This is a genomic window from Bacteroidota bacterium, assembly GCA_013360915.1.
GTDB lineage: Bacteria > Bacteroidota > JABWAT01 > JABWAT01 > JABWAT01 > JABWAT01.
This window is the reverse complement of the sequence record JABWAT010000002.1, coordinates 1-57671: the sequence shown is the minus strand read 5'-3', so window position 1 is coordinate 57671 and position 57671 is coordinate 1. Positions and strand designations below refer to the sequence as shown.

Below are 57671 nucleotides of genomic sequence, written 5' to 3'. Positions count from 1 at the left end.
AACGGTAGGGGTATAATTCCACCGAATCGAGACGTTCCATGCTCTGATTCAGCACCGGGAGACTGATGTGCGAGTCGGTGTCGGTATCGCCATGACCGGGAAAGTGCTTGATGGTGGCAATCTGACCACCATCTTCCGTTCCCCGGACGTAGGCCAGACCGTGACGGGCAACCAGTTTCGGATCGGTACCGAAGGACCGGACGTTAATCACGGGGTTTTTCGGATTGTTGTTCACATCAATTACCGGTGCCAGAGCGTGATGAATGCCTACAGCCCGGTTTTCCAATGCAATGGTCCGGGCATACTGATAGGTCAGCACGGTGTCATCAATGGCGCCCAGACTCATAATATGCGGGAACAGGGTGGCATTCCGTATGCGCATGGCCAGTCCGTTTTCGGTATCCTGCATGACCCACAGGGGAAGTCGGCTCATGGCCTGAAACTCGTTCAGCAAGGTGGCCTCTGCCATCACATCACCCTGAAAAACCACCAATCCGCCGATTTCATCAGTCTGAATCAGTTTCTGTATGCGCAGGTAATGTTTGGAATCCACCGAGAAATAATGCGCAAGTACTTTGGGAAAAATCATCTGGGCCACTTTTTGCCGGAGGGTCAGTGAAGTCAGCACACTATCCACCCACTGATCATCGGTGGGTGTCTGGGTTACAGGAACCACCAGGGAGGTATCATAAGCAGACACCACACTATCGGGTCCCGTGACATCCACCTGAGCCTGCGGAACAGGAGCAGTTGAAGAACAGGCTGCCAGTGTCAGAATGGACCCTGTCAGAATCAGCAGACGGAACGATGTTGCCACAAAAACCAGGCTCCTTTTAAAAGATTGTCAATCCGGGTGGGTGCATGCTCCACACCAGACTGTAAAAAATGATCCAGAATAAGTTGATGAATGACCGGAATTCCAGTCAATCCGCCCTGAAAATACACATGCCGGTATTGGTTCCAGCGAATGCCGGTCATCAGCGATTGCCAACCGGAAGAAAAAGTGGATGAGATCCATGCAGGATCGGGGGATTCTGTTAAAAACTCACCGGCCATCTGCATGGCTTTTTCATCACTGGTCTGCAGGGCAACGGCCAGCAGTTCCCTTCCGCCCGAACCGATCTGTTTTTCCATCCAGACCGAAACGGCATCTGTCGGCTTCCGGCCTTCGGCAACCAGCATCACGTGGCGTACCAGTTGAATCCACCACCAGCCGGCCCCCAGTTCATCCCCAAACTTCGGACCCCATCCACCGGTGATCCGGGTACTTCCTTCGCGTCCCGATTGAATCAACACCGACCCGGAACCCAAACTCACCGCCAGGGACTCCGGCAGCAGGCAGGCAGAAATCAGGTCGGCATCGGTACACAACACCAGATGCCCTTCGGGTCGAATCCATGTTTTTAAGCAGGTTTCAAGGACTGTTTTTTCTGCAGAGGATAAAGCCGTCAGTCCGGCCAGACCGAGCACCATTCCGTCAAACGAAGCAGAACCAGTTTCCTTCAGCCACTTATAGGGCTCACTGAGAACCGCCTGACGTCCCTCCCACCGGGACGACCGGATCACCCGACCCTCCGTGTCATTCACGGACCAATGCGTTTTCGATCGTCCCACATCGGCAAGTAATATCATCGGGCCGGTACCAGCGACAGAACACGATCCTCGGTCGTCCAGTACCCAACGGGAATCAACCGGCGGTTCAGACTGTCCTCTCGGGAATAATACTGAGAAGCCGGATTCCCGCTGACCCCCGCCGACAGATACCACACAGGCATGAATGGCGGCTCGGTTGCGGTCAGATAGGTAATTCCCACAGGAGTGCCCGTTGTCAACCGTCTGAATTGGGGCCGGTCATAAACCGGATTCACTGGCCTGATTTCCTGGTCAGACTGGCTCACAAACTGAGGCAGGTGCCTGACCGAATGAAGGGGGTGGACCATGGAAGCCTGGTTCAGGTTTTCCCAATTCCAGACATAGCGGGTCACACCGAAATTTTGCTGCAGGTATTCCATGGCATCACGGAAGGCCAATTGGTAACGCAGCGAAGATGGAACAAGCGACCCCGGAAATACCGGCTGAACGATCAGCTGATCGGCGAGTCCGTTCAGACTGGCCCCATCCTGAAGGGCATACCACTCGTTAAAATTGGCCTCACCCACTGCAGGTTCGAGCCAATCACGGAAGAGCTGATAACGGGTCACTTCGAACAAGGATGCACCGATACTGCCCGGCGAATAATCACCGACCCACTCGGTCAGATAAACCAATGTTTCGCGAACCACCCTCGAAGTGTCTGAAGAAATGGCCCCGATTAACTGACGGCACAAGGCCAGATCGGACATCCCTTCTGAAAAGGACCACCAATCCCACAGATTATGACCAGTCAGATAACCCTGTTCGCGGAAACGGTAATAAAGATCGGATTGAACCGAATCGGCCATTGGAACCGGTCCTGAAAACGACCCCAATGACCGGAGTGAGACCAACTGATTGTCGATGAGCAGCGAGGTTGAATCAGAAACCAGAACGGGAACCATCCGGCTTTTTTCCACATGAACCTGATTCAGAATACTGGTCTGCGCCAGTGAAACCGATATGGCGAGATATAAACTCGTATCCCTGATTCCCAGCCAACCTGCCGGCAATACCACCTGAGACCCATTTCTTCCCAGAAAGGCGTAATGCGCTTCCTGATTTTTGACTTCAAGGGACACCGGAGTGAAATCGGATTGTTCGTACTGTTTTTTGGTGATCAGTGCCGGTGACAGGCCGAGTCCCACAGAAACCGAATGAAAAACCGAGTCGGTGGTGGTGACGGATTGCGGGAGCGGATTGCCGGGAAAATAACTTTTCAGCGCCTGGCTCTGTTCATGAATGCGGGTGACCACCGGAATCAGACCCGATGGCAGGGTCAGGGGACCATACCAGGCAATCGCCGTAACCGGAAGTCCGGTATTGGTCAGTGAGGCACCGAATCCCATCGGAACCCACTTTCCGGATACCCAGGACCGGACCGGTTCCGACCCATCGAAAACCGGTGTACTTGCACCGGCACCCGGCACCATGATTGAATCGGGAATCATTCCGGTCATCCATTCAGCCCAGGGAGACTGCAACCCAAAACGATTAATTACTTTATTGAACAGCTCGGACCTGAATGAAGAGGAACTGGCCAGGAATTCATCGAACAAAACCAGCAGCAACGAATGACGGGGTGTCCACTGCTCAACCGGAACGCCCATAATGGCATATTCGATACCAGTACCATGTTCCTGGCTTTTAACCCAGGCATTCACCCCGTCAGAAAAGGCAACAAACACATCGCGGGATGAAGGTGGCATCTTAAGCCAGAGAGAATCGGCAATCTGTTCCAGGTTAAGAGACCGGTACCACAAATCGGAGTGGATATAGTCCGGTCCCATCCAGGAGGCAAGGTGTCCCTGAGCTGTTTTCCGGCGGTGATCCATCTGGTAGAATCGCTCCTGAGCATGAAGAAATCCGAGAGAAAACCATGCATCGGGTGATGAACGGGCCGTCAGCAGAGGCAATCCATGCGGATCACGCCGCAGCTGCACTTCGTTTTCGAGCGGACTGACTGCCAATGTTCCGTCATAAGTTGGTTCAAACTGGTTGGTAAACTGCCAGAAGAACAGAATGGAACCGGCAATAATCAGGGCGCTGACGAGGAGGATGTGCGCCAGCGGACGGGGTTTGGGCATGGGAACGAATCAGAATCTGATAATAGTGCCGATGGAAAAAGTATGAATCACTTCGTTTTCGGTGTAAGATACGGCTGGTTTGGCAACCGGCTGATAGGCCAGATATTCCTGTTCAAAGGAATAAAGCTGATAACCGAGAACAAACCGGTAACCACCTTCGGTGACGTACTCATACCCAAGCGAATATTGATTTCGACGGTCCCCACCGGCCGGATTTCCGGCAGAATAGATACCCGCTCTGAGAAGCGACTGGAATTCGGGAACCGCATATTGGATTCCTGCCCGGTAATCGAGGGTCTGATCGAGAGAAAGTTTGATTTCCCGGTTCAGTTCATCAAAAAACTCATCATCACTGGTATTCGAATATCTCATGGCTGAATAGTCGGTCCATGTGAATCCAACTTCCGCAGAAAAGGGAAAAGATTGGAACCCCACACTGCCATCCAGAATGGAAGGTCCTGACAATTCGTAATCGGTTGGAATAGAAAGAATATCGTTCGCCCGTCTGGTAACTAACACGGATGGATTACCATTTTTTTCCCATTCAGCAAAAATATCCCATTCGAAGGAGGATTTAACCGACAGTTGTGTAGGCAAGGCATAAGAAAATCCCACCCGCCATTCATCGGTCAGTTTGGCGACCCCGCCAAACCGGAATGCCAGTCCACTGATATCATCATCCTGCTTTTCTGTTTGAGTGAGCGATTTGAAAATGTAAAGTGTACTGCTTTCTGTTCTTCCCGAATCGGGATATTGACGGTACCAGTCCAGGTCGGATTGTTCGCTATATTCATAATCCTTCAGATAAAATCCGCCCAGCACCTGAATACTGGCTCCTAAAAAGATACCCTGAGCCACCTCTGCAGAGGCACCGACCGTCCAGGCATACAAACTGCCATCGAAAAGTGCGGTGTAGGATTGAGTCACTCTGCCAATGGCAGCCGACCGGATACGGTATTGAGCAGGATCGGCCGGATCTGTCAGAATATAATACAATCCGGCAGCCTGAGCCCTGTAAAAATAGTCATCCTGATTAACAAGCCGCGTCAGTTCCGTGATTGCAGCCGTTCCTGTTGCAAACCGCGCCGATGGATTGTATCCGTAAAAACTTTCGGAATAGGAGGATGTTGGATTAAACCCTTCTCCTGACGCCGTCAGATCGAAAAGGGAATATTGCCCGTAACCGAAGCCGAGCACAAAACTTCCCTGCAGAACCGGGTAGGGATAAATGAAGAAAAAGTGGTCAATATCGGAAGAGGTATTGGGCTGATCGGTATCGGTTCCCAGAAAACTGGAGGAGACCGACCCGTTCCTGAACCTGAAACCCAGATCGACGATGGTGTTTTTATGAAGACCGAGGCTGGCTGGATTCAGAAACCAGGCCGAAGGATCCTGATCGGAGGTAATGGTTGCGAATCCCATGGACACTGCAACCGGACCCGCGCCACGAATGGGCGCCTGATACCGCAAGGCATCGAGCAACAACGGATCGGTAATGGACTGTGCGCCAAGAAAAGCGGGTATTCCCAGGACAATCGCTAAGAAAAAGCATTTCAACACCTGCCATCTGCTAACCATCAGCGACCCCGCCCCTGCCTGCGTGGAGGATTGGATCCGGAACCGGATGACCCGGATTGGGCGGGAGAATCCGGCTGATGAACACTCGGAGGTGGATCGGGTTGCCGTGTTGGCTGAGGGGCTGGCCTTTCCTGATCATTTTGTGGTTTATGCTTTGGTGCATCCGGCTTTTCGGGCATTGGTCGCGGCGGTGCAGGTTGCGGCAGTTCCATGGTTACTGGTCTGCGGCCACCACTGTCACTGCTCCCCGTTGGAGTCGAAACGGTTGGTAATGAAGGACTTGCCCCTCCCGACACACCCGGACCGGGTAATTCGATCTCTACCGGCCGTCTGCCAGACGATCCTGCAGGTTCCGGAATTCTGCTTACTGATCCTGAACCGATGGTTACCGGAACATAACCATTGGAAAGTCTGGGTAAATCGGAACCAGAGGAAACGGGAGTCCGGCTGCTGCGGCGGGGAGCAACCATGGGTCCGGGACCTTCATCTCCGCCATCCTGAACCCATCCGCCGCCATAATGGGGATAGTGGCCGAAGTAATAGCGGTCTCGTTCCCATCCCCAGCGTTCCCAGGCCCACCGGTCCATGCGGTAGTCTAGGTAATCATATCCGTAGTATGTGTTGTAGTACCAAGGGTAGTATCCATACCCGATGTCGATGTACGACCCCCATCCATGCGGGAAGAAAGTTTGATTGTACCAGTGATTGTTCCAGTAAAGTTCATCATACCGGTAACCGAATCCGTAGGAGAAATTCCGCAGGTACCAGGAATACATCCGGTTATCGTAATAGTCGGTGATCCGGGTACTGTCGTCGATTTGTTGTTCCACTTTCCGGAAATCAGGTTGACGTTTATACGTTCCTGACACCGTGCTTAATTGAGTGTAACAACCGCTGACTGTTACCATCAGCAAAAGGAATAATGTGGTTTTCATCGTGACCTCCACCCGTTACTCACTGGTCGTCAGAAGAAGTTGGTGTACTCCAACCGGACGGCCCGTCCACCGGGATCAATCGATTTCAGATTGTTATTGAGATTCTTTACCGACAACTCAAGAGTCAGTCCGGCACCCACCGACCACCGAAGGCCTGCATTCAGACTGCCGCGCCCTTTACCAACCGAGCGGCGGCTGTTATCATTAAATCCGGTGCTGTATTCGAGCAAAGCGGAGATTTCGGAATTCAGGGTTTTTTCCACCCCACCCCAGAAGTTAAGATCGGAATCTCCATCTTTCCGTTCAATGGAATAATTTATCCCTCCTGTAAGGATGATAAATCCGAGCAACTCATAATTTTTTGAAGCAACCGCAAACAAACCGGGAGATTTGGAGAGATATCTTGAAGTGGAATCGACCCATCCGCCATAGCCCTGCATGTCATAACCCACAACCACGGCCGGATACTGGTCGGTTTCTTCATAAAACCGGTAGCGGATGTTAATGGATGCCTGAGGATTCCAGCCGGGATTTCCGTTACCGATGACATTGGAGCCACCGTAAGAAACACCAAAACTGAACCGGTCGCTCATTCCCACATTCATTCCTGTCACCAATCCGCCGCCTGGTTCCAGGCGTGAATCTACCGTGTAGGTTCCTTTCCGGAGCGCACCTGCGCTGGGAAAATCGATGACAAACCGGGGTTCAATTTCAGCAGCACTACCGGCAGTTCCCTGCGCAGACAGCAAAAGAGGCGTGATCAAAGAAGCCACCAACAAAAGGGGGAACGCATGTCGGGGGTTTAGCATGGGTGTAATCCTTCACTTATGGGGTTAGATGAAGATACCGAACTCCGGGTTTAATTGCGAACCGGGCCGGCCGGACACCGGGTATACGGGACTCGGGAGATCAGAGTTTTGAAACGGCGATTTCCTTTCCCTGTTTGGCAGACTGGTAAAAGGCATCAATCAGGAGCATCCGTTCAACCGCATCGGCTGGTGTGCAGGTCGCGGGGTGAATGCCGCGAACGGCGCCGATGAAATGACGAAGTTCATTTTCGTAGGATTTTTTGTAATTGATCTTTTCGCTGTCAGAGGTATGCGGAGTGATATCCACCAGATTGTCGTGCATGTTCTTGTGGATTTTAAACGGAAACAGGCGGGCCGAGCCTTCTGTACCAACCAGCCTGAGCCACTGATCATCCGATTCGACCATGGGAGACCACGAACAATCGATGGAAATGATTCCGCCCTTAAACCGGGCCTGGAAAATGGCTGTGTCCTCAACCGTATCGACATTGTGATGGAATGTGATGGCAGAAACAGACTCAATTTTGGGGAAATTGGTCAGCCAAAGCGCCAGATCCACCATAATAATACCAAGATCCATGAGCACCCCACCACCGGATTGCGCTTTTTTCAGGCGCCAGGAGTGTGCATCCCGGATGGGCTTGTTCCAGCCGGCACGAATGTAATACACATCGCCCAGGTCGTGGTTATCGAGAAAACTTTTCAGGATCATGGCATCGGGACGGAACCGGTGATTCATTCCGACCATCACAACCCGGTCACTTTTCTTTGCAGCCTGATGAATGTCGAGGGTTTCCTGAAGGTTACGGGCAATGGGACGTTCGACCAGTGCATGTTTTCCTGCAGCAAGGGCCTCGAGGACGTACTGAGTGTGTGTATGAGTGGGTGTGCAGATATGAACAGCATCAATTTCGGGGTCATTGAACAGAGCATCTGTGGATCCGTACACCTTCGCACCCAATTTTTCGGCAATGCCTTTTGCGCGGGGTTTGTTGGTATCATAGACACCGATCACATCCACATTTGGCATTTTGACCCAGATGGGAATATGAACCAGCTGGGCAACCTGTCCCAACCCGATGACTGCAATGTTGACCTGCTTCTGTTCTTTCATGCCTTTACCACTGATCCGGTTAGCTGAAGGGTTCGTTTTACAATGGAATCGGTATCGATCCCTGCCATGGTAAAGCACTCGGCCGGGGTACCATGTTCAATAAACTGATCGATGATACCGATGACTTCAATTTCTCCTTTATACCGCTGCTGAGCTGCAAACTCCAGCACAGCCGATCCGAAACCACCCTGAGCCGCATGATCTTCCAGCGTCACAATTCTGGAATGGCGGCTGAAAATGTCTTTAAGCAACGCTTCATCGAGTGGTTTTACAAACCGCATGTTAACGATTTCGGCAGACACATTCAGTTCATCAAGCCGGGCCTGGGCTTCAAATGCAGACTGAACCATATTGCCGAGCGCAAGATAGGCGACATCGGTTCCCTTTTTAAGAATTTCACCCTTTCCGATTTCAATTTCATCGAAACCAGGTTTCATGGGAACACCCAGACCATTACCGCGGGGATACCGCATGGCGATCGGTCCTTTTTTGTAACGGGTGGCCGTGTACAGCATGTCGCGCAGTTCTGATTCATCCTTGGGCGCCATGATCACCATATTGGGTAAACAACGCAGATAGGCTATATCGAACACCCCGTGATGCGTCGGTCCGTCTGAACCAACCAGGCCACCCCGGTCCATGCAGAAGATCACCGGTAATTTCTGAATGCAGACATCGTGAACCACCTGATCGTAGCCACGTTGCAGGAAGGTGCTGTAAATGGCGGTGATGGGGACCATGCCTTCACAGGCAAGACCGGCCGCAAAGGTGACGGCATGCTGCTCGGCGATTCCCACATCGAAAAACCGGTCGGGTAGTTCAGAGGCCAGGTGTTTTAAACCGGTCCCACTCGGCATGGCAGCAGTGATTCCCACAATTTTCGGATTTTCCTTTGCCAGCTGAACGACTGCTTTCCCAAACGCATCGGTGAAAGAAATCGGAGCCGGTGCTTTTTTCGGAAACGTTCCGCTGGTTTTATCAAACGGAGTCGGTCCGTGGAATTTCAGCTGATCGTCTTCGGCTGGTGCATACCCTTTTCCCTTCACTGTGAGAATATGAAGGAATTTGGGGCCTTTGATATTCTTCATGTCCTCGAGGGTCTCGACCAGTTTGGGGAGGTCATGGCCATCGATGGGACCGTAATATTTGAATCCGAATGATTCGAAAAGCATTCCCGGAGTAAAAACAGCCTTAAAGCCATCTTCCAGTTTCGAAGCGATGGAACGCAGGTGTTCTCCCAGATGATTCAGTTTACCCAGTTTTTCCCAGACTTCATCACGCAGTTTATTGAAGGCCGAACTTGTGGTTACCTTGGTGAGGTAATCCTGCAGTGCACCGGTATTCGGATCAATTCCCATGCGGTTGTCATTCAGAACCACCAGCAGGTCACTTTGCAGAAAGCCCCCGTTGTTCAATCCTTCAAACGCCATTCCTCCGGTCAGAGCACCATCACCAATGATGGCAACAACCTTTTTCTGTCCGTTCTGCAACTGGTTGGCGGTTGACATACCTATACCGGCCGAAATACTGGTGCTGGAGTGTCCCACGCCAAACGTGTCATATTCTGATTCGGACCGTTTGGGGAAACCGGAAAGGCCGTTCAGCTTACGGTTGCTGGGAAAGCGGTCGCGGCGACCTGTCAGGATTTTATGCGGATAGGCCTGATGCCCCACGTCCCAGACGAGCAGGTCTTCGGGTGTGTTGTACACATAATGAAGGGCAATGGTCAGCTCAATCACGCCGAGACTGGCACCCAGGTGTCCGCCATTCTGGCTGACAACATCAAGAACGTAATCTCGCAGTTCGACTGCGAGCGTTTTCAGTTCGTCCTGTGACAGGGTTTTCAGATCGGCCGGGGTGTTGATCCGGGCGAGAAGCGGACCGGGTTCAATGCTCATGGTTCAAATGCCTTTTGATTTACTGATCAGGGGTCAGTTTTTTCTGAAGGTCGATGATTCTTGCTTCAGCCTGATTTAATGCCTTTAAACAATTTCCCGATAAAATAATTCCCTCTTCATACAATTTCAGCGACTCCTCGAGTCCGGTCTGACCGGTTTCGAGTGCCTGTACAATGGATTCAAGCCGCTGTAACTGTTGCTCAAATCCCGGGGTGTCTTCGGTTGTTTTCTTTGCCATAAGCCGTAAAGTTAACAAATTTTCGATTCAGACTCTCATGCCTTTTTATCTGCACCTGTGATCACAGCGGTTGCCTCGCTGTTGGCCCATCCGATGCTGATTTCCTGACCGGGTACCGTCTGTCCGGCATGGGTGACCAGATGACCGCCGGAGGAGATGATGGCATAGCCCCGATCGAGAACACCGCGCGGATTGTAGGCAGTCAATGTCTGACGTTTCAGTGTGATTTCCTGTTTTCTGGCGGCAATAAGTCCTTTGGCTGCCAGGTTCATCCGGCCCACCAGATCATCCACCCGCTGCAGTTTCTGCTGGATCACATCGGCAGGCCGGTTAAGGGCATGGCTTTTCCGAAGGGCATCCAGGCGGATTTTCCTGTTATTGACCAGAGACCGGATTTCATCATTCAGGTAAGACTGATAGCCCAGAATGATTTCGATCAGTTCCCGGCGTTCCTTCACCACCAGTTCACCCGCCATGCTGGGTGTGGCCGCCCGGACATCGGCCACAAAGTCGGCAATGGTGAAATCGATTTCATGACCCACTGCCGAAATGACCGGTACTTCCGATGCAAAAATGGTCCGGGCCACCGATTCCTCGTTAAAGGTCCATAAATCCTCGAGTGATCCGCCTCCCCTGCCTGTGATGATGACATCAACCGGACAGGTGGTATTGAAATACGTCAGGCCTGCGATGACATCGGCGGCGCTTCCCTCTCCCTGAACGCGGGCCGGATACACATAAATGGTCACCATCGGATTCCGGCGTGTGATGACGGAAATAAGATCTCGGACGGCTGCCCCGGTGGGTGAGGTGACAATTCCGATTTTCTCGGGGTATGGCGGAAGGTCTTTTTTATGAATCGGATCGAACAAACCCTCGGCGTACAATTTCTGCTTCAATTTTTCAAAGGCCTGCTGAAGGGCCCCGATTCCCAGCGGTTCCAACGAACGGATGACCATCTGGTACTTGCCGTGGGGTTCATACACCGACAAATCGCCGGTGGCCACCACCTTCATCCCATCCACCGGCCGGACACGGAGTGCAGGAACCGACCCTCGCCAGATAACCGCGGGCAATTGAGCACCTTCATCCTTCAGTGTCAGATAAATGTGGCCCGAGGATTGCGCCCGGCAATTGGAAATCTCGCCTTCGATGCGAAGACTGGTAAAGCCGGTTTCAAGGACGTTTTTGATCTGTCGGGTCAGACCGGAAACAGTCAGAATGGGGGAATCGAAAAGATCGGACATGATTAACAACAAATAACTGAATATATTAGCAGTATGTCAACACCCGTCATTCTGCGTTTTCTCGATTCGGTCCGGGCGGAGGAGCTGGATTATCTGGCTCAGTGGCTGACCGATCCGGTCCCGGTGGAGTGTCTCGATCACCTGAGATATCTGATGTGGGTCCGTTACCGGCAGGTGCTGCGGAACGAACCGGTTCTCTCCGATTTCCAGTTGCTTGCCGAGGTATACCGCCGGTTGCTGAAGCAATTCATCCGGTATCAGTATGACGAGTCGCTGCGGACCCCGGCTCAGGAGCTGAAATACCTTTCCATTCCTGAACTGGGATCTCCCATGCTGAACCGCCGGCACCCTTTACCAACGGGGAACCGCTGATCGACTATTTCAGGAGCAGCATCCGGCCGGTTTGAGTCTGATTTCCCGCCCGGAGAGTGTAAAAATAAACACCGCCGGACAGGCCAGTGGCCGGAAACACCGTTTGGTGGAAACCCGCTTCAAGGTTACCATCGACCACTGTGGCCACCAACCGGCCCATCACATCATACACCTGCAAAGTGACTTTACTGTTCTCTGATAGCTGATAGCTGATCACTGTGGTTGGGTTGAACGGATTCGGATAGTTACCAAGCAACTGAAAACCGCCGGGAACGTCGTTAACCGACAAAATCTGACTGTAGGAAACACTGCCATCGAGATCAAGTTGCTTCAGACGGAAGAGTGATTGGTGAGTGGCCCTTCGACTCCGCTCAGGGACCATGATTTGTGATTGGAAGGAATAGGACTTTGATACATTTGTGGTTCCATTCCCAGCCACAAATCCGATGGTTTTCCATTCTGTCTCCTGACTTCCGGTCTCTTCGGGACCCTCAGGGTCCGGATGAAACCTCTGCACTTCCCACCCATAATTGTTCGATTCAGATTTGGTGGTCCAGGAAAGGTAAACCTGATTGCCCGAGAGGTAACCGGTGAAGGAGGAAAGCTCAACGGGCAGCGGACCGGAACTGCCCATCATCCGCGCCACGGCCACATCCTGGGTTTCTGCATCTGACTGATATCCGGCCATGACAATATTGCCATCATCCTGAACTTCTACCGAGAATCCGATGGACTGCCCGGTTCCGATGGGAACGGACCGGTAGCCCGAGTCGTAGAAATCCAGATCAAGCGCACCGCCTTCTTTCAGCCGCATGATGCTGAAGGTCCAGGTCCCTTCCACACGTGAATGGCCGGCCCAAACAGTCTTTCCATCGGCCTGAAGCTCGAGATCGTAGCCATTTTCGTAATCGCCAAAGAGCGAATAACTGGCGATTCCTTTTATCCCGAATGTGTCATCTGCTTTCCCATCAGACAACAGACGAATGACTGCGGCTTTGTATTTACCATCTTCAAACAGGGTTCCCCCAAGGTAAATGTGGTTTTCGAAATCGAGGCGCACGGCCCGGCAGCGATCGGTTCCATCGTTACTTTCCAGTATTACCGACCCCAGATCACCAAATCCTTCATCGATCCGACCTTCGGAATTTCCTTTGATCAGGGCAAAATCATCCGTTCCTTTCAGGTTGGTGTAGCCGGCAGCCAGAAAGGATCCATCTGATAAAAGGGCGATGGACCATGCCACGTCATTTCCACCCAGATCGAAAGTGGCAATTCCATCCGAATCGAAATCGGGATCGGGTTCTCCCGAAGGCTTTAACCGGACAACCACCATATCGTTGCTTTCCAGCATAACGGCCTGGCCAGCGAGCCAGATGTAGTCATTCTCATCGGTTACCACCGACCAGGCAGCCGAACTGTTTCCCACCGGAACGATGACCACCCCATCGGTTCCGAAAGTGGAGTCAATGGTCCCGTCATCATGGTAGCGGGCCACGGCCATGTGGTAACTTTCACCCGTTTGGACCTCACCGGCCAGCAGAATCATTCCATCGGGAAGAAGCGCAACCGAGTATCCATAGTCGGCACCTCCAGCGATATCGGTTGTCGCAATACCAGATATTCCAAAGGAGTCATCCAGCGTTCCGTCTTCGAGGTAGCGGATCAGCAGAAAATCCTGGTTTTCTTCCACCATGGCATATCCACCGACCAGAATACGGCCATCAGGTTGAATTTTAACCGACCGGCCCCACTCTGAGGCACCTTTTAAATCGGTCACGACAATTCCACCGCTGCCGAATTTATCATCCAGATCACCATCCTGTGCCAGAACCGGCGATGCAATCCCCAGAAAGAGTGCCATTACCCACTTTTTCATCCGCTTATCCTTTTATTAACTTTACTTAAGATACTCAGGGGTCTTAAATCATTCCACCCGGTGGGATTTGAACGCCGGAAGAAGCCGCAAAACCTTATCGCAGATCACAAAAAAAAAGGCTGCCCTTCGGATGCAGCCTTTTTTTCATTTTCACCATCAAGTGCATTTCACTGTCGGAGATTTCCTGTGCCCACATTCATAATGCACCCCAGCAAATTCACTCAGGCAATTCTATTATGTATTTTCTTATCATTATTCCCTGATTCACTGACGGTTCAGTGACATTGCTAAACCTATCTTTAAAATAGGTCATCATTGCCTGGTCATCAAAGAAACCACTGTTTTTCATAATTGAAAAGGCCCGTCTTTCCAGATTTGAATCAACACGGTAGAGGCCGGTATTAACAACATAAAAAAGCAACCTTCTTGTTATTAACGAGTTTGGATTTGAATCACAATAACTTAACACCTGTGATAGTAATTCGATTTTTTCATCGTTCTCTCTTATTTCTTTTGCTTCACTATATTTTTCATCCCGCCAAGTTGATATCCTGTTAATATACTCATAAATACTCTGTATCTGGCTATCCCATTCCTGTTTGTTTTCAACCACTTCAAAATTTACAATTGCCTTTAACTTTCGTGTATACTTGTAAGGATTTATCCGTTCTTCAGATAGGAAATTTTTATATCTGAATACCCTTGCGCAATATTGGAGTGAATACTTACCGGGTTGGTTTGGAAGCATTGAACGAAACCGTCCCTGGTCAAATAACTGGCTTTTTTCTGTAAGATATTCCCTGATCCAGGTATCTAAATTAAGATAATACGATTCACTTTTTCCGGGTAGTATCAAAACAAAACCAACAGGAGTATCCTCTGACATGCTGCAGTCGGTCAGATTCTGAAATCCATAATCAATTTGTAATTGCTGCCCCACTGCCACTGTATCCTGACTGGTATTCGTTATCGTCACCTTAATCAATTTGCTTTCGGTCTGGTTGTACGTGGGTTTTGAGTCGATGGTGTAATACACATCGAGTTGAAAGAAAAAGGCCATAATTAGTGCTAGCATGTATTAGTCTCTCGCGTTGGTACCTAAAAATGCACAATTCACAACGGTAAAACTCCCTCTAAGCGCAAAAAAAAAGGCTGCCCTTCGGATGCAGCCTTTTTAAACCAATCGATAGGAAAAATCTTTATTTAATCAGCATCATCTTCCGGGTCTGGTTAAATCCGTTACCCGAAAGCTGGTAGAAATAGAGTCCGGAAGAAACGGGGCTCCACTGCGGTCACGGGCCGACCACACCACGGTATTGGTACCCGCCGGACGGTCACCATTGATCAGTTCGGCTACTCTGGGCATTTAGCTAAAGGTGTACACCTACCCTGGACCCGGTCGAATGAAGGTCCTTACTTTTGCATTCCTACCAATTTTTCAATGGTTTTCATCGGCAGGAAGAGTTTTTTCGAATCTGGCAGCGGAATAAAGCCTAGATGTTGATAAAAGGATCTGGCTATCTCATCAATCGGGTCCACAAAAACCGCCATTGATCCGATGGAAGAAACAGCCACCTGCCAGGATCTTACCAATGCATCAATCAGCAACTGGCTGCCAAGGCCCATTCCCTGTGCAGACTGATCAACAGCCAACCGTCCAAGTAAGGTAACCGGTAAGTCTGTGTAAGATCGGGGTGGTTCCGGTTTAAAATCCGGTGGCCATTGGTTGTGTGGGATGCTGAGAGAGGATAACGTATAATACCCGATGACTTTGTTGCCAACCGGCGCATAAACAAAGCAAACGGCCAGTTTCCGCCTCATATCCTGTCCAGCCTGCTTTTTCAAATACTCATCTAAGGCCGGATACCCACAGGAAAAATGATTTTTTTGATGGGAACCAGTCAGGATTTCAGTAATCAAGGTTGTTTGTTTTGAGTATGCTGGAAATACCGGATGGCCGCCTGTTTTAGTGCATCATTGGGTTCGGGGGGTAATAACAGCGCATTAAAAAAAGCATCTCTGTCGGCATCTGACTGTAAAATCTGCTGATTTTGCCGGATAACCTGAATGGCCCGTTCCCGTGCGGTCGTCAGAATAAAATCGGAAAGGGATTTAAATCCGGCCAAACTTGCCGCCTGTTCCAGCAGATTCTTTTCTTCCCGGCTGAGCCGGGCATCAAATCGGGTGTGTGATGAGGTACTCATGTTTCTAATGTACGGAATATTACCGTACATAACAAATGATAAGATGACTGGGCTACGCCCTTGAATAACATGCCGCATTATTCCCGATCTACTACTACAAAGATGCCACCACTACGTGGCTGAAATACCATCACCACCGCTTTGAGTGGTTTTGGAGGGGCGTAGCCCTGACATCTTTTAAAACACCCGCCAGGAATGAATTCCCAAAGGGCGTAGCCCTTACATCTGAATTTCAGCCGGGAAGAAACTCTACCTGTAACCAAAAGACAAATGCAATTTGGATTTTATGCAATTATCACCGCTACCAGCTCTTTCCAATTCTTCCCTTTCCCGTCTTTTAATAGCAGATCACAAAAAAAAAGGCTGCCCCTGGGAGGCAGCCTTTTGTGTATAATCGACCGGGAAAAATCCTTACTTAATCAGCATCATCTTCCGGGTCTGGTTAAATCCGTTACCCGAAAGCTGGTAGAAATAGAGTCCGGAAGAAACGGGGGCTCCACTGCGGTCACGGGCCGACCACACCACGGTATTGGTACCCGCAGGACGGTCGCCATTGATCAGTTCGGCTACTTCACGACCAGTGACATCGTAGACCGTTAACCGCACTTTACCGCTCACCGGCAGGTTGAACCGGATGGTGGTGGAAGGATTGAACGGATTCGGGTAATTTTGTTCGAGTTCGAAGGAACCGGCCACTCCGGGCTTGTCATCCACGCTGGTAAACGTTTTCGGAGTCCAGAGCCTTTTGGTGGTGTAAATACGGTACTCGCCTGCTGCAAGCGACAGGTTCCCGGTGGTGTTTGAAATCTCGACCGAATCGGCTGTAAAGAAACTGTACCACCAACCGGTTTTTGAGAAATTCGGATTGATGTCGGCAGTGGTAACCCCAAAATTACCCAGTACCACCACATCCATATCGGCATGATACAGATTGATGCGCTTCATAGCACCACCGACATTCAGACTGACGTTGTTTGTCTCAAATGCAGGTTCTTCAATCTTAAGGCGGATAAGTTCGCTGAAGGTATCATACAACTTCCGGCGGTTGGTATCGGTCAGATACTCCCATTTGATGGGTTTGTTGCCGACCCTTCCATTGAAATCAATGCTGATGTCATAACCCAACTCGCCAAATTGCCAGATCATTTTGGGACCGGGAATCGAGAACAGGAAGGTAGCAGCCAGTTTGATCCGATCAATAGACGTGGCAAGTGTTTTGATATTGTATCCGCCCGAAGAATTTCCGTATTGCAGATTCTTATACATCAGCCTTTCTTCATCATGGCTTTCCATGTAGGTAACCACATGAGGAACAGTCCAGGTACGTGTGCCATAGTAAGCCCAACTTAAATCTGATTTACTTTGATCGTGATACCCCATGGTGCCTTCGTTGAAGTTTTTATTCATATTTCCCCACAACATGAAGCCGTGGTTGGCCAGCACCTTTTCCTCGGAATTGTCACCCAGATGTTCAAGAATCAGATAAGCCTCTGAGTCATAATCCCGCACCCGATCATACATCCGTTTCAGGATATCCACACGGGATTGATCATAATTTCCCCATAGCCCTACGTTGTCTCCCGAGTTTACCTGAGTAAATCCTTTCGAGAGGTCATAACGGTATCCATCCACCTTGTATTCCTGTATCCAGTGTTTATTGGCACGATCGAGGAGGTATTTGGTATGAACCGATTCATGATTCATGTCATACCCCACGTTGTAAGGGTGTCTGGCCACGGTGTTGAACCAATAGTTATCGGCAGAGGGAGGACCGTAATCACCAGTGGCATACAGACGAACCATGGAAGACTGACCAAAGGAGTGGTTATACACCACATCGATGATCACAGCCAGACCGATTTTATGACATTCATCGATGAACCGTTTCAGGTCGTTTTTGGTGCCGTAATACTTATCGGGGGCGAAGTAAAAGGCCGGGTTATACCCCCAGCTCTCATTTCCTTCAAATTCCTGAATGGGCATTAGCTGAACGGCATTGATACCCAACCGTTTCAGGTAGGCAAGCGAATCGATCAGCGTATCGTAGTCGTGGCGGGCAATGAAGTCGCGCAGAAGCAATTCATAGATGACCAGGTCTTCCTTCTTCGGTTTCACAAAATCGGTAACCTGCCACTCGTATTCTTCTTCATTGGTCTGAAAGACCGAGACAGGGAAATTGGTCTTTCCGGTCGGGTACGGTTTCAGGTTGGGATAGGTGACCGAGGGAATCCAGGTATCATCGGGGCTGAGCACCTTCTCGGTGTAGGGATCGGCAATTCGGAGCGATCCGTTCACCAGATACTGGAATCCGTATTCCTTCCCTGCTTCCAGGCCAGTGATGGTCACCCACCACATGACACTATCGGCCGATACCGAATACCGGTTCATAAAATACGCCGGATCGGGTTCCCAGTTCGAAAAATCGCCTATGACAAAAACGTGATCCTTTTTCGGTGCAAACAGCGCGAGAGTGACCTTGGTCGGATCGTCGTTGTAATAATTAATTCCGGGTTTGATTCCGGCAGGAACGGGAGAATCGGCAACCGGCGGAACCACGATGAAGGAGGTGTAGGCCGTATCGGTTCCGGAACCGGCATGAGCCACGGCCATCAGGACGGTTTTACCATCGGCCGAGGCAGTCACCGAGGTTTTCAGAGTATCGTTCATCACTTCCGTATTCAGGGATCCGTTCACATACAGAACGATCTTATCGACCGATCCGCCTGCGATGGCGGCAATGGCTTCCACATCGACTGCAGAGTTTTTGGCTACGAAGGAGGCGTTGGCCGGTTTATTGAAAATGACATTGAGATCGCCTTCGAAAATCGTCTGAAGGATGTCTTTTCCACCGGTATCCTTCCCTTCTTTCCAGGGACTGGTTGCACTGCGGAACACAAAGGCCAGTTTTTTAATCTTATCGCCCGAAGCCACACCATAGTAAGTTCTCGGGTTGGATATCGTAAGCGTGTACTTGTCGGTGGCGGTCCGGGTCAGTTTGGTTTCGGGGGTATTGGTTCCCCAATTGGTTTTGACATATTTCCAATCGGTATCGCTGGTGCTTTTATCGGTAATAACCCCGGTATGGGCATAGACATCGCCGGTAAATCCCTTCAATCCGGCGGTACCGCGATCGGCATAAAAGGTAATGGTGACACTTCCCGTTTCGGTCGGAAAAGCCGGATTGGTGGTGATCACCTGCGAAAAGGCAGCCGGGGCAACCAGAAGCAGAATCACGGTGAGCAGATTTTTCATAAGAGCTCCTAATCTCACTTGTTTTGACAATTTTTTACATTTTAGCAAAATGACGACTCTTTTGCAAGCGCTTTCACCTAAAAGAAGGAGCGGAAAAGCGTCCCTGTTTCTTCGGGGCACTCCTGCATGACCAGACGCAAAGCAAAGGCCTCGAGTCCGGTGCGGTGGCAGTATTCGTTGAGCAACAGGCCAGCCACCTGAGTCTGCGCCGGTCCGGCCGGACAGTCGAACCAGACGATATCTCCCGGGTTGGCGGTTGCCGCGACCAGCAGGCCGAGAGGGTCTTCTTCATGAACAACCGCCAGTCCCTGAAAGTTGCCGGTAAAATACATGTCATAAAACCGATCGAGGGCGTTATAATCGGGATTGGAACCCGCCACCATCCAGTCCAGCCAGATTTCGTAGTCGACTTCGCGGAAGTCGATCACCCAGACTTTCAGTTCAGAATGACTCACCGGATTCAGATCCGGCCGGTTAACCGGCGGTTTTCGATGGAATGAATCAGATCGGGAACCTGATTCCAGTGGGTCGCCACCGCATCGGCGCTGTTGGATTTCAGATCGGCAAGGTTGGCACCTGCATACAGAATGGACCCGGCACCAATGGCTCGAGCCCCGGTGATATCGGTCCGTTCCATATCGCCGATGTGCAGAAGGTCAGTAACCGGAATTCGGGCCGAATCGGCAATTTTGTGGTACATGGCCGGGTGTGGTTTCGACACACCATTTTCATCGGAGAAGGAGAGAAACGAAATGTACTGTCTGATTTCATAGCGTTCGAGAAGTGATAAGACCACCCTTCCAGGGGAAAAATGGGTGTCCGATATGATTCCGATCCGGTAGTCCGAAGCCAGTACCGGCAACACATCGGCCAGGCCGGGAGTCAGGGCCGGAGGGGCCACCAGAATGCCTTCCTCGAACAGGTCGGTCACCGAGCGGCGCAGTTCCTGATTGCCTGTCAGCCCCACCCGATCGAGAATCCGGTCGGTCAGGTCGGCTGTAACCGGGGTTCTGTGTTCATTTTTCCAGATCAGATCGAACCAGTGAACCTGTTCTTTGATCAGTTGTTCAGATTTTTCTTTGGACATATCGGGTACATGCGGAGACAGCAGACGGGTAAGCCCCGAAATGCGATGTGCCCGGCGTGCCTCGGTGTTGGAGGAGTCGATGATGGTATTCCACAAATCGAGTGAGATGACCCTGAATTTCATCCGACCAATTGCTCCAGATAGGACCGGAGTAACACTTTTGTCAGTTTGATGGATTTAGCCACATCGGGCTCCAGATCGGTAAGTGCCAGAACCGTCCAGTTTGGAGGAAATTTCAATCCGCCATCGACCTGACCGGCCAGAACCACCACCTGTTTGCGGAAATCGAGGAAATTGGTCAGCCATTTTCCCTGAAAGGTCTGAAAATCGATTTTTCCCTCGCCCGTCAGGACCACGTCTGCATGTGCAATGGCTTCGGCAAACCGGGGGGTTTTCGAAAACCACACCGTTCCATGTTCAAATTTACACGGAAGAAAAACCGAGGGAAGCAGCATAAGTCCGCCACCGGCCCCGCTCAGTTCCCGGGGAATGTTCCACTGAGTCCGCCAGGTGGAGAAAACCGATTTCAGAGTGGCCACATCGGTTGCCTTCAGGCCTTTCTGGTCACCATACAGGTTAATAAAACTATCGGATCCTTCCTGGGGAATGACCGCATCATAGATAAAATGAATCAGGGGGAATTTCGCGGTGGGCTTTTCGATCCGGCGGATGTCGGGCCAATCGGATGGATTGGCCGTCAGCGGTGCACCCGTTGCAGAGAGAAACCGGAAACCCAGTCCTTCGAGAATCCCGATACCTCCATCGATGGTGGCGGTTCCTCCCACTCCCACGTAGATTTCCGTCAGGGCAGGATACAGTTTCATCAGCGCCTGAATGGCCACTCCCAACGGGCGGCTGTTATACATCATGGGATTCCGCTGCGCAGCCGGAATCTGTTCCAGCCCAATCAGAATGGCCGATTCCAGGGCGGCGGACTTTCCATCCTGACTGATCCAGACCTTTTCGGGATTGTAAAACCGGGTCCCTAACCGTGGAATCTGAACCGTGATAAAATGGCCGGGCTGGCAGAGAGACAATGTATCGAGAAATCCGTTGCCACCATCCGAAGCCGGAAACATGGTCAGATTGCGGAATCCGCGGTTGAACAGGTACGCCTGAATAAATTCGGCAGCACCGCGTGCAGTGAGGCTGTCTTTAAATGCGGTCGGAGCGACCAGAATGTGTTGTTCGGGACTCAGTTTCATCAGGTATGGTTCAATAGTTTGATCTGTGAAAGAATCATGTTCAGAGCAATTTCGTTTTCGCCTCCCCGGGGAACAATCACATCGGCCCAGCGTTTCGAAGGTTCCACAAATTCGAGGTGCATGGGTTTGACGAAGGTGATGTACTGATGAAAGACACTTTCAACTGACCGACCGCGGTCGGTGATATCACGTTTCAGACGGCGGAGCAGCCGTTCATCGTCATCGGTATCGACAAAGATGCGGATGTTAAACAGATCGCGCAGTTTCTTTTCACAAAAGATCAGAATGCCATCCACAATGATCACATCGGTCGGATTCACTTTTCTGACTTCCTTCAGCCGTCGATGCGTGGAAAAATCATACACCGGCATTTCGATGGACTGCATCTTTTTTAACTGTTTGATGTGGTCGATCATCATGGCCGTTTCGAGTGCATCGGGATGGTCGAAATTGATATCGGTGATGGGGCGGTCGCCGTAAAAGGACAGATCGCGGTAATAGGAGTCATGGTTGATCACCACCAGTTTTTCAGGTCCGATGTGATCGGCAATTTTTCTGGTAAACGTCGATTTTCCCGAGGCAGTGCCCCCGGCGATTCCGATAATAAGGGGTTTCATAGCTGAACAGACAATTGGTTAAACAAGGGGTTGAACGGGTAACAAGATGTTGAATGTGGTTCCCTGACCGGGCGATGAAGCGACATCGATGGATCCGTGATGCTGCATAATCACCGAATACACGCCAGGTAAACCAAGAGAGGTTCCTTCTCCCACCCGTGTGGCAGCAAAAAACGGTTCAAAGACAGCAGGTAACTGCTCTTCAGGAATTCCCTTCCCCGAATCGGTCCAGCGGATGTGCATCATGGATGACAACACCGATCCCTTTCTGACCTGAAGAGTCTGGGTATCTATCTGAATCAGGCCCTTGCCATTCATGGACTCCTTGGAGAACAGGGCCAGGTTCACCAGCATGTCATGCAGCAGGGTTTCATCATACCGGATCCCATCTTCCTTTGCATCGGTATGCACATCCAACTGAATGCCATCACCCAGAATATCTTTCAGGGAAGGTGTTTCCCGGCGGATAAATTCATGGAAATGACCTGTGATAAAATCGGTGGCCCGGCGGGAACTGAACCCGACCAGTTGCCTGATCACGGCAGCGGCGCGTTGTGAAGCGGTGAGAATCTGGTCGGTATGTTCAAGAATTTTCTGGTCGGTGGTTCTCAGACGGATCAGCTCGGTATTGGGGATAATCACGGCGAGCAGGTTATTAAAATCATGGGCCACACCACCAGCCAGCCGGCCGATGCTTTCCATGCGCCGGGACTGGGCCAGTAACTCCTGCAGGTGCCGCTGTTCGGTCACATCGCGGAGAAAAAGCTGAAACATCAGCAGGTTATCACGAACCATGGCATTGGCTGTCAGTTCGAGGATCAGCCGGCGGTCATCATGGGCAGTCAGGGTTATCAGACGGGCTTCTTCACCAGAAACCGTGCCTGAACCGACCTTTTCGAGCCAGGTTTTTAAACTGACCCGTTCCTCGGCGGTAACCAGGTTCCACCAGTTTTCTCCCGCTTCCCCCATTCCGGTCAGGGTTTTAAACCGGTGATTGGCAAACCGGATGGTTCCCTCGTGATCGATGTGTACAATGCCATCCTGAGCCGTTTCGAGGAATCCGCGGATGGTGGCTTCTTTTTCGGTGGCCAGTATGGTCATCTCATTCAGCCTGCGGTTCTGGCTTTCAAGATTACTGATGGCGGACTGGACAGCTTCTGCCATTTCATGAAACCGTAGGATCAGGTCACCAATTTCATCGGAGGGCAGGCGATTAATCCGGAAATCATAATGTCCCTGCTTGTATTCCTCTGTGGCCAGAATCAGCCGGTTAACCGGTGCTTTCATAATTCTGGCCGACCCGATTGCCAGAATGGTACCCAGCGCCAGAAAAGCCAAAGCAACATAGATCAGTTCCAGAGTCATTTCTCTGACTGCTCTTTTCACCGAATCGGCTGAAAAGGAAAAAACCACCACTCCGTTAAAGGCAAACCGGTTTTTCTCTGTAAGACGCACGCCGGAAGTCACCAGCGGGGAAATGACCCAGAAATAAGCCGCCGTGTCAGAAGTGATCAGCACCGAGCCCCGATCAATCCAGTTGCGGTAATCGAACAACCGTCTTGACACACTATCGGGAAGAAACAGTTTGGAGGCCGCATCGGTTCTGAACGACAGAATGAGGTTTCCGCTGGCGCCATAGACATCGGTGGTTCCCGATTCGGGTAACCGGTTTAACAGCAATCCCACCCGTTCTGCCAGCGGCAGTGGTGAATTTTCGAGAATTTCATTAAAAAACACCGGCATGACCAGTTCGCAGGAGTTGACCGCATCGGCATGCAGACTGGTGATCAGTTCCTGCTTCTGCCTGTCAATCACCAGGTAAATCAGACCCGAAATGACGATCACAAGCACGCCCACAATCAGGGTGGCAAATTTGACAGATATGGGTAACCTGAGTTTCACCGGGCTCCTCTGTTAAGCAAATGTTCAACCGTTTCGCGGGAATCACCCGGGTATTTACGGAACAGCAGCATGGTCCGGACTTCCTTAGACAGCACATTGATGTCTGCGGAAGACCAGGTTGAAAGGGGTACCCGTCTGGCCGGAACCGTCAGCAATTCACGGGCGCCTGACCGGCTTTCCTTTCCTCTGATGATCTGGTTAATCTGACTGGTCATGGGTGGGTAAGCCACACTTTCCTTCAGCCAGCGGTCGTAGGAGAAATCGGAAACCAGAAATGTGAGGACTTTCCAGGCGGCTTCCGGGTGTTTGGTCCCTGACCAGATTCCCCAGCCGACCGTCGTCAGAATCAGAACCGGAGGCTGACCGGCTTCAGCGGCCGGGAATGGATAGATCCGGAAACGAAGGTCGGGAAAATTCTGTGTGAGGTACGGGAAGAACCAGATTCCCTCAATCACACTTCCCGCCTGCTGCCGAGCGAAATAGTTGGTCGATTCTCTCACGTTATATTCTGGCAGCATCCATTTATTCACAGCCCACCAGGAAAAGTAAGTGAGCGAAGGTCCGATTACCTCGGAAGGTTCGAATGGCTGAAGCGGGCGGTTCCCATACAGGGAAACCACAAGCGGAAAGACTTCAAAATCATGACCGCGAAACACCAGGGCCCCGACGTGTGTGTTTTGTTTAAAACCGGATGATGACATTTTTTCGAACCAGATGGCCAGGTCATCCAGCGTGGCAGGCCCGCCGGCTGACAGTCCGCAGGCCTCACGCCAGGTTTCGTTCACCACAAGGCCGATGTAATTAAAGTCTTTGGGAATGGCAAAATACTGGTTTCCGGGAAGACGGAACGCATCAAGGGCCGGTTGATGAAAATCGGATTTCCCCGGCGTTCCGCGTTCGAGAAACCGGTTCAGGTTCAGAACCCCGCCATGACTGATAAACAACGGCAGATCGGCATCACGCACATAAAAAATATCGGCAGACAACCCCGACCTGAATCCTGAAATGATGCTTTCATTGTAATAATCGGTCAGCGGGATGGGTTCATAAGTTGCCAGGATCTGATCCTGTGATGCATTGAACTGACTGATCCGGGCTTGTAATTCCTTCTGTTCTTCCTCGGATGTGGCCCAGCCTGATACCACGATTTTCTGCCGATCCGCAAGCGAACGGGCGTTCCACTCGGGAAACCCGTTCATTAAAAGCATCAGAAGCAGCGGATACAGTAAGGTCATTCTCAGGCCGTTATTCTTTAAAATCAGAAAAATAACGGATTCCGGACGGATTATCGACCAGACAATCCGAAAAAGGAGCGGAGGTTACCGGTGTGCAGTCAGCAGGAAGACCGGTCCTGACTGGTCATACCGGGTAACGGACAGGCCGTTTGATGTGAAATGGCGGATGATCTGATCCTTCGGGAGGAAGGACAGACCAGACCAGGAGAGGGCGGTCTGGATGGCTCTGCCTGCCGGGGATTCTGCAGTCTGGATTCCCATAAAAAAGACCGAGCCGCCAGGAGACAGCATCCGGTAAACCTGACGGAGAACCAGATCGGGATCGGCAAATTCGTTCAGCGATCCACCGCAGATCACCAGATCAACCGATTCCGGTAAAAAAGCCGGCTGTTCTGCATACTGTCTGATGTAGTGGAAACGGGGAACCGGACCGTTTAACCTTGCTGCCTGCCGGAGCATGGGAAGGCTGTAGTCAAGAAACCAGACCTGGGTTCCTGACAGGTGCTGACCCACCGTCCGTCCATACAATCCGGTTGAGCACCCCAGATCGACCACCACCCGGGGTGAGACCTGCCCGGCGAAGGTTTTCAGCCGGTTGAGTTCTTCCCGGACCGTCAGACGCCCGCGGGTCAGAATCGCCAGCGACTGGTGACGCCAGATTCTCTCATACGACCAGGCGGTGACGGTGAAAAGATTGCTGATCTGAGCAGCAGACAGGTAGGGGTCTTCCCCTGTGATAAAATCGACCGAACGGCCCGGAACCGGAAGCCGGAGTGGAACCCATCCGGAAGACGAAAGCGGATCGTTCAGATCCATGTGATTTCCCGGTACGAAACAGCCACTGGTTTACCTGACATCCAGGGGCGGATGGTTGACCAGGTTTCTCTGAAAAAAGCCGACATCCGGTAATGAGTCAGGTGGTCTTCAGTGTCCCACACCGACAAGGTGGAAAACACGGCAGGATCCTGTTCATCTCTCAGTAACTTCACATCCCTGCAACCCGGAAACGTCAGAATCACCGGTTGAACATGCTGATAGGTGTGCAGAAATTCATCCCAGCGGTCTTCAGAAAACCGCATGGTAACCAGCCGGTAAATCATTCCTGCACCTTTTCAACCACAATCTGTGAGCCGGGACGGATATCGAATAAACCAGCCGCATTGGCGTGAAAAACTGCCACTTCCAGATAGCCTCCCGAACCAATCAGGGCAACCGCATCGCCGGGTTCCACATCGCTGTAGGTGCGGGAAACCGGCAGCGGATCCCAGCCGGAGAGACTGACCTGCACAGGTTGACCAGCCGCCCAGTTTTCTAAAAACGAACGTGAAATATTCGAAATGGCATTTCCGAAATGATCGATGTGAATAATCTGCCCGATGATCCGGTTTTTGTCATACACCGGCAAACTCCAGCGCAGATCGGTCATGGTGGTTCGGCCGGGTCCCAGCAGATTCATGGGAACTCCGGCAGAAAGCCAGGCCGCGGCAGGTGAAAACACATCGCGACCATGAAAAACCGGACTGATTTCCCGGCTCAGATAGGCTGGATTCTGAATCGAAACCATCTGTTCAGGCTCGGTGGTATCGAGAGCAAGGGTGAGAATACCGTTATCGGGAGCCACAAAAAACTGTCCGTGATGAAAAACCGCAATGGCATCACGGTCTCCACCCACATCGGGATCGACCACCACCAGATGAATCGTGGCCGGCGGATAAAACGGCAGGGTATTGCGCAAGGTAAACGCGCCCTCGAGGATATTCTGCCTTCCGACAAGGTTGGATGTATGAATGATTTCGGCAGACGGATTGATCTGACGGATCTGACCAATCATGCAGGAAATATAGGAATCCCTGATTCCGAAATCGGTAGTAAGGGTGATCAGTCTGGCCGTTTTCATCAGCGGATAATTTCTATCTGAACATTGGCCAGTCCGGTACCCAGCATATCGAGTTCACGGGCAGCCCCATAACTGAGATCGAGGATCCGGTCATCGACAAAAGGACCCCGGTCGTTCACTTTGACCACCACTGATTTTCCGTTTGCCAGATTGGTTACCTTCAGTCTGGTGCCAAATGGAAGCAGCCGGTGAGCAGCCGACAAACCATACATGTCGAAGGTTTCGCCGTTTGCGGTTTTCCGGCCATGAAATTTTGCACCGTAATAACTGGCAACTCCGGTCAGAACCGCTTCCTCTTTCTTTGCAGGAACCGGGGTAGTGGCCTCCGGTTTCCGGGTTGGTCTTTTCTCGGATGTAAACCGGGCTGTGCTGCCGCACCCCGTCAGGAGACCGAGTGTGATTGCGCAAATAACCAGGGAAAAGCTTGAGACAGATCGCATATCAGAGATAGCTGGTCTTGTTCCGTAACTTCAGCTGATCCACCACGTTCTTTACTTTCTGGCTTTCACCCTTTTTACATATAAGAATTGCATCATCCGATTCAATCACAATAAGGTCATCCACTCCAACCAGAGCAACCAGTTTAGAAGCCTGAACCAGGTTTCCCGTTGACTGCCAGGCAATCCGGTCGGAAGAACCGGCATTTCCATCCTCCCCGATGGGAGTCAGACCGGCCACTTCATCCCAGCTGCCGACATCGGACCACCCAATATCTGCGCGGAGGGCCAGAACCAGATCGGCCTTTTCCATTACCCCATAATCGATGGATGTGTTGGGCATCCGTGAGTAGGCTCCCAGGAGCGCATCCTGATAGTCGGGAGTCCTGATAGCAGATTTAAGAATCATCAGTTCTTCATACAAATCCGGCATGTAGCGCTGGAAAGCCTCCAGGATGGCCTGTGTCCGCCAGATGAACATTCCGGAATTCCAGGTAAAATCCCCTGCTTCGAAAAACCGGACAGCGGTTTCATAATTGGGTTTTTCGGCGAAGGTTTTTACATGATAGGCAGAGGGAAATCCGTCAATCCGGATGTCTTCATCCAGTTGAAGGTATCCATAGCCCGTTTCGGGTCTGGTGGGTTTCAGACCGATGGTCAGCAGAGCATGGGGTTCTGCTTTCGCCAGCCGGATGGCCTGATCGAGCAGCCCGATAAATTCACTTGCCTTTCCGATGAGGTGATCACTCGGGAGCACCACCATGACTGAATCGGGGTCATGCGTGCTCAGATGAATGGCGGCAAGACCGATGGCAGCGGCTGTGTTCCGGCCAAATGGTTCCAGCAGAATCTGATTCGGCGGAATGCCGTTCAGCTGACGGCTCAGCAGTTCACGGTGTCCTTCATTCCCTACAACGAAAATCCTGTCTGGTGAAAACAGTGGGGCCAGCCGGTCAACGGTGGCGACAATCATGGGTTTCGGATTGGCGATGGGCAGAAATTGTTTCGGGGACTGGTTTCTGGAAACCGGCCAGAAACGGGTTCCGCTTCCGCCGGCCATGATGACAGCATAGTTCATTGGATGGGTCTTTCATTCCCGGTCACCGGTAAGGCAGCGCGGGCAGCTTCTAGTTCTTTTTTCATGGTTTGGGCCACTGACCGGTTGGGAGCAACTTCCAGAACACGGTTAAGGACCTGCATGGCTTCATCTGCCTGTCCGTTTGCAATATAGGCATGCGCCAGATTTTCCATGGCAGTAAAAAAATTAAATTGGTGTCTGATGGCAATCAGATAGTGGCTGATGGCTTTATCATACAAGCCGTATTCATGATACAGATACCCCAGATTGTTGTGGGCCATGGCATAGGTCGGATCCAGTGTGACAGCCAGATTCAGATAGCGGAAGGCATCATTCAGGTTTCCGAGTTTGAACTCGGCCACGGCCAGATTGTTGTAAATGTCGACATACCAGGGAGCCAGATTCACGAGTTGACGGTACAACCGGGCTTTTTCCTCCTGATCAGACGTGGTATCAGCGATGGATTTTATCTCAAGCTCGGACCAGGACAATTCACTTGATGCAAATTTTCCGGCAATTTCGAGATTGATCCGGGCTGTTTCATACGCCGGATCGGCCTTGAGTGACTCTGAAAAATAACGGGTGGCATTTTCTGTGTCACCTTTCAGCAGGCGCATGTGACCTTTGTTGTTCAGCAGCCAGGCATTCCCCGGCAACAATGCCAGCGCCTGATCGAAAATGGCTTCCGCCGAGTCATTTTCACCCAGATAAAAGTAGGACAACCCTTTTGCATTCAGCATCAGAGGATAGTCATCCGGAAGTAAATGGCTAACCTCATCGTTTAACTGGTTGGACTGATTGATGACAAACCGTGAATTTCCTGTATTAAGCGAATCGGCCAGGTCGGAAAGCAGCCGCTGAAGAGTCTCTTTACGGGCCGTTTTGGTTTCGCGGTTAAACGAAAGGTACTGGCAGGCAGTCAGAAATTGCAGGGCAGCCAACCAGGAAACCAGATGATAGGAAATCTTCACAGTTCGTCCTGTCATTCAGCCTTCAGCATTTTCCCGGTCTGATAAACGGTTTTTTCTCCGTAGCGGATAGCCGCCCGGTACAGATAAACTCCGTTGGCAACCCGGTCCCCGTCCTGATCGCGGCCATCCCAATGAATGGCATTGTGACCGACCACCGGTTTGCCGATTCTGATGGTTCTGATTTTAAGGCCGTTGATCGTAAAAATATGGATCTCCCCGCTTTCAGGATCCTCAAATCCGCCCAGTTCCAGATAAATCTGGGTTTCATCGGCAAAGGGGTTCGGGTAGTTGGCCATGTCACGGATTCCCGGAGAACCATCGACAACCACCTGCCAGGACTCGGTTTTGGGTTCAACCGAGTAAGGTCCGAATGGTGGCTGAACACTCACTTCAAAACGATTGATTCCTTCGACCAGTCCTGCCGTAAATTTCAGAATGCTTTCGGTCCTGTCCTCCGATTGTTTCAGAGTCAGAGAGTTACCGGCCGGCACAGGCGCACCATTCAGGTAAATACCGATCCGGGTGGTATCATCGAGTAACAGATAGTCGGTGTACCCGATCACCACTTCATACTCGCTGGTTTTGGGCACCAGACTCCGTTCGGATGTCAGCAATTCGGTGGCCCGGTGGTACAGCCGGATATCCGGATTGAAATCATCCACACCTGTTGCGACCACCACCGACATGGAATCGGTAACCGTTGAAAATTCATCCAGAATACCGGCACCGGTTAACGTCATGGAGAGCAGATAGTCCCCCGTATCGGTAAGCGTTCGGGCAGGAACGGAAAATTGAACTGACATACGGGATTGTGACCGGAATATCGTTGAATCCACTGTATATAAATCACCGGTGGTTTTACTGATTTTGAAACGGATAGAAACCGGGGAAAGCGGATCGGCTCCCGTACTGAATAAAACAGCGCCATAACTGAATGGGGCTCCTACAATCACTTCAGGTTCCGGTACCACTGAACTGATCAGTCCGGACCGGATGACAGGAGTAAAAACAGACTCCCCTGCCACCAGTCTGATGCTGGTATCCGGAGTCGAATTGGAAAACCGCAAAAACAATGTATCAGCATTGTCCACCGGAAGGATCTGTTTTCCCGCTGGGAGATCCAGCCAATCGGAATTATTCAGCGACCAACCGGTTCCATCAGAATGTTGGTTGCTGATGGTAACCGAGCTGAGCAGGACCGGTGCTTTCAATGGTATTTTCAGGTGACCAGTTGCCGGATAGGCTTTCAGATTCTTTTCAACATAAACGGTCAGCAGACTGCTTCGTGCCCACCCTTCAAGCAAGGGTTTGGGGGTATCATCCAGTTTTACAGCAAACGCCCATCCCTGCCGGCTGGCAAGCGAATCGAGATAACGGCTCCCCAGCGAGCGCATCAGTGATTTCAGGGAGGGTGTCAGTCGCCGGCTTCCTTCATCCTTCACCGCAAAGGCCAGAATATCCCGTGTGGAAAGCCGATCCCGTATCCAGTTTTCCAGCTTTCGGGTATTGGCTGTATCCAGATAGGTATCAAACTCGGTGTATTCCCTGATGCTGAGTGTGACACTATCGAGTCTCGCAGCCAGCATGCCGCGAAACTGACCAAAAACAGTGGTGGATCCGCTGGTGATATAGGCAGTATTGATGGCGTCAAATCCAGCGCTTCCGATGGCAAACAGCTGATCGGTTGGTTCGAGGCTTACTGTTCCATTCTTCAGACGGACCCCATTTCCGGCCAGAATCACCGGTGGGGATGATAAACGGTTTTCCAAACCGGTGGCATCGGTGTAAAAGGTCATGTCGGTGGGTTGCGGATTGTCATTGGTCTGATACCGGAGGGTGACACGGGTTTCAGCGGACAGTCCGCGGAGATCCATCACCAGTGAGTCCAGGCCATTCATCAGCCGGTTTCCCGAACCCAGTAACTGACCATCCTGATGGAGGACCTGCCAGGTGACCGTTACAGGCCGGGGAGCATACAACCACACCGTTTTTTCTTCGGCCCTGATGTATTGCTGATCGACCAGATTGTAAACCGTCAGCCGCTGCTGCGGAATGGTAACCGGGACAGCCAGTCTGTTGTTGGCCTGATCTTCATCCTCGGCGTTCCACCAGGAAACGGATGCCTCGAGAGGCCAGGTCCCGGGTTGAGTGATTGTCAGGGTATCATAAACGGTCTGGTAAGAGCCGGTCAGACGAATGGTCCTGGGTTGATAAATCATTCCATCGGGCAAACCGGTCAGGTCGATCAGCACCGAATCACCGGTAACCATTCCGTTATTCTGAAGATTATAGCGAACCACCACCGTTGAATCATTCACTTTCCAGGCCAGCGTCTGCGGAGTCAGTGATATATCGGGTTTCATCCGGATGGGAATTTTCAGGGATGGATCCCCGATGTAAATGTATTGCCGGATGATAGACCGTACTCTGTCATTGGTGCGGTAGCGGACCGCCAGAGAATTTTTGGCCCGTGTGATTGCTTCCATAAAAACCGGATTCCGGTTTTTGAACAATTCGGTGTAAATGCCACGAACCAGAATGTCATCAAGGTCAATGTAGCCCAGCCCCGAAGTTCCCATGAACCCGATGGCCCCGCGGTCTCCCGCGAGAACGAATTCCTCGGCGAAACTATCCTGGTTCGGATTGGCAATGTCACCGGTAAAGCAGGTCATGGAGGTAATGAACGGATACAACGTATTTCCGCCAGGCAGTGACCTCACATCACTCAGCATCAGATCCCAGGTCCGGCTGCCGGCATGACCGACAAAACTGACCATTCCGACCCCTTCTTTGAAAAGTTTCTGAATTTTGGGAGTTTCTCGTCCTGCATCCAGATACCCTTCCGTCCGCTTGATGACGGTGTCGATCACACCCGCAATGGAAGGATCGTAAACAAATTCATTGATCAGTCTGGAGGTCTGATTAAAAAACAACCTGATTTCGTTTTTATCAAAACCGCCATTGATAAAACCAAACCGTTTGATATTCTGATGGTTGCGGGCCTGTTTCCTGTACTCGGTCAGCTTGGAAATAAACCGGTATCCATCGGCCTCGGTCGTGAGCGGCAGACGACCGATCGGAATGAAGGAGTACACGCGGTTGGTATCGGCAAAGGCCACCATCCATTGGTCAGAAACGGGATTTCCGTAGGAAGGAACAAAATTCCGTTTTCCAAAACGGGAAGTGATTTCACGATGATCCCAGCTGGAATTTCCAACCAGCAGCACATATTTCAGCGATGAGTTGCGGTTGTATTCATCCCAGAGAAAGGATTTAATGGCATGAGGGGTGGGATTTCCTGCGGAATAAGTCCAATAAACCGATGGGGTCTCCACCACCCGGCTGGTCACGCCATCCATATCCTTGCGAAGAATGGAGTAATCATCTGCAAAGGAACGGAAGTCAGGATGGGTGATGATGATCATTTGTTCCTGACCTGTTGAAAGTGATTCAACCGGATTGGGCGTTTTCATTGGCTGGTTTTTGGCAAGATTGGCCAGAATCCAGCGGGAGCCGGTCAGACCGGATACTGAAAAGACAATCCGCTTGACCGATGAAATCGAATCCTTCAATGCTGGTAGCACAACCTGACGGGATAAGGTATCAATCAGAACAAAACGGGAAGCTGGTGCCACATGAAAACTCAGAAACTGACTCTGGCGCAGATTGCCTGGTTTCTCAAATTCCAGATACGTGGTATCGAGTGTTCCGGCGAACCGGCCGGCTATTTTTACCCAGTCCACATAAATGCGGTCAACGGATGTATTGGTGAATCCGGTATTCTTTATGGTCACATTCCGGCTCTGACTGCTGGAAACGGTCACGGGATAGGTTATATCACTCAGCGTATACCCCGAAAAATCCTGGTCACGACTCTGACCCTGGAAGGTGACCGATACCCGGTGATCAGGATTGGTGGCGGAATCCCGCGAAATTCCCCTGACCCGGACGGTCAGTGTGGCACCCCGGGTAAATCCGTTGATTACAGCCGGAAAACCGACCGTATGAGATCCGCCCTTGTTCAGTGATTTCATAACCCAGGTTTCGCCGCTGACCCGCTCACTCCAGTTGGTGCCGGTATTTTCCCCCTGATAGTATTCGGCATCGGTTTCCACATGAATGGTAAAACCAAGTGTATCCACCGGTCCGGTGGTGTAACCGGATAAGGAAGAGGTGACCACCTGATAGGGAAGGTTATCTGGTCCCGAGGGGTAGAGACCAAGCGGCTGAGAAAGGCTGTACTGATTCAACATCTCCCCGGCAAACTCCGGATCGGAAGACCGGTCAGGAAAGACCACCAGATAAGGTTGACCCTGATAGGAAAACCAGGGGATGGATTGACTGTAATGGGTCCGCACCGTTACAGACGTCAGGTCAGGAATCTGTTCGGGGGCCACCCGGACAAGGCCAGGTTTATCGACAGAAAGAAGGGATTGTGCAAAAACGGCCGAACTTCCCGCCCAGCACATCATAAAAACCACGGGCAACAGCCGTCGAGTAATCATAAACCTCCCCGTAATCCGGCTACCGTTTAACCATTCAGACGATGCCGGTTCTCTCTGAACCACCGGACGGTTTCACGGATTCCCTCATCAAGTGAAATTCGTGCAGACCATCCCAGTGAGGTTAACCGGCCGACATCCATCAGTTTGCGGGGAGTACCATCCGGTTTGGTGGTATCGAAAACAAGATCACCCGAAAAACCGGCAGCAGAGGCAACCGAGGTAGCCAATTCCCTGATCGTCACATCGGTTCCGGTGCCAATGTTAACAAAATCGTTACCCGAGTATGTTTTCATCAGAAATACACAGGCATCGGCCATGTCATCCACATGAAGAAATTCCCGTCGTGGCGTACCGGTTCCCCAGACCGTCACGGTTTTTTCTCCCGTTTCGGCGGCCGTAACAAATTTGCGGATCAGCGCCGGGAGAACGTGGGAGTTTTCCGGATGAAAATTGTCATTCGGACCGTACAGGTTCGTTGGCATGACCGAAATGAAGTTGGTACCATACTGACGGTTGAGATTTTCACACAGCTTAATGCCCGCAATTTTTGCGATGGCATAGGGTTCATTGGTGGGTTCAAGCAATCCGGTCAGCAGGCTGTCCTCCTTCAGAGGCTGAGGTGCCAGCTTTGGATAGATGCAGGAACTTCCCAGGAACATCAGTTTGGTGGTGCCGGTTTTCCAGGCACTTTCAATGACGTTATTCTGGATTTTCAGGTTTTCGAGCAGAAAATCGGCACGGTACACATTGTTTGCATGAATACCCCCGACTTTAGCTGCGGCCAGGTAAACCAGAGCCGGTCGCTCTTTTTCAAAAAATGCACGGACGGCCACCGAATCGGTCAGATCCAGTTCTGAACGGCCTCTGGTCAGGATATTGGTATATCCATCCCTCTGTAACCGTCTTACAATTGCAGAGCCTACCAGACCACGGTGACCGGCCACAAAAACCGGCAGATTCAGTTCACTCATCCGCGCGCAACCTTGATCTTATGCGTTCTTTCAATATGCTCAATATCGGCATCCACCATCAGCCTGACCAGTTCCCTGAACGTGGTTTTGGGTTGCCATTTCAGAACGGTTTTTGCTTTTGTGGGATCCCCGATCAGCAAATCCACTTCGGCCGGACGGTAGTAAACGGGATCAATATCCACGTAGGATTTATAGTCACGTCCCACATATCCGAATGCTTCCTCCAGAAACTCGCGGACCGTGTGTGTCTCTCCGGTTGCAATGACAAAATCATCGGGAACATCGTGCTGAAGCATGAGGTACATGGCTTCCACGTATTCTTTGGCAAATCCCCAATCCCGTTTGGCATCCAGATTACCCATGAAAAGTTTATCCTGCATGCCGGCCAGAATATGGGCCACCGCGCGGGTGATTTTGCGGGTAACAAACGTTTCACCACGACGGGGAGACTCATGGTTGAATAAAATACCATTTGTTGCGAACATGTTATAGGACTCCCGGTAGTTCACCGTAAGCCAGTAGGCATAAACCTTGGCGGCGCCATACGGACTGCGCGGATAGAATGGGGTGGTTTCCTTCTGCGGCACTTCCTGAACCAGACCATACATTTCCGAGCTGGAAGCCTGATAGAAACGGCAGGTATGACCGGTAATCCGCATGGCTTCGAGAATGCGGGCGGTCCCCACACCAGTCACATCACCGGTGTATTCAGGAATATCAAAGGAAACCCGGACGTGCGACTGAGCGGCCAGATGATAAATTTCATCCGGTTCAATTTTGTGAATCAGGTGAATCAGATTGGCCGAATCAGCAATATCACCATAGTGCAGAAATAACTGCACGTTATTAACATGAGGATCCTTGTATAAATGATCAATCCGTCCCGTGTTGAAAGTGGATGCACGACGGATGATACCATGGACTTCGTACCCTTTCGAGAGGAGCAGTTCTGTCAGATACGATCCATCCTGACCTGTAATACCGGTGATCAGCGCCTTTTTTTTCATTGATTTTCCTTGTTGTTAATATGCTGCCTTATCGCCGCGGACCATCCGCCAGGCGGTTAATAGAATGATTTTCATATCGAGACCGAAGGACCAGTTTTCGATGTACCAGATATCATACTGAACCCGTTTGATCATCTTTCGCCTTGTTTCTGTCTCACCCCTGAATCCGTTCACCTGAGCCCATCCCGTCAATCCGGGTTTCACATAGTGCCGGACCATGTATTTTCCGATTTCTTCCTGCCATTGTTTGTTCAGCTCGACCGGGTGGGGTCTTGGGCCAACAATGCTCATCTGTCCTTTCAGAACATTGATGATCTGTGGTATTTCATCCAGGTTGGTTCGTCTGAGAAAACGGCCGACCACCGACACACGCGGATCGTCCTGGGTGGCCTGCCGGAACTCACCCATGCGGTTCACATGCATGGACCTGAACTTGTAACAATCGAACACCCCGCCCAGCGCTCCGTTTCTGGGCTGCTTGAAAAACAAAGGGCCCGGTGAATAAATCCGGTTCAGAATGGTCAGAACGATCATCAGGGGAGGCATGATAATGATCAGAGAAACCGATGCAACCACCAGATCGAACAATCGCTTGACGATCCGGTTGGCTGGATTCTGCAAGGGTTCCTGTCTGACCCGAAGAATGGGCACTCCATCGAACGAGTCGAGAACAGCTCCCTTGTTCAGCTGAGCAAAAAAATCAGGAACAATCCAGCTTCTGATGCCTGCCTGTTCGCAGGAATCAATTACCGGACGGATCTGAAACCGGTCACCACTTGACACGGCAATACAGACTTCATCAACCCGGTTTTTCTTAAGATACTCATACAGGGATTGCACATTGGCCATCACCAGGTTTCGTTTCCTGACCAGAACGGCCTCGTCATTCTGAAGATATCCGATAATCTGGTAACCCAATTCTGGCCGCTGAATAATGTGTTTTTCGATAATGGAAGCCACTGCCCCGACTCCCACGATCAGCAATCGCTTGCTGTTCTGTCCGCGGGCACGGACTTTATAGGTGTACAGCCGGTAAAATACCCTGAAAGCACTTCCGAGCGTCAGAAAAAACAGGGTGAACGCGATGAGGATTTCCCGTGAGACAAAATTCCAGCGGGCCACCACAATGGAAATCGAAATCAGGGAAACATAAATGGAGATGTACTTGATGAACTCGGTCAGGGTCACTGTGATGGAAATAATCCGCTGTTCACGGTAGACCGGAAACAGAAAGGCACAGATAAACCAGATAAAAACGAGATACAGAAAGAACAGGCTGTACGGATCCCGTTCCATCAGGGTCGGAAAGTGCCCATACCAGACGAAATGAGCCAGGTTGATGGACACCAGGATCATCAGAACATCAGATATGAACCGGATTCGCTGGGAAAAGGAGACCAGATATCTGTTCATAGCTTGGAAAAGTAGGATTTACCCAATTTAAAATCCATTCAGATTCCGGTTGCTGCGACCCTGATCACCCAAAGGTCAACAAGCCGCATCATGGTAAACGGCTTACCACACGGGTCATGACGGTGGTCATTTTTGGTTCGGCCTCATTGGCAATGGCTATGATTTCTGAAATGTTGACGGGTTTGAGCGAATCGGGGAAACAATCATCGGTGAGAATGGAGAATCCCAGTACCCGGGTTCCCTGGTGATTGGCAACGATCACCTCAGGAATGGTCGACATTCCGATGGCATCTGCACCGATGGTTCTGAGCATCCGGTACTCGGCAGCTGTTTCCAGATTGGGTCCTGTCATGGCCGCATAGACGCCTTTCTGAAGTCTGATTCCCGATTCCAGTGCGACTTTTTCTGCAAGGGCAATCAGGGATTTCGAATAGGGTTCGCTCATATCGGGGAATCGCGGACCCAGGCTGTCATCATTGGGCCCAATAAGCGGATTCGAACCAAGCAGATTGATGTGATCGGAAATGATCATGATATCCCCTTTCCGCCATTGGGGATTCAGGCAGCCGGCGGCGTTTGAAACAAGCAGGGTGGTGACTCCCAACGCCTTCATAACCCTGACGGGAAACGTGATCTGTTCCATGGTGTAGCCTTCATAGAAGTGAAAGCGCCCGCTCATGGCGACCACCGGCTTTCCGCCCAGGTTTCCAAAAATGAGTTTCCCGTGATGGGATTCCACAGTGGATGTGACAAAGTAGGGAATATCACGGTAGTCGATTTCACAGGAAATGGTGATTTCCCGAACCAATCCGCTCAGACCGGTGCCCAGAATAATTCCGACGGCAGGGTTTTCCTTGGTTTTTGACCGGATAAAACGGGCAGCTTCTTCAAGACGGGTTTTCAGCATGGTCAGTCCAGTGTGTTAAGCAAATGATCGAGGTTGATTTTGCGCGGTGCGGGGGGTGTTTCAGGTATCTGTGGGGTCTGTGCCGAAGGAACGGTTGGGGCCGGAACATCAGGGACGGCAGGCACCTGAACCGGCGGATTCACGGGAACCCGGGGAGCTGTTTCTCTGAGTTCTGACCTGAAATCGTCCACATTTTTTCTGAAGGTGGTCAGAATGCCATCCAGACGGTTGAGAAGATCGGTTCTGGTCTGTTCTAAAAACACGATCTGCTGTCGGACTTCATTGGCTTCATTTCTTGCTGAATCCACCAGTCGGGCAGCCTTCAGGTCAGACTCACGAAGGGTGGCCTCTGCCTGCTGTCTGATCAGTTCCATCTGCTGACGGCTGGTTTCCTCGGTTTTCTTCAGGGCCTGCTGCAGGACTTGTTCCACCTGCCTGAAATCACGCACCTGAGTTTCCAGTTCCACCACCCGGGTTTGCAAGTCGCGGTTGCGGGTATTCAGCTGATCCCATTCCGCAGCCATTTCTTCCAGGAATTCGCGCACATCTGCGGGATCAAATCCCCGCATCACTTTCCTGAATTCTTTCTTTTTAATATCGAGCACGGTCAGATTCATACAGGTGCGGATCTCTCTCCAAAAATCGCTGAACCAATCCGGACCAGATTTGATCCGGACCGGATGGCTTCTTCAAAATCACTGGTCATGCCGGCAGAGAACAAGGAATCCGGCCGGTTTCGGATGGAATCGGGAATAACCGAAAAAAATCTGAGAAATTCATCCCTGATCTGTTCTTTATCATCGGTGAAACTGGCCATGGTCATGGTGCCCTTCACCTCAATGTTCGTCAGTCCGGCTGCGAAACGGACCAATCCGGGCAATTCCGTCGGCAGACAGCCATGTTTGGTTTCTTCGCTTGCCACCCTGACCTGGAGAAGAACCGGGATCACACGGTCAATTTTTTTACCCTGTTTATCAATTTCTGCAAGCAGATCCGGCCGGTCTGCCGAATGAATCAGATGAATGAAATCGGCGATGTATTTCACCTTATTCGTCTGAAGGGATCCGATCAGGTGCCATCGGATATCGGCCGGAAGCAGATCCTTTTTATCAAGAAGTTCCTGTACCCGGTTTTCACCAAAATCGCGGACACCCAGGTCATACAATTCCCTGATGGCACCGGCTGGCTGTGTTTTTGAAACCACAACCAATGATACCGAACCCGCCGGACGGCCCGATTCAATGCAGGTTTTTTGAATTCGGCGGATGATTTCCTGATAATTGGCTGTCACCATACAACTGTAAATTACAACCATTCGACAGGTAACTCAAAAAAACCATGCCCACCCGTTTTCTCCTCGCGCTCGGATTGGGGGTTCTGACCCTTATTACCGGCGTGATGTACTTCCTTTCTGAGCCCGATCAGGATCACCCGGAATACTGGTATGATGCTTCCTTGTGGTCCTCCGATTATCACAATGCCATTGTGGCCGAGTGCGCCGGCTATGGAATCCGGAAGGAGTGGATTTCATCCGTTGACCCGCCGGGTAAACGACTGGACCGTCCGGTCTGGCAAATCAGGGTCCCCACCGGATTTCCCGTTTCCGATCTGAGTTTGGGTATTCAAACCATCATCCGGGATGAAAGTCCGCTTCTGGTGGACGGATTCGACAGCCGCCGTGAAAACACGGTCAGCCTGCACATTCACGACAAAGGCTCAGTGGTGGCAACCTATCAGATCAAAACCGATTCGAAACTGAAACGGCAGTCGGCCGATGTTTATCTGCTGACCATGCTGCCAGCCGGTGAAGAGCCCCCCGCCCTTCTCACCGACAAATCGGTTTTATCCACACCGGTCATCGTTCCCTCTTCTGTAAAAAAAACCCAGGAAACCGCCACCAGGCTTTCCGGACTTGCCATCGATTTCGGCTTGTACCTGAACGGCCAGCAGGTTCCGTTCCGTTTATCTAACGCTCCCGGGAAAAAGGAATTCAGTCAGGTTGATCAGAAACTCTCCGTGCTCTTTCCCAGCGCATCGGTTTTTCTGACCCCGGGTTCTACACTGAAATTGCCGGCCAAAACCACCCGGACTTATCACTCCGGTCAGTTATTCGATCATCCGGAACCACTGAAAACCACCAAGGATCTGGAATTTGTTCTGGGTAAATACAAAGACTCCCCCTACCTTATTTTCAAAGCAAGCCCTGACTTGTTTGAACAGGATGAGCTTCCGGATCTGCTGACAGTTCTGAATAAGAAGGGATACCGTTTCAGGTATTTCAGGGATTTTAAAACCACCGATTACGATAAGGCAGATTTCAGGAAATCAGGGGCAGGCGGATCGAAACCTCGGTAAACTGACCCTCGGTGCTTTTCAACCGGAAACTTCCACCCATGTCAGACACAATTTTCCGGCAGATTGAAAGTCCAAGTCCCATGCCTTCCGATTTGGTGCTGAAATTGGGTTCCAGCACTTTTTGAAGCAGGTGTTCCGGAATTCCCTTTCCGTTATCAAGCAGGGTCATTGTCAGCCAGGGGGACTCAAAGTTCAGATGGATGGTGACCGAAACGGTTTCAAGACGCCGGGCCTGAACCGAGTTTTTAATCAGATTGGTCAGCAGACGCCCCACCTCCTCGCGGTCACCGAGAACCAGTCCCGGGGTGCCGGCCAGAGTCAGATGAAAGTCCACCCGGTCATCCTTATGAAGGTCCATGGCCTCCCTGCAGATCAATTCGATATCCAGCGGACCCGGATTTTTTGCTGGCATGCGTGAATACATGGCAAAGGTTTTTGCAATCCGGTCCATGGTTTCGATTTCGCGAAGGATTTTTCCCGAGGTCTTTTCGAAAACCTGATTAAATTTTTCCGGGTCTGACCGGTACAGATTAATCAGCATCTGCGTATTGATCCGCAGGGGGCTCAGCGGATTTTTTATTTCATGAGCCACCTGCTTGGCCATTTCCTGCCAGGCCAGCTGCCGTTCAGCCCTTACCATGGCCTCCTTGTAGGCGTTCAGATCATCCACCATCCGGTTAAATGAGTTGGCAAACCGTTCAATTTCAGGAATCCCCCTGACGTTTACATAGACCGGGTCCCGTTGCCTGCCCAACCGCCCGAACGCTTTCTCAATGGCCCGGATGGGTCTGAGCAGCCAGTTGATCCAGATAGAAAAAAAGGTAAAGAGGAAAAACAGAAACAGGACGTAACCCGAAACCAGATAACTGCGTGCCGTTTCAATTTCTTCCTCCACCACCTGCCGGCTGAGCAGGTTGGGAATGGCAACCATCACATCGGAGTAAGAACGGTCGGGTACCGGATAGTAGCCTACGATAAAACGTGTATTTCTGATGCGGTGTTCTGAATAGGTAACCCGGGCCTGATCACTGATCCGGTCACCGGGCATGATTCCGGCAGGCAGGAAATCCGGCATCAGGTTCAGTTTCAGCCAATCGGGCCGGGTGGAATACCAGACCTGGCGTTTGCGGTAAATCAGATAGTCCTGACCGGTGGTCGGCTGAATCAGCCGTTTCTCACGCAACTGTGTCAGAATATACTGGCTGACTCCCTGATAGTAATTATCGAGCAGTAATTTGGATGTATTCACTGCCTGCGACTGGAAGGACTGCTCAACGAAAACTGTCAATCCCCAGAACAGCACCAGAGACGCCGAAACGATACCGATAAACACCCGTTCCCTGAACGAAAACCGGATGTGTCTGTATTTGACCCAACTGGTGATGAACAACAGGAAATAAAGAGCAAACAAACTCATGATGACCAGGAGCAACAGCGGCGAAAACTGATTCCAGTTCCATAAAAAGGTGGGAACCTGTCTGGCAACTGCAATCACCCGATCCGGTTGTCGCCGGTCGGGATATAAAAAGACCGAATATTGCCGGCTGTCCCGGTCAAAAATGAGTTCCACGGCCCGTCTTCTGGCCAGAATCTGAAGAATATCATCATTCAACCGGACCGGAAAAACGGACCTGAGGGTTGTTTCTGTCCGCAGACCTCTGGTGTAAGTGGCCGTGGTGAAGTTAAAATCATCGGTTGGTTCTGCCACCGCTCCAAAAAGATCGCCGACGACCGACCGTGGCCTCACATCCGGAATCTGAACATCAATAAGCAAAACCATTCTGAGGGTATCTGTTTCATCGGTCAGGCGTTTGCGCAACCGGAGACCGGGGGGCTGCCCGGTTGATTCCCGGCGTGTGATCACTCCGGACCGGGATAACGGATCTTCCTCGGAAAGACCGGTTGCCAGGTTAAGTGAATCTTCTTCATCTGCAGGGGGAAAGCGGAAGGACCAGTCGGAAAAAACCCTTCCTTCAGGGGTGAGCAGCCGCAACCGGACCGGAACCCATTCCTGGGAGAAAAGCGAGTTCAGCCAGATGTCATACGCCCACTGACTTGAATCGACCGACTCCTTGCCTGCCGGATCATTCACCTGAGCGGCCGTTTCCTGCATCAGATAATAAATCCAACCATCCGCCGGATCGGCCATCTGCACCGCCAGGTTTTTCTGTAACACAGCCAGGCGTTCATTATTGGCTTTCTGAAGGAGGAAAAAGACCGGAATAAAACCCTGAAGAAACAAGGATGTGTAAATAAACCAGGATTGAAGACTGTGCTTCCACCTGAGCCGGAAACGGATGGTGGCCCATACGGAAAAACCAAACCACAGAAAACTGAACAGCAACACCTGCCAGACCATGGCCAGCTGATCATTCAGCAGATACTGGACGGAGAAAAAGGATACCCCTCCCAGGGCCAGAAACAAAATCTGGTCGGTCCCCTTCAGTGACCGGATCCATTGAAGATGATCAATTTTAAAACTCACCCAGATGAGGGCCGCGATACCAGTCAGGAATCCGGCCGACGTCACCAGCAACCACAAGGCAGGCTCACCCGGGTTCAGCCGGATGGGAAAACCGGTCACCCAGCCATCGAGCACCAGACTGTTAATGATCCGCTGAATGGAAACCAGACTCAGGGAAAGCAACGAGGTGGAAATCACTATCCAGAGAAGCAGTTTCCATTTTTTAGGACGGGATCCGCTCCAGGGAAATTCCACCACCAGGAGCATCATCCCCATGGCCATCATCACAGTTGCCAGGTTGATCCACGCATTCAGATCCCCGATCAGACCAAAGGTCAGTTCAGCCATGTAGGCCCCTCCCGAAATATCGGGTCGGACTGGCAGCAACACATTCCACAACCCGATCTGCGTGTGCACCCAGCCGAAAAGGGCGATCAGCGGTATCAGGATGGCCACCAGCTGATTCTTCCGGAATCCGAAAGAAAAACCAGAAGCAATGAGAATCAGGATCAGAATCAGTTCGGTCAGCAGAATGAGCCCCACCTGAAGAATGCGGCTGTTCCGGGTCATTTCCCTGAGAGTCTCTTCCCTGCCATTCTGACCCATTTTCAGGCTGACTTTCAGATCCTCATGTTTCAGGGCGAGAATGCCGGTACTGTCTTTTTCATTTGGCTGAACATGAACCGAGGGAATGGATTTCCAGTTAAACGCGGTGGCCCAATTGGCAGTCAGTGTGGGGGGAACGGCATCGGATGGATGGTAGAAGTTGTTGTACCCGATCACTCTGAATACCGTCAGAACCCATTGACGGCTTCCGGTCCCGATCAGCACACTCTGAATCAGGTAACAGCCATCTGAAGTTTCGACCAAATCGGGTCGTCCCGAGGGCCGCTGACCTGCCAGACGACGCATAAGATCCTGTGTGAGGAAAGTCCAGGCAACCGGCTCTCCATAGAGGGGGGCAATCACCACGCCGGTTTCGCGGGGCCCCTGACCCAGACGGCGGATGGCTTCTTCGGATTGGCCGGACCGGACACCCTCAATAAAAACCGAATCGGAAAGTACCGACGTCACAGCCTGACTGAATTCCCTGCAAAAGACCGAAAACTGGTCGGTCAGTACCGCATCAACACGGGAAAGACTGACCGGGTCCGGGTGAAGCACCAACTGATTCTGAACCCGGAACTGATGAAACTGATAGACAAGGAAAAAACCAGAAACCAGGAGAGTGAGCAGAAGAATCCGGTTCAGGCGGGTCATGGCATGTAGTGGTCAGACATGGAGTGAGACCGGGTTATCCGGCATATTCGTTCCCGGCTGGTTCCTGAAAGGTATGGTAACGGTTGCGGGTGAAAACCGCATCAACCGATCCGATGAACCGCTGATTCAGAAAAGGGGTGTTGCGACTTTTCGACCGCAGGCTATCCTTCAGAACGGTCACCGTTTCGAACGGATCGATAATCACAAAATCGGCGGGTTCGCCCGGCCTCAGCGGATTGGGCTTTAAACCGAAGCGTTTTCTGGGATTGACGATCAATCGCTCAAGCAGTGATCCGATGGATAAAATGCCTTGCTTGACCAGCCCGGTGTAAGAGGCAGCGAAGGTGGTTTCCAGACCAATTGCTCCGATCGGGGCCGAAATGAAATCGGTGGTTTTTTCGATTTCCGATTGGGGCATGTGACTGCTTGGAATCATATCGATTACCCCACTTCTGATGGCCTCAATCACTGCCAGCCGATCAGATTCGGACCGAAGCGGCGGCCACAGTTTAAAATTGGTGTTATACCAATCGAGATGATCATCACTGAGAAGAAAATAAAAGGGAGATACCCCGCAGGAAAGGTTGGCCCCACGGGCTTTCTGGTAAGAAAATGCTTCAATTCCTGCCCGGGTGGTCAGATTCGAGAAATGGAGCCTCACACCGGTTTCCCGGGCAATTTCTCCATCACGGTGAACCATCAGGGATTCTGTGATCGCCGGAACCCCGGGAAGTCCGAGCCGCGCCGACTGAACTCCCTCGTTCAACACCCCCTGACCTGCAAGTGTGCGGTCTTCGGGCGATTGAATGACCAGCCCATCATACATCGACACATATTCACAGGTTCTTTTCATCTGCAGGGAAGACTGAACCGGCTGTAAACCATCCGAAAACAGATGCACACCGACCGAGGTAAATGACATGACCGGAGCGATAAACTGCCCCTCACACCCTTTGGTCAGGCTGGCAACGATGTGGATATCGATGGGAGCCCCGCCGATTTTCGATTGCAGGTACTCATAGGTTTGCAGATTATCAACCGGCGGACGTGTATTCGGGTAAATACAGACCGAGGTAAATCCACCGGCCAGAGCAGCTTCGCTGCCGGTCCTGATGGTTTCACGGTATTCGAGTCCTGGTTCGCCAAAGAAACAGTAAGTATCACAAAAACCGGGAACCAGCCAGCGCCCGTTTCCATCGATCGTTTCAATCGGTTCCTGACCGGTTTCTGCACCGGGAGGAAGTATTATTCCATCCTGATCAACCACCAATTCGTTATTCCAGACGGACTGACCGGTATTCCAGGGATCCTGAATGTTAAAATTCACAAAACGTTTCATAGTGATTTCCGGTAGGCATCAATCATTTTCAGTACCGCCATCCGCACAGCCACACCATTGGTAACCTGATCGAGGATGATACTTTTTCCGCAATCAACGGCGAAGTGAGACATTTCAACACCCCGGTTCACAGGGCCCGGGTGCATCAGAATGGCGTGGCTTTTCATTCTGGATATCCGGCGCTCGTCGATGCCGTACTCTTTATGAAATTCAATCAGCGAGGGCAAATACCCCGATTCCATTCTTTCCAGCTGAATACGCAGGCTGACGGTTACATCCAGTTCCGGAAGGATCGGATCCAGTTGATAATGAATACGTGCACCCAGCTTACCGAAGGCTTCCGGGACCAGGGTCCGCGGTCCGATCAGATGAACTGAAGATCCCAGTTTTACCAGGGTGAAAATGAGGGAACGAGCTACCCGGCTGTGAAGAATATCTCCGATTATACCAACCTGCAAGCCGCGGAAGTCGTTAAAATGCTGCTGAATGCTGAGTGCATCGAGCAAAGCCTGGGTGGGGTGTTCATGGGTTCCTTCGCCGGCGTTGATGATCGAGGCAGACACGCTGCGACCCAGCAGGTGACAAATTCCGGAAATGGTATGTCTGAGCACCATCATGTCAATTTTCATGACTTCCAGATTCCGGATCGTATCCAGAACGGTTTCACCCTTGGTGATGCTGCTCGACTCATTGGTGAAATTAATAATGGTGGCACCCAGACGTCTCTCGGCCAGTTCAAACGAAAACCGGGTTCTGGTTGAATTTTCAAAAAACAGATTGGCCACCGTCACATGGCGAAGGTCGGTGAGGTTTTTATCTGTCTGGTCCAATAAAAGACGGTAGTCGGCAGCCAGTTTCAGCACAGACAGAATGTCTGAGGCGGCCAGTGTCTCAATTCCGGTGAGATGACGGGAGGGAAAAGTCATGGATCGGTTTGAAATCTGTATGATAAAAAAAAACCGAAACTTTTGGTTTCGGTTTACTTAAACATGGCTTTGATACTGCCCCAGGTCTTTCGGACAGAAGTGGTGGTGTAATTCCCACTTCCTTCCAGGTAGGTGGTCCCGCTGCGGGTCACCACCTTCAGGCGGTAATCAACATTCCCGGCTGCTGTTTTATAAAGGCCCAGGTCAATAAACTGATAAAGAGAGCCACTGCCAAGGGGCTCAAAGTTCCGGATGGCATCGAACCCGGTTTCATTTTCTTTCCGACGCTCGAGCGAGTAACCGATCAGACCTTCTTCATCGAGACTCTTCCACTCGAGAAGAATGCGGTCTCCCATGCTTCTGACCTTAAAATAGTCCACATTCCCCTGTGTGGGGCTGAAACCGGTAACCCCCATAAAGAGGGCGGTCAGGACCAGAAGCAAAATGGGACGGTTTGTTTTCATGTTTTACAAGGTAACGCAGGCCTGTCAAAAATTCAAGACCTGCCGACCGGATTATTTTCCTTTGAGCAGATCGAGCTGATAGTCGGCATTCCGTGCCCAGGATGCATCTTTTTTGGCACTTTTAAAAGCATCGCGGGCCTCTCCGTTCTTGGCCAACCCTTTCAGAGCACGACCAAGTTCATAATAGTTGGCACCTTTGCGGTTGTCACCACCCTTTTTGAGGGTTACTGATTTTTTGGCGTTCTCAGCAGCATTCTTATAATCACCCAGTTCATTCTGTGACATGGCAAGGCGCAGGTACAGTTCGTCATTCTTGTTATTCACCTCGGTTCCTTTGGTGAATACCTTCACGGCTTCCTTGTGATCCTTGTTTTCTGAATGGGCAATGCCCAGGTAGTAATAGGCAAACTCATCCTTGGGATTCAGTTCAATGGCCTTCTGCAGGTGTTTGATGGCTTCCTTAGGCTTACGATCCTGAATCAGGGCACGTCCGATCGACACGTAATTGTCTTCTTCATCCGGAACGGTCTGTATGCCTTTCAGATAGGCCTTGATGGCTTCATCCAGTTTTCCGGATTGTTCATAGGCTTTTCCGAGTGCATCGTATGTTTTTGCAAAGGAAGGTTCGGCCTCAATTCCCTTTTTGAAGGTTTCAATCGCAGAGGCTGTGTTTCCCTGTTTCCGGTAAGCCTGACCCATGTTGTAGTAGAAACGGCCGGCTTTCGGGTAGGTTTTAATGGCTTCCTCATAGGCGGTAATGGCTTCCTTGGCCTGGCCCTTTTTCAGGAAGGCATTCCCTTCATTGAAAAACTTATTTGCAGCATTCTCCTCATCAGACACCGCTTGTGTCTGCGCCACTGCGCTGAGTGAACCCAGGATCAGTATGAAAAGCAATGAAACTGATCTTGAAAAAGCCATTCCTAACCTCCGATGTTCGAAAAAATCTTATTAAAGATTTTAAAAATATTGCAGTCCGGGTTTTATTCCAAATCAATATTCAGGATCGGTCCTGAAAAGAAACTGAGACTTAAAAAATTCAACCATTTCATGAAATTCCTGATCAGTAAGAAACAATCCCAGCTCTGGGACCTGCATGAGTTTATGTGACCAGATAAAATGGTATCTGAATTCATTCACCTCGCTGATGGTCAGAAGATACTCCAGAAACCACCATTTCTGATAGAGAGTTTCATCTTCCTCGGGCCGGTGAGTGCGCCACCAGGCCGTTTCCAGCCGGTAGAATTCCAATAAACGCTCATCTGCGTTTCCGGATGACAGCAAGGCTGGATCCAATTGTTGTCTGAAACCAGCAGGAAGCAGCAGGGAGTCTGCCTGAAGACAGGGATTGGATGGACTGTACCAGACATGAAGGGAATCGGCCGGATTCCAGATCTGGTACCCGGTCATTGTGGATAGCAGGCTCAGAAGACCCCACCCTTCTGCCCCATACGGATTGAGTATCACCGACCGGATCGCAGCATCCCAGGCAGCCGAGGTATCACCGGATGCAGCAAGTAATTCACCATAATAATACCAGGATTTCCAGCTTCCCGGATTGGAAGCCAGGGCTTTTTCGAACCAGTACCGGGCGGTATCATACCGATCATCAATATAGAAAGTATCACCCAGATATAACATGGCCGACCAGGCGGATGAATCGGCTTTCAAAACCGCCAGATAGGTTTTCCGTGCCCTTTCATACTCCCTGACGTGATAAAGGCTGTCGGCAACATGATGCAGGGCGGCCGCCCGGCCCGTCGGACGGATGATCTGCAGATGGGAACCGTCTGTGGTGCGGACCACCTGAAGCCATTCATTGACTTCCCTGAATGATTCCAGGCGCAATCGGGCCACGTGATCGGTGAATTGCAGGCAATTCTGGCTGTTGGTTCCGCCAGCATTCAGATTCAGCAGAAGAAGCAAAACCACCATCATGTAAGGAAGTCTTTCAGTGCCTGTATGATTTTCTGATTGGCAACCGGAAACGGCATTTTATCGAGGTCCCCGAGTGCCACCCATCTGATTTCACTGCCGGAGAGTGCTTTTCCGACCCCCTTCCAGCGTGAGCAAATGTACGCATGAATGGTAATTTTCCGGTGCGTGAATTCGTGAGGAACCGTCAGCAGCAGGCGGTCCGGGGTAACCTGCAGATCAACCTCTTCCTTCATTTCCCTGATGAGTGCTTCCTCAACCGTTTCACCCTGTTCAACCTTGCCCCCCGGGAATTCCCATAAGCCTGCCAGCATCTGACCTTCCCGGCGCCGGGCTACCAGAACCTGGTCACCCTTCAGCACCAATCCGACCGCAATGGTAAAGTGGGGTTTACCGGTTTTTCTGGTTTTGACGGGAAACCGCCCGGTGGTTCCATGAAGTCCCGCCAGACAATCGGGAAGAACCGGGCAATTTGTGCAATCGGGATTCGCCGGCCGGCAGATCAGGGCCCCCAGTTCCATCATGGCCTGGTTAAAATCACCTGCCTGACCAGAGGGTATCATGGGTTGCAAAATGGAAGAAATCTGCTGCCGGGTCTGGGGTTTTGAAATATCTTCGGGGAGTTCGATCCACCGGGATACCACACGGAGTACGTTCCCATCCACTGCCGGAATGGCTTCACCCGAACAGATCGAGGAAATGGCCGCCGCGGTGTAGGGTCCGATTCCTTTCAATTCAATCAATGATTCGTACCGGGTCGGAATCTTTCCGTCATACAAGGTCATGACCTGCCTGGCTGCCGTCTGAAGATTTCTGGCACGGCTGTAATACCCCAACCCCTCCCAGGATTTTAAAACAGCTTCTTCCTCTGCATTGGCGAGTGCTTCAATGGTCGGAAACCGGTTCATGAACCGGGTAAAATAGGGGAGAACGGTAGCCACCTGAGTCTGCTGAAGCATGATTTCTGATACCCAGACGGGCCAAGGATCAGAAACCTTCCGCCAGGGCAGCGGACGCAGATTTCGGGTGTACCAATCCAGAAGTGAACGAACCAACCGTTTCCGGTTCATGCAGGCTCATCTTCCTGCCGGAACAGATCACCGGAGAGGAGTTTCTTTTTTTCGGCAAGCAATTCCTGAACCGACCGCATCATGCTTTGCTGGACCTCCGGATCATCGGTCGAGGCCAATTGGTTTTTCAGATCATGTATATGGGATTCCACAGACTGAATCCGCAGACGGGTAATGGCATCCTCAATCCACCGTCGGACATCGAGGGATTCCTTATCGAACCCCATGGATTTCCATCTGGGTGAAATGGAGTATTTTTCGATGGCAAGACGATAGACCAATTCCTGCTCGTGTTCGGTACAGCGGTCGGCCAGATCCTGAAGTTCCCAATACTCCCGTTCTTCGGAAAGAGCGAGGGCCTTTTCATAGACCGACCTGGCCAGTTCTGTTGGAAAATAACCGGGGGCGACAAAGTACCCCAGATAAGCAGCCACCACTTTCCCATATTCAATGATGAGTTTCAGCAGGTCACGTTCAGGTGCCAGCAGGGTGGTCCGGACCGGTTTCACGGCCGGCAGTGTGTCGGGCGGAGCCATCGGCTTTTCTCTGACAGGCCGGGTCGGAAGGGACTGCTGACCTCCCCGCTTTTTCAACGAGGCAAACAAGGTGGATTCCGGAATCCGGGCAAGCGAGGCCAACTCCTGGATGATCAGGTCGCGACCCACTCCATCGGGGTAAACGGCTGCCAGATCGATCACCCGGCGGATGGCTTCTTCCCGGTCATTGATGGCATCACCTGCCTGAGACTGGTAGTAGCCCAGAACAAAATCGATGGCTGACCGGCGTTTTTCATTCAGGAACCAGGTGAACTGATCGGCTCCCTTTTGTCTGATGAAGGAGTCGGGGTCGTGGTTATCGGGCAGGGTCAGAATGGTGGGGATAATTCCCTCGGTAAAAAGAACCGGCAGGGATCTTTCCATTGCACTGAGGCCGGCGGAATCACCATCATAAAGGAAGACCACGTTTTTATCGGTATAACGCTTGATCAACCGCACCTGATCGGGGGTCAGGGCGGTACCCGATGTGGCTACGGCATGAGTGAAACCGGCCTGATGAAGTGAAATCACATCGAGATAGCCTTCGACAATCAGGACCGACTCTTTTTTCCGGATGGATTCACGTGCCTGAAAAAGTCCGTACAGCACCCTGGATTTGTGGTAAACCGCCGATTCAGGTGAGTTCATGTACTTGGCAAAATCGGTGTCTGAGGTCATGATACGACCCCCGAATCCGATGTAACGCCCGATGTGATCCTGAATGGGAAACATCAGCCGGTCCCTGAACCGGTCATAGGTTTTTCCCTGATCGCCGCGAATCACCAGACCGAGTTCCTCGAGAAATTCACTTCTGATCTGATCGCGGTAGGCGGTCGATTTCAGATCCTCCCAACCGGGTAAGGCATACCCCAGGTTAAACTTTGAAATGCTTTCAGCGGTGATTCCTCTGTTTTCAAGGTATTCCCGGGCCGCTTTTCCAGCCGGTGACTGCAGATTGGCAATCCAGGCGGACATGGCCCACCGGTTGGTTTCAAAGAGGGAGTCTTCGCGGTTAAACCGTTCCTCATCTTCCCTTCCGGGTTTGGGAAGTTCAATCCGGGCTCTTTCGGCCAGAACACGCACCGCTTCCCCGAAGGAAAGGCCATCGGTTTCCATGATAAACTGGAAAACAGAGCCACCCTTCCCGCAACCAAAACACTTAAAGATTCCCTTGGAGGGACTGACGGAAAAGGAGGCAGTTTTTTCTGAGTGGAAGGGGCATCTTCCCCAGTAGTTGGTTCCCTTTTTTTTCAGGTCCACCCGTTCGCGGACCACCTCCACAATGTCACTGGCAGCCTGTACTGCTGCAATTAGCTGAGGAGGATATTTCATGGAGGGAACGGCATCAGTAGGTCATGAGGCGGTTCAATTCGGTGATTTTGACCTGATATTCCTTGCGGAGCTGCTTGCGAAGGCGCGCGAGTTCGCGTCGTTGCTCTGCAGCATCAGAATCACCCTTCAACACAGGCAGCGGGGTGGGTTTACGGTCATCGTTAACCGCAATAACAATAAAAAAGGCAACCGTCACCACTTCTTCCTGATTAGGAAGTCCCAACGGCTGAACGACTTTCACACCGATTTCCATGGAGGAATTTTCGACCAGATTGATGGTTGCCATCATGGTCAGTTTGGTGTCCTGCCGGACGCGTACGTTAAAATCGAGCGGATCGACATGTGCAGTCACCACCGGCAAACCGCAGAACCGGCGGGCACAGGCGTGTGCAGTCAGTTCAAGCAGCTTGAACAGATCGGCCCCGTTCAGGTAGCCCATGGCATCGGCCATTCCGCGGGTCACCAGGGCCGTGGCTTTGAATTCCCTTATTCCGGTTGCAACAGGTTCCATGATACGTCCTCAGCGGTCAGTTTTTTATTTTCCAACGGGCACCGTCTTTTCCATCTTCAATCATCAGACCTCCCGAGGCCAGACGATCACGGATCAAATCGGATTTCGCCCAATTTTTCTCTTTGCGGTAATCGGAACGGAGTTCCAGAATCAGATCCATGGCTGTTCCCAGTTCCTTCTCCAGATTTTTTCCACCGGATTCCGCGGGAACCAATCCGAGCACCTCGGAGAGGGTGTATCTGAAGAAACAAGCCAGATCGGACTGATTTCCCGCCAGACCGGCATCGGAATTGATGCTTCTGATGGCGTTAAAAACCACGGCCAACGCCTGAGGGGTGTTAAAATCCTCATTCATCACCTTGTCAAATTCATCCACCCATCCCTTCACCACCGGCGAGACCGGCTCCTCTGTCCCGGTTATTTTCAGATACGGTCCGGCTGTTTGCATCAGTCGTTCAAACCCACGGCCAGCCGCCAGAATGGCTTCTGCCGAGAAATCAATGGGGGAACGGTAATGAGAGTTTAACACAAAAAACCGAAGCACCATCGGGTCGTAGGAGCGAAGCAGGTCTTTCAGGTTCATGACATTTCCCTTGGACCTGGACATTTTTTCGCCGTTCACCGTGACCATGTTGTTATGGATCCAGTACCGGGCAAAGGGCTTCCCTGTTGCTGCTTCCGATTGAGCAATTTCGCATTCATGATGAGGAAACTGGTTGTCCAATCCACCGCCATGAATATCGAAAGTGGTTCCCAGATACTTCATCGACATGGCCGAACATTCAATGTGCCAGCCGGGGAAACCAATACTCCATGGGGACCGCCACCTCATGAGGTGGTTGGGTTCTGCTTTTTTCCAGAGCGCAAAGTCGAGCGGACTTTTCTTATCTGAATGAACCTCGAAGCGGGTTCCCTCGAGCAGATCATCAATCCGTTTACCCGATAACTTCCCGTATTCCCCGAATTTTTTCACATCGAAATAGACCGAACCGTTCGATTCGTAAGCGTAACCCTTTTCAATGAGGGTTTCAATAAGTTCGATCTGCTCGGGAATATGCCCGGTGGCACGGGGCGAAATGTGCGGGCGCCGGATGTTCAACCGGTCCATGTCCTCGAAATAGCTGTGAGTATAATGTTCGGCGATGGCCATGGGTTCGGTTCTGGTTTCGCGGCTCTTTTTCAGAATCCGGTCTTCCCCATCGTTGTCATCGCCCAGCAAATGACCCACATCGGTGAGGTTCTGAACGTAAAGCGGATTGTACCCGCTGGCCACCAGCCACCGGAAAATGGTATCGAAGGACACGTAGGATTTGGCATGACCGATGTGAGAGTCGCCATACACAGTCGGGCCGCAGACATACATGGTTACCCGTTCAGGATTCCCCGGTTCAAACGGTTCAATCCGGCGTGTCAGAGAGTTATACAGTTTCAGATTTTTTGATTTCATAAAATAAGTTAGGCTAGTCCAAGCAGGTCGGCTGCCTGTGCCCGTGACCGGTCGGTAACCGACTCACCGGAAAGCAACCGTGCAATTTCCTCGATTCGTTCCTGTTGACCAAGTTGAATGACGGTTGATTCGGTCGATCCGTTCTGAACGGATTTCCTGACCTGATAGTGGTCACCGGGAATACTGGCGACCTGTGGGAGATGGGTGATCACAAAAATCTGCCGGTTCACAGACAGCTGCGTCAATACTTTACCAACGGCACTGGCAATTTTCCCGCTCACTCCCGTATCTATTTCATCAAAGATGAGCACATTCACGCCAGCCGCTTCGGCAGTGGCCGCCTTGATGGCCAGCATGATCCTTGAAATCTCGCCACCAGAAGCCACTTTGGACAGCGGTTTCAGCTCTTCACCTGCGTTGGTTGAAATCAGGAACACCACCTGATCCCAGCCATCCTGATTCATTTTCACGGGAGTGCCGGCCTTTTGAAAAGGGGAACCGGGGTCCGTTTCACTGGTCACCCTGATTTCGAAGCGGCATTTTTCCAATCCGAGGCCGGTTAACTGATCAATCACCGATCTGGCCAGCCTGACTGCACCTTTTGATCGCCGGTCCGAGAGGCCGGAAGCCAGCTTTTCAGTTTTGGCCTTTAACTCATCCACCATGGTTTCCATGGCGGCAATCCGGCCATCCACATTCAGATCCCCTGCCAGTTCCCCTGCCAGTCGTTCACGAAGGTCGAGCACTTCGGTTAGAGTGGGGCCATATTTCTTTTTCAGGCGGTTTATCAGATCGAGGCGATTTCTGACCGCCACCTGCCTTTCGGGATCCACAACCACCCGGTCGGCATATTGGGCAAAGAAACGACCGGTCTCCTTTATGGAAATGGACGCAGACTGAAGTTCTTTCTGATACTCGGCAAGCGCCGGGTCTATCCGGACGAGTTCTTCCAGTTTTTTGAGAACATCGGTCAGTTGAGCGTGAAGATTCTGCGCCTCATCACCGGTCAGGGACCAGGCCACGGCTCCCGAGGTCTGGAAAAGAAATCCGGCGTGATCGAGCCGGTTCAGTTCCTGTTCCAGATCGGAATCTTCACCTGCATGCACGCCGGCGTCATCGATTTCCTTTAGCTGAAAGGCCGACAATTTCTGCTTTTCCAGAAGGGACTGGCGCTCCTTTTTTAATTTAGCCAGATTGCGGTTGGATTGATCCCATTCCGTCCAGACGGTTTTAAACTCATCGAGAAGGGCACTGTTGCCACAAAAATCATCCAGAAACTGTTTCTGCAGGTCCTGATTCAGAAGCGATTGATGGTCATGCTGTCCGTGAAGATCGACCAGCCGGTCTCCGATGGACCGCAGCAGGTTCAGACTGACCACCTGATCGTTGATAAAAATCCGGTTTTGACCCCGGCTGGTAATTTCCCGGCGGATCACCAGATCGGGCGGTGTTGTGTCGATTTCTTCTGATTGAAGCAGGGTTTTCAGCCAGGCGGGATCGCCGATGGTAAAGGTTCCTTCAACCAGAGCCCGGTCCGATCCGGTTCTGATCAGGTCGGAAGAGGCCCTTTCACCCAGCAGAAGTCCGATGGCACCGAGCAGAATGGATTTGCCTGCGCCGGTTTCCCCCGTCAGAATATTCATGGAGCCCGGAAAGGATAATTCCAGTTCGCTGATGATGGCAACGTTTTTTATGTATAACCGGCTTAGCATGGTTTTTAATTGAGGGTCAAAGGTAGGAAAATCAGCCATGACTATCCACACGACCAAACTGAGAGTACGGTCAGAATCGATTGGTCATCCAGGTATTTCCTGACACTGAAGCCGGTATTTCAACTCCAAGTGCAAGAAAAACGGCCGATCATTGTCAAACCAGAAACCGGAACACTGTTAAAACTTTTAAAAATCCATGAAACCCCTGCTCATCTCCCTTTCCCTGCTATTTGGCTCAACCCTGACGGTGGCTCAGGAAGGTCATTCCTGGTCCCTTCAACCGTTAATTGGGTATAATGGGACGCATCAGACTGGCGGATATGCCGGATTGGAAGTGCTCTGGAATTCGCAGTTTGGGTTAACAGCCACCTATGGGAGCTATTCCCTCGAATCAGCCGGGCTATCGGCCACGTGGTACCTCACGCAGGGTTCCAATCCCCTTTTCTTAAAGATTGGCGGCACCTCCTACTGGTCTTCCACGGACGACCAGTACCGGTATTCCCTCAGAAGTTTTCATGCAGGCGGCGGGTACCAGGCATTGGTTTTTGGTAATTTTACACTGACCACCGATGCAGTGGCCATCAAATACATCCGGCAGAAAATCAGCATTGGTAACTTAAAAATTAAGGACTTCTTCAGTTCAGATGAAAGCTGGTATTTTACATTGGGTCTTACTGTGGGTTATCGTTTTACTTTTTAACGGGTGTTCATCGGACGAACCCGATCAGTCAGACATTCATCTGATTGCCCATCGCGGGTCCAGTTACCAGTATCCGGAAAATTCCGCAGAGGCCATACAGGTTCTTATTCCTGCCGGAATCACCCATTTAGAAACAGATCTGGTATTCACATCTGATGACAGTGTGGTGTTGTTTCACGATTACCAGACCGACCGCCTGACCACCTTCAATCAACCTGTTATTGAAACGCCCACTGCCAGATTGCGGAGTGGTTTTTTTAATCAGACCGGCGGAACCCTTCTGACCTTTGAACAGTTCGCACGGCGTTTTGGATCTGGTTTTGACCGGATCTACCTCGACTTAAAATGGGGCCAGGGAGAAGCCGTTTACAAGGTGATCAGACAGGTGGTCACCCTGTCTTCACGATATAATCTCGATCGCCGGTTGGTTGTTACCAGCACGAATGCGAACCAATTAGATTCAATCCGGGCCCTCAATCCGGATATACAGGTAGCGTATGATCGCGATCCGGCCGGACTCGAAATTTGTATCAGGAACCACTACCCAATGCTTCTCCTGCACCGGGAAGATGTATCTCCGGATATTGTCAAAGGTGCTGCCAGTGCAGGGGTGAAACTGGTTGGATACGGCTACACCACCTTACCCGATCTACAGGCAGCGGTGGCTGTGGGAGTCAGCGACCTCATGACCGACAATCCCATTGGTTTTAAGTCCTGGTTCGACTAATCCGGTTCATTTTTGACATTTTCCGGATTAAAGTTGGGCTAAACGATAGTGGCACCGGTGGCCACCCACCTATACAAAATCCAATTCCCCGGATTTTTGTCCTTGCCGACATCGGCCAGCCGACGAAGTGAGAAACGGAAGGCCGTCAGAAACGATTGCTGTCTGAGTCCCGATTAATCGGGACGAGTTCAATCGTTTTAGGCCTGGAGTGCCACGAACATGCCAGGATCGGGCGGTCGGGCTTGGGCGGTTCCCGAGCGGAGCCGAGGAATGGTGACTTTTTTGTGAAAAAAGTCACCCTGCGGAGCAACTCAAGCTTGCAGGAAGGATATCTATTCTCGTGATTGGTATTCAACTTTCTTTAAAAGAAAGTAGCAAAGAATCTTCCGGCATCGAAACGCACGATCGCCCCCATCCCGCTT

49 protein-coding genes (1 of these 49 running past the window's edge) are annotated in these 57671 nt (G+C 51.3%); 4 read left to right on the top strand and 45 right to left on the bottom strand.

Translation table 11 applies throughout. The annotated features are described in order from the left end of the window. The 10 genes from HUU10_03870 to HUU10_03825 all read right to left on the bottom strand — a co-directional run. Window positions 1–817, bottom strand: partial view of a serine hydrolase gene (locus tag HUU10_03870; GenBank protein ID NUQ80728.1) — the beginning only. The gene continues 2117 nt to the left of window position 1, outside the view; the window shows 817 of its 2934 coding nt (coding positions 1–817); the start codon lies at window positions 815–817; its stop codon lies off the left edge, out of view. Beyond that, window positions 793–1632: a hypothetical protein gene (locus tag HUU10_03865; GenBank protein ID NUQ80727.1), complete on the bottom strand. Its 840-nt coding sequence runs from the start codon at window positions 1630–1632 to the stop codon at window positions 793–795. Before HUU10_03865 ends, HUU10_03870 begins: the two co-directional genes overlap by 25 nt. Next, window positions 1629–3719: a penicillin acylase family protein gene (locus tag HUU10_03860; GenBank protein ID NUQ80726.1), complete on the bottom strand. Its 2091-nt coding sequence runs from the start codon at window positions 3717–3719 to the stop codon at window positions 1629–1631. The genes HUU10_03865 and HUU10_03860 overlap by 4 nt, the downstream gene beginning before the upstream one ends. A 9-nt stretch (window positions 3720–3728) precedes the next feature. Beyond that, window positions 3729–5297 carry a hypothetical protein gene (locus HUU10_03855; protein NUQ80725.1) on the bottom strand — a complete coding sequence of 523 codons (1569 nt, stop codon included), beginning with the start codon at window positions 5295–5297 and terminating at the stop codon, window positions 3729–3731. Next, on the bottom strand, window positions 5297–6232 hold the full coding sequence (locus tag HUU10_03850; GenBank protein NUQ80724.1) for a hypothetical protein: 936 nt from the start codon (window positions 6230–6232) through the stop codon (window positions 5297–5299). The genes HUU10_03855 and HUU10_03850 overlap by 1 nt, the downstream gene beginning before the upstream one ends. A 29-nt stretch (window positions 6233–6261) precedes the next feature. Further along, the gene (locus HUU10_03845; GenBank protein ID NUQ80723.1) at window positions 6262–7041 is read right to left on the bottom strand and encodes a hypothetical protein; all 780 of its coding nucleotides are present in this window, start codon (window positions 7039–7041) and stop codon (window positions 6262–6264) included. Between the two features lie 100 nt (window positions 7042–7141). After that, on the bottom strand, window positions 7142–8155 hold the full coding sequence (locus HUU10_03840) for a Gfo/Idh/MocA family oxidoreductase (GenBank protein ID NUQ80722.1): 1014 nt from the start codon (window positions 8153–8155) through the stop codon (window positions 7142–7144). Beyond that, window positions 8152–10053, bottom strand: coding sequence for a 1-deoxy-D-xylulose-5-phosphate synthase (locus HUU10_03835; GenBank protein ID NUQ80721.1), 1902 nt, complete (start codon window positions 10051–10053; stop codon window positions 8152–8154). The genes HUU10_03840 and HUU10_03835 overlap by 4 nt, the downstream gene beginning before the upstream one ends. Window positions 10054–10072: 19 nt before the next feature. Then, window positions 10073–10291, bottom strand: coding sequence for an exodeoxyribonuclease VII small subunit (locus HUU10_03830; GenBank protein ID NUQ80720.1), 219 nt, complete (start codon window positions 10289–10291; stop codon window positions 10073–10075). A gap of 35 nt (window positions 10292–10326) precedes the next feature. Next, window positions 10327–11538: an exodeoxyribonuclease VII large subunit gene (locus tag HUU10_03825; GenBank protein NUQ80719.1), complete on the bottom strand. Its 1212-nt coding sequence runs from the start codon at window positions 11536–11538 to the stop codon at window positions 10327–10329. 33 nt (window positions 11539–11571) lie between these two features. On the opposite strand from HUU10_03825, the gene HUU10_03820 reads away from it, so the two are divergent. Next, complete coding sequence (locus HUU10_03820) at window positions 11572–11910, top strand: hypothetical protein (protein NUQ80718.1); 339 nt, start codon at window positions 11572–11574, stop codon at window positions 11908–11910. 4 nt (window positions 11911–11914) lie between these two features. On the opposite strand, the gene HUU10_03815 is transcribed toward HUU10_03820, so the two are convergent. From HUU10_03815 to HUU10_03700, 24 genes are all read right to left on the bottom strand, one after another. Then, window positions 11915–13786 carry a T9SS type A sorting domain-containing protein gene (locus tag HUU10_03815; protein NUQ80717.1) on the bottom strand — a complete coding sequence of 624 codons (1872 nt, stop codon included), beginning with the start codon at window positions 13784–13786 and terminating at the stop codon, window positions 11915–11917. 217 nt (window positions 13787–14003) lie between these two features. Beyond that, window positions 14004–14861: a hypothetical protein gene (locus HUU10_03810; GenBank protein NUQ80716.1), complete on the bottom strand. Its 858-nt coding sequence runs from the start codon at window positions 14859–14861 to the stop codon at window positions 14004–14006. Window positions 14862–15199: 338 nt separating this feature from the next. After that, the gene (locus HUU10_03805) at window positions 15200–15703 is read right to left on the bottom strand and encodes a GNAT family N-acetyltransferase (protein ID NUQ80715.1); all 504 of its coding nucleotides are present in this window, start codon (window positions 15701–15703) and stop codon (window positions 15200–15202) included. Continuing rightward, window positions 15703–15990, bottom strand: coding sequence for a DUF1778 domain-containing protein (locus tag HUU10_03800; GenBank protein ID NUQ80714.1), 288 nt, complete (start codon window positions 15988–15990; stop codon window positions 15703–15705). The genes HUU10_03805 and HUU10_03800 overlap by 1 nt, the downstream gene beginning before the upstream one ends. A 411-nt stretch (window positions 15991–16401) precedes the next feature. Beyond that, complete coding sequence (locus HUU10_03795) at window positions 16402–19242, bottom strand: T9SS type A sorting domain-containing protein (protein ID NUQ80713.1); 2841 nt, start codon at window positions 19240–19242, stop codon at window positions 16402–16404. A gap of 77 nt (window positions 19243–19319) precedes the next feature. Beyond that, window positions 19320–19697, bottom strand: coding sequence for a hypothetical protein (locus HUU10_03790; GenBank protein ID NUQ80712.1), 378 nt, complete (start codon window positions 19695–19697; stop codon window positions 19320–19322). A gap of 5 nt (window positions 19698–19702) precedes the next feature. Next, the gene (locus HUU10_03785; GenBank protein NUQ80711.1) at window positions 19703–20452 is read right to left on the bottom strand and encodes an HAD family hydrolase; all 750 of its coding nucleotides are present in this window, start codon (window positions 20450–20452) and stop codon (window positions 19703–19705) included. After that, the gene (locus tag HUU10_03780) at window positions 20449–21534 is read right to left on the bottom strand and encodes a glycerate kinase (protein ID NUQ80710.1); all 1086 of its coding nucleotides are present in this window, start codon (window positions 21532–21534) and stop codon (window positions 20449–20451) included. The genes HUU10_03785 and HUU10_03780 overlap by 4 nt, the downstream gene beginning before the upstream one ends. Further along, a complete protein-coding gene (gene udk / locus HUU10_03775) occupies window positions 21534–22151 on the bottom strand; it encodes a uridine kinase (GenBank protein NUQ80709.1) in 618 nt (205 codons plus the stop codon). The genes HUU10_03780 and udk overlap by 1 nt, the downstream gene beginning before the upstream one ends. An 18-nt stretch (window positions 22152–22169) precedes the next feature. Further along, window positions 22170–24053, bottom strand: a complete 1884-nt coding sequence (locus tag HUU10_03770) for a PAS domain S-box protein (protein NUQ80708.1) — start codon at window positions 24051–24053, stop codon at window positions 22170–22172. Beyond that, on the bottom strand, window positions 24050–25288 hold the full coding sequence (locus tag HUU10_03765) for an extracellular solute-binding protein (GenBank protein ID NUQ80707.1): 1239 nt from the start codon (window positions 25286–25288) through the stop codon (window positions 24050–24052). Before HUU10_03765 ends, HUU10_03770 begins: the two co-directional genes overlap by 4 nt. Before the next feature lie 84 nt (window positions 25289–25372). After that, the gene (locus HUU10_03760; GenBank protein NUQ80706.1) at window positions 25373–26104 is read right to left on the bottom strand and encodes a class I SAM-dependent methyltransferase; all 732 of its coding nucleotides are present in this window, start codon (window positions 26102–26104) and stop codon (window positions 25373–25375) included. Continuing rightward, window positions 26095–26388 (bottom strand): antibiotic biosynthesis monooxygenase, encoded by a 294-nt coding sequence (locus tag HUU10_03755; protein ID NUQ80705.1) that lies wholly within the window; start codon window positions 26386–26388, stop codon window positions 26095–26097. Before HUU10_03755 ends, HUU10_03760 begins: the two co-directional genes overlap by 10 nt. After that, entirely contained in the window at window positions 26385–27185 is an 801-nt protein-coding gene (locus HUU10_03750) for an SAM-dependent chlorinase/fluorinase (GenBank protein NUQ80704.1), read from the bottom strand. Before HUU10_03750 ends, HUU10_03755 begins: the two co-directional genes overlap by 4 nt. Further along, on the bottom strand, window positions 27185–27625 hold the full coding sequence (locus tag HUU10_03745; GenBank protein ID NUQ80703.1) for a septal ring lytic transglycosylase RlpA family protein: 441 nt from the start codon (window positions 27623–27625) through the stop codon (window positions 27185–27187). Before HUU10_03745 ends, HUU10_03750 begins: the two co-directional genes overlap by 1 nt. Window position 27626: 1 nt before the next feature. After that, window positions 27627–28700 carry an NTP transferase domain-containing protein gene (locus HUU10_03740; GenBank protein ID NUQ80702.1) on the bottom strand — a complete coding sequence of 358 codons (1074 nt, stop codon included), beginning with the start codon at window positions 28698–28700 and terminating at the stop codon, window positions 27627–27629. Then, the gene (locus HUU10_03735; protein ID NUQ80701.1) at window positions 28697–29686 is read right to left on the bottom strand and encodes a tetratricopeptide repeat protein; all 990 of its coding nucleotides are present in this window, start codon (window positions 29684–29686) and stop codon (window positions 28697–28699) included. Before HUU10_03735 ends, HUU10_03740 begins: the two co-directional genes overlap by 4 nt. Then, window positions 29683–34176, bottom strand: a complete 4494-nt coding sequence (locus HUU10_03730) for a hypothetical protein (GenBank protein NUQ80700.1) — start codon at window positions 34174–34176, stop codon at window positions 29683–29685. Before HUU10_03730 ends, HUU10_03735 begins: the two co-directional genes overlap by 4 nt. Window positions 34177–34202: 26 nt before the next feature. Beyond that, complete coding sequence (locus tag HUU10_03725; GenBank protein NUQ80699.1) at window positions 34203–35147, bottom strand: GDP-L-fucose synthase; 945 nt, start codon at window positions 35145–35147, stop codon at window positions 34203–34205. Beyond that, window positions 35144–36154, bottom strand: a complete 1011-nt coding sequence (gmd, locus tag HUU10_03720) for a GDP-mannose 4,6-dehydratase (protein ID NUQ80698.1) — start codon at window positions 36152–36154, stop codon at window positions 35144–35146. The genes HUU10_03725 and gmd overlap by 4 nt, the downstream gene beginning before the upstream one ends. 15 nt (window positions 36155–36169) lie before the next feature. Beyond that, window positions 36170–37567, bottom strand: a complete 1398-nt coding sequence (locus HUU10_03715) for an undecaprenyl-phosphate glucose phosphotransferase (GenBank protein NUQ80697.1) — start codon at window positions 37565–37567, stop codon at window positions 36170–36172. A gap of 88 nt (window positions 37568–37655) precedes the next feature. After that, entirely contained in the window at window positions 37656–38480 is an 825-nt protein-coding gene (locus tag HUU10_03710; protein NUQ80696.1) for a purine-nucleoside phosphorylase, read from the bottom strand. Further along, window positions 38477–39091: a DivIVA domain-containing protein gene (locus HUU10_03705; GenBank protein NUQ80695.1), complete on the bottom strand. Its 615-nt coding sequence runs from the start codon at window positions 39089–39091 to the stop codon at window positions 38477–38479. The genes HUU10_03710 and HUU10_03705 overlap by 4 nt, the downstream gene beginning before the upstream one ends. Beyond that, window positions 39088–39768, bottom strand: a complete 681-nt coding sequence (locus HUU10_03700; GenBank protein NUQ80694.1) for a YggS family pyridoxal phosphate-dependent enzyme — start codon at window positions 39766–39768, stop codon at window positions 39088–39090. The genes HUU10_03705 and HUU10_03700 overlap by 4 nt, the downstream gene beginning before the upstream one ends. Window positions 39769–39812: 44 nt before the next feature. On the opposite strand from HUU10_03700, the gene HUU10_03695 reads away from it, so the two are divergent. Then, a complete protein-coding gene (locus HUU10_03695) occupies window positions 39813–40829 on the top strand; it encodes a hypothetical protein (protein NUQ80693.1) in 1017 nt (338 codons plus the stop codon). Here HUU10_03695 and HUU10_03690 read toward each other — a convergent pair. The 11 genes from HUU10_03690 to recN all read right to left on the bottom strand — a co-directional run bounded on the left by HUU10_03690 (window position 40792) and on the right by recN (window position 55861). Continuing rightward, the gene (locus HUU10_03690) at window positions 40792–44553 is read right to left on the bottom strand and encodes an ATP-binding protein (GenBank protein NUQ80692.1); all 3762 of its coding nucleotides are present in this window, start codon (window positions 44551–44553) and stop codon (window positions 40792–40794) included. The genes HUU10_03695 and HUU10_03690 overlap by 38 nt on opposite strands. A gap of 34 nt (window positions 44554–44587) precedes the next feature. After that, entirely contained in the window at window positions 44588–45892 is a 1305-nt protein-coding gene (locus HUU10_03685; GenBank protein ID NUQ80691.1) for a dihydroorotase, read from the bottom strand. Continuing rightward, window positions 45889–46818 (bottom strand): aspartate carbamoyltransferase catalytic subunit, encoded by a 930-nt coding sequence (locus HUU10_03680; GenBank protein ID NUQ80690.1) that lies wholly within the window; start codon window positions 46816–46818, stop codon window positions 45889–45891. Before HUU10_03680 ends, HUU10_03685 begins: the two co-directional genes overlap by 4 nt. Window positions 46819–46871: 53 nt before the next feature. Continuing rightward, complete coding sequence (locus HUU10_03675) at window positions 46872–47282, bottom strand: hypothetical protein (GenBank protein NUQ80689.1); 411 nt, start codon at window positions 47280–47282, stop codon at window positions 46872–46874. Between the two features lie 51 nt (window positions 47283–47333). Further along, window positions 47334–48200 carry a tetratricopeptide repeat protein gene (locus HUU10_03670; GenBank protein ID NUQ80688.1) on the bottom strand — a complete coding sequence of 289 codons (867 nt, stop codon included), beginning with the start codon at window positions 48198–48200 and terminating at the stop codon, window positions 47334–47336. 72 nt (window positions 48201–48272) lie between these two features. Then, on the bottom strand, window positions 48273–49217 hold the full coding sequence (locus HUU10_03665) for a tetratricopeptide repeat protein (protein NUQ80687.1): 945 nt from the start codon (window positions 49215–49217) through the stop codon (window positions 48273–48275). Continuing rightward, a complete protein-coding gene (gene mutY / locus HUU10_03660) occupies window positions 49214–50284 on the bottom strand; it encodes an A/G-specific adenine glycosylase (protein ID NUQ80686.1) in 1071 nt (356 codons plus the stop codon). Before mutY ends, HUU10_03665 begins: the two co-directional genes overlap by 4 nt. Further along, window positions 50281–52152, bottom strand: coding sequence for a DNA primase (locus tag HUU10_03655; protein NUQ80685.1), 1872 nt, complete (start codon window positions 52150–52152; stop codon window positions 50281–50283). Before HUU10_03655 ends, mutY begins: the two co-directional genes overlap by 4 nt. A gap of 13 nt (window positions 52153–52165) precedes the next feature. Further along, window positions 52166–52663: a hypothetical protein gene (locus HUU10_03650; protein NUQ80684.1), complete on the bottom strand. Its 498-nt coding sequence runs from the start codon at window positions 52661–52663 to the stop codon at window positions 52166–52168. Between the two features lie 16 nt (window positions 52664–52679). Next, the gene (locus HUU10_03645) at window positions 52680–54110 is read right to left on the bottom strand and encodes a cysteine--tRNA ligase (protein NUQ80683.1); all 1431 of its coding nucleotides are present in this window, start codon (window positions 54108–54110) and stop codon (window positions 52680–52682) included. Between the two features lie 8 nt (window positions 54111–54118). Next, entirely contained in the window at window positions 54119–55861 is a 1743-nt protein-coding gene (gene recN / locus HUU10_03640; protein ID NUQ80682.1) for a DNA repair protein RecN, read from the bottom strand. Between the two features lie 157 nt (window positions 55862–56018). Here recN and HUU10_03635 point away from each other — a divergent pair, with 157 nt between their 5' ends. Further along, the gene (locus HUU10_03635; protein ID NUQ80681.1) at window positions 56019–56522 is read left to right on the top strand and encodes a hypothetical protein; all 504 of its coding nucleotides are present in this window, start codon (window positions 56019–56021) and stop codon (window positions 56520–56522) included. Next, on the top strand, window positions 56467–57249 hold the full coding sequence (locus tag HUU10_03630; GenBank protein ID NUQ80680.1) for a glycerophosphodiester phosphodiesterase: 783 nt from the start codon (window positions 56467–56469) through the stop codon (window positions 57247–57249). Before HUU10_03635 ends, HUU10_03630 begins: the two co-directional genes overlap by 56 nt. The last annotated feature ends 422 nt before the right edge of the window (window positions 57250–57671 follow it).

Bases quoted from the DNA above. Each gene is read 5' to 3' on its own strand.
- HUU10_03730 (NUQ80700.1), bottom strand. From the start codon at position 34,176: ATGATTACTCGACGGCTGTTGCCCGTGGTTTTTATGATGTGCTGGGCG.
- HUU10_03645 (NUQ80683.1), bottom strand. From the start codon at position 54,110: ATGAAATCAAAAAATCTGAAACTGTATAACTCTCTGACACGCCGGATT.
- HUU10_03830 (NUQ80720.1), bottom strand. From the start codon at position 10,291: ATGGCAAAGAAAACAACCGAAGACACCCCGGGATTTGAGCAACAGTTA.
- HUU10_03735 (NUQ80701.1), bottom strand. From the start codon at position 29,686: ATGACAGGACGAACTGTGAAGATTTCCTATCATCTGGTTTCCTGGTTG.
- HUU10_03840 (NUQ80722.1), bottom strand. From the start codon at position 8,155: ATGAAAGAACAGAAGCAGGTCAACATTGCAGTCATCGGGTTGGGACAG.
- HUU10_03850 (NUQ80724.1), bottom strand. From the start codon at position 6,232: ATGAAAACCACATTATTCCTTTTGCTGATGGTAACAGTCAGCGGTTGT.
- HUU10_03680 (NUQ80690.1), bottom strand. From the start codon at position 46,818: ATGACTTTTCCCTCCCGTCATCTCACCGGAATTGAGACACTGGCCGCC.
- HUU10_03760 (NUQ80706.1), bottom strand. From the start codon at position 26,104: ATGGATCTGAACGATCCGCTTTCGTCTTCCGGATGGGTTCCACTCCGG.
- HUU10_03750 (NUQ80704.1), bottom strand. From the start codon at position 27,185: ATGAAAACGGCCAGACTGATCACCCTTACTACCGATTTCGGAATCAGG.
- HUU10_03755 (NUQ80705.1), bottom strand. From the start codon at position 26,388: ATGATTTACCGGCTGGTTACCATGCGGTTTTCTGAAGACCGCTGGGAT.
- HUU10_03675 (NUQ80689.1), bottom strand. From the start codon at position 47,282: ATGAAAACAAACCGTCCCATTTTGCTTCTGGTCCTGACCGCCCTCTTT.
- HUU10_03690 (NUQ80692.1), bottom strand. From the start codon at position 44,553: ATGACCCGCCTGAACCGGATTCTTCTGCTCACTCTCCTGGTTTCTGGT.
- HUU10_03860 (NUQ80726.1), bottom strand. From the start codon at position 3,719: ATGCCCAAACCCCGTCCGCTGGCGCACATCCTCCTCGTCAGCGCCCTG.
- HUU10_03795 (NUQ80713.1), bottom strand. From the start codon at position 19,242: ATGAAAAATCTGCTCACCGTGATTCTGCTTCTGGTTGCCCCGGCTGCC.
- HUU10_03650 (NUQ80684.1), bottom strand. From the start codon at position 52,663: ATGGAACCTGTTGCAACCGGAATAAGGGAATTCAAAGCCACGGCCCTG.
- HUU10_03740 (NUQ80702.1), bottom strand. From the start codon at position 28,700: ATGAACTATGCTGTCATCATGGCCGGCGGAAGCGGAACCCGTTTCTGG.
- HUU10_03635 (NUQ80681.1), top strand. From the start codon at position 56,019: ATGAAACCCCTGCTCATCTCCCTTTCCCTGCTATTTGGCTCAACCCTG.
- HUU10_03865 (NUQ80727.1), bottom strand. From the start codon at position 1,632: ATGATATTACTTGCCGATGTGGGACGATCGAAAACGCATTGGTCCGTG.
- HUU10_03670 (NUQ80688.1), bottom strand. From the start codon at position 48,200: ATGGCTTTTTCAAGATCAGTTTCATTGCTTTTCATACTGATCCTGGGT.
- HUU10_03745 (NUQ80703.1), bottom strand. From the start codon at position 27,625: ATGCGATCTGTCTCAAGCTTTTCCCTGGTTATTTGCGCAATCACACTC.
- HUU10_03810 (NUQ80716.1), bottom strand. From the start codon at position 14,861: ATGCTAGCACTAATTATGGCCTTTTTCTTTCAACTCGATGTGTATTAC.
- HUU10_03820 (NUQ80718.1), top strand. From the start codon at position 11,572: ATGTCAACACCCGTCATTCTGCGTTTTCTCGATTCGGTCCGGGCGGAG.
- HUU10_03705 (NUQ80695.1), bottom strand. From the start codon at position 39,091: ATGAATCTGACCGTGCTCGATATTAAAAAGAAAGAATTCAGGAAAGTG.
- HUU10_03785 (NUQ80711.1), bottom strand. From the start codon at position 20,452: ATGAAATTCAGGGTCATCTCACTCGATTTGTGGAATACCATCATCGAC.
- HUU10_03815 (NUQ80717.1), bottom strand. From the start codon at position 13,786: ATGAAAAAGTGGGTAATGGCACTCTTTCTGGGGATTGCATCGCCGGTT.
- HUU10_03665 (NUQ80687.1), bottom strand. From the start codon at position 49,217: ATGATGGTGGTTTTGCTTCTTCTGCTGAATCTGAATGCTGGCGGAACC.
- HUU10_03685 (NUQ80691.1), bottom strand. From the start codon at position 45,892: ATGAAACGTTTTGTGAATTTTAACATTCAGGATCCCTGGAATACCGGT.
- mutY (NUQ80686.1), bottom strand. From the start codon at position 50,284: ATGAACCGGAAACGGTTGGTTCGTTCACTTCTGGATTGGTACACCCGA.
- HUU10_03715 (NUQ80697.1), bottom strand. From the start codon at position 37,567: ATGAACAGATATCTGGTCTCCTTTTCCCAGCGAATCCGGTTCATATCT.
- HUU10_03765 (NUQ80707.1), bottom strand. From the start codon at position 25,288: ATGACCTTACTGTATCCGCTGCTTCTGATGCTTTTAATGAACGGGTTT.
- HUU10_03700 (NUQ80694.1), bottom strand. From the start codon at position 39,768: ATGGTGACAGCCAATTATCAGGAAATCATCCGCCGAATTCAAAAAACC.
- gmd (NUQ80698.1), bottom strand. From the start codon at position 36,154: ATGAAAAAAAAGGCGCTGATCACCGGTATTACAGGTCAGGATGGATCG.
- HUU10_03825 (NUQ80719.1), bottom strand. From the start codon at position 11,538: ATGTCCGATCTTTTCGATTCCCCCATTCTGACTGTTTCCGGTCTGACC.
- HUU10_03725 (NUQ80699.1), bottom strand. From the start codon at position 35,147: ATGAGTGAACTGAATCTGCCGGTTTTTGTGGCCGGTCACCGTGGTCTG.
- recN (NUQ80682.1), bottom strand. From the start codon at position 55,861: ATGGCTGATTTTCCTACCTTTGACCCTCAATTAAAAACCATGCTAAGC.
- HUU10_03800 (NUQ80714.1), bottom strand. From the start codon at position 15,990: ATGAGTACCTCATCACACACCCGATTTGATGCCCGGCTCAGCCGGGAA.
- HUU10_03655 (NUQ80685.1), bottom strand. From the start codon at position 52,152: ATGAAATATCCTCCTCAGCTAATTGCAGCAGTACAGGCTGCCAGTGAC.
- HUU10_03695 (NUQ80693.1), top strand. From the start codon at position 39,813: ATGCCCACCCGTTTTCTCCTCGCGCTCGGATTGGGGGTTCTGACCCTT.
- udk (NUQ80709.1), bottom strand. From the start codon at position 22,151: ATGAAACCCCTTATTATCGGAATCGCCGGGGGCACTGCCTCGGGAAAA.
- HUU10_03855 (NUQ80725.1), bottom strand. From the start codon at position 5,297: ATGGTTAGCAGATGGCAGGTGTTGAAATGCTTTTTCTTAGCGATTGTC.
- HUU10_03845 (NUQ80723.1), bottom strand. From the start codon at position 7,041: ATGCTAAACCCCCGACATGCGTTCCCCCTTTTGTTGGTGGCTTCTTTG.
- HUU10_03630 (NUQ80680.1), top strand. From the start codon at position 56,467: ATGAAAGCTGGTATTTTACATTGGGTCTTACTGTGGGTTATCGTTTTA.
- HUU10_03780 (NUQ80710.1), bottom strand. From the start codon at position 21,534: ATGAAACTGAGTCCCGAACAACACATTCTGGTCGCTCCGACCGCATTT.
- HUU10_03835 (NUQ80721.1), bottom strand. From the start codon at position 10,053: ATGAGCATTGAACCCGGTCCGCTTCTCGCCCGGATCAACACCCCGGCC.